The 56,911-nt window shown below is 61.8% G+C and carries 52 protein-coding genes, 4 tRNA genes and 1 riboswitch (2 of these 57 only partly in view); of the genes, 17 read left to right on the top strand and 39 right to left on the bottom strand.

Features of this window, described 5'->3' with window-relative positions; genetic code table 11:
• Both M5C71_RS27640 and M5C71_RS27635 read right to left on the bottom strand, forming a co-directional pair.
• Positions 1-339: the 5' portion of a hypothetical protein gene (locus tag M5C71_RS27640; protein WP_248769231.1), read on the bottom strand. Its footprint begins 1,644 nt before the window's first position; only the first 339 of its 1,983 coding nucleotides appear in the window; it begins with the start codon at positions 337-339; its stop codon lies off the left edge, out of view.
• A 136-nt stretch (positions 340-475) separates the two neighbouring features.
• Positions 476-2,410, bottom strand: a complete 1,935-nt coding sequence (locus M5C71_RS27635; RefSeq protein ID WP_248769230.1) for a hypothetical protein — start codon at positions 2,408-2,410, stop codon at positions 476-478.
• A 442-nt stretch (positions 2,411-2,852) separates the two neighbouring features.
• Here M5C71_RS27635 and M5C71_RS27630 point away from each other — a divergent pair, with 442 nt between their 5' ends.
• Positions 2,853-4,370, top strand: a complete 1,518-nt coding sequence (locus M5C71_RS27630) for an Ig-like domain-containing protein (RefSeq protein WP_248769229.1) — start codon at positions 2,853-2,855, stop codon at positions 4,368-4,370.
• 94 nt (positions 4,371-4,464) lie between these two features.
• Here M5C71_RS27630 and M5C71_RS27625 read toward each other — a convergent pair whose 3' ends face one another.
• A complete protein-coding gene (locus tag M5C71_RS27625; RefSeq protein ID WP_248769228.1) occupies positions 4,465-5,427 on the bottom strand; it encodes a zinc-binding dehydrogenase in 963 nt (320 codons plus the stop codon).
• Positions 5,428-5,610: 183 nt separating this feature from the next.
• Here M5C71_RS27625 and M5C71_RS27620 point away from each other — a divergent pair, with 183 nt between their 5' ends.
• Both M5C71_RS27620 and M5C71_RS27615 read left to right on the top strand, forming a co-directional pair.
• Positions 5,611-7,695 carry a carboxy terminal-processing peptidase gene (locus M5C71_RS27620; protein WP_177102173.1) on the top strand — a complete coding sequence of 695 codons (2,085 nt, stop codon included), beginning with the start codon at positions 5,611-5,613 and terminating at the stop codon, positions 7,693-7,695.
• 136 nt (positions 7,696-7,831) lie between these two features.
• Positions 7,832-9,655 carry a bifunctional diguanylate cyclase/phosphodiesterase gene (locus tag M5C71_RS27615; RefSeq protein WP_152741478.1) on the top strand — a complete coding sequence of 608 codons (1,824 nt, stop codon included), beginning with the start codon at positions 7,832-7,834 and terminating at the stop codon, positions 9,653-9,655.
• A gap of 192 nt (positions 9,656-9,847) precedes the next feature.
• Here the strand turns inward: M5C71_RS27615 and M5C71_RS27610 are convergent, their stop codons facing one another.
• The 4 genes from M5C71_RS27610 to M5C71_RS27595 all read right to left on the bottom strand — a co-directional run bounded on the left by M5C71_RS27610 (position 9,848) and on the right by M5C71_RS27595 (position 12,135).
• A complete protein-coding gene (locus tag M5C71_RS27610; protein WP_040065236.1) occupies positions 9,848-10,219 on the bottom strand; it encodes a hypothetical protein in 372 nt (123 codons plus the stop codon).
• Positions 10,216-10,557, bottom strand: coding sequence for a helix-turn-helix transcriptional regulator (locus M5C71_RS27605; RefSeq protein ID WP_152741480.1), 342 nt, complete (start codon positions 10,555-10,557; stop codon positions 10,216-10,218). Before M5C71_RS27605 ends, M5C71_RS27610 begins: the two co-directional genes overlap by 4 nt.
• A gap of 112 nt (positions 10,558-10,669) precedes the next feature.
• The gene (locus M5C71_RS27600; protein ID WP_152741481.1) at positions 10,670-11,125 is read right to left on the bottom strand and encodes a YkvA family protein; all 456 of its coding nucleotides are present in this window, start codon (positions 11,123-11,125) and stop codon (positions 10,670-10,672) included.
• Positions 11,126-11,418: 293 nt separating this feature from the next.
• Positions 11,419-12,135: an FKBP-type peptidyl-prolyl cis-trans isomerase gene (locus M5C71_RS27595; protein ID WP_103499741.1), complete on the bottom strand. Its 717-nt coding sequence runs from the start codon at positions 12,133-12,135 to the stop codon at positions 11,419-11,421.
• Positions 12,136-12,402: 267 nt separating this feature from the next.
• Here M5C71_RS27595 and M5C71_RS27590 point away from each other — a divergent pair, with 267 nt between their 5' ends.
• Entirely contained in the window at positions 12,403-14,208 is a 1,806-nt protein-coding gene (locus M5C71_RS27590) for a di-heme-cytochrome C peroxidase (RefSeq protein WP_248769227.1), read from the top strand.
• 37 nt (positions 14,209-14,245) lie between these two features.
• Positions 14,246-15,382 carry a catalase family protein gene (locus M5C71_RS27585; RefSeq protein WP_248769226.1) on the top strand — a complete coding sequence of 379 codons (1,137 nt, stop codon included), beginning with the start codon at positions 14,246-14,248 and terminating at the stop codon, positions 15,380-15,382.
• Positions 15,383-15,461: 79 nt separating this feature from the next.
• Here M5C71_RS27585 and M5C71_RS27580 read toward each other — a convergent pair.
• The 6 genes from M5C71_RS27580 to M5C71_RS27555 all read right to left on the bottom strand — a co-directional run bounded on the left by M5C71_RS27580 (position 15,462) and on the right by M5C71_RS27555 (position 18,760).
• A tRNA-Asp gene (locus M5C71_RS27580) sits at positions 15,462-15,538 on the bottom strand.
• 19 nt (positions 15,539-15,557) lie between these two features.
• Positions 15,558-15,633, bottom strand: a tRNA-Val gene (locus M5C71_RS27575).
• Between the two features lie 167 nt (positions 15,634-15,800).
• Positions 15,801-17,096: an MFS transporter gene (locus tag M5C71_RS27570; RefSeq protein ID WP_103499837.1), complete on the bottom strand. Its 1,296-nt coding sequence runs from the start codon at positions 17,094-17,096 to the stop codon at positions 15,801-15,803.
• Between the two features lie 51 nt (positions 17,097-17,147).
• Positions 17,148-18,287, bottom strand: coding sequence for a mandelate racemase/muconate lactonizing enzyme family protein (locus tag M5C71_RS27565; protein ID WP_103499838.1), 1,140 nt, complete (start codon positions 18,285-18,287; stop codon positions 17,148-17,150).
• A gap of 301 nt (positions 18,288-18,588) precedes the next feature.
• Positions 18,589-18,665: transfer RNA gene (locus M5C71_RS27560), tRNA-Asp, on the bottom strand.
• A 19-nt stretch (positions 18,666-18,684) separates the two neighbouring features.
• Positions 18,685-18,760 (bottom strand) — tRNA-Val (locus tag M5C71_RS27555).
• A 160-nt stretch (positions 18,761-18,920) separates the two neighbouring features.
• Here M5C71_RS27555 and rdgC point away from each other — a divergent pair.
• The 3 genes from rdgC to sugE all read left to right on the top strand — a co-directional run bounded on the left by rdgC (position 18,921) and on the right by sugE (position 21,472).
• A complete protein-coding gene (gene rdgC, locus M5C71_RS27550; RefSeq protein WP_103499789.1) occupies positions 18,921-19,841 on the top strand; it encodes a recombination-associated protein RdgC in 921 nt (306 codons plus the stop codon).
• A 231-nt stretch (positions 19,842-20,072) separates the two neighbouring features.
• A complete protein-coding gene (locus M5C71_RS27545) occupies positions 20,073-21,038 on the top strand; it encodes a bile acid:sodium symporter family protein (protein WP_103499848.1) in 966 nt (321 codons plus the stop codon).
• Between the two features lie 116 nt (positions 21,039-21,154).
• Positions 21,155-21,472, top strand: coding sequence for a quaternary ammonium compound efflux SMR transporter SugE (sugE, locus tag M5C71_RS27540; RefSeq protein WP_100940919.1), 318 nt, complete (start codon positions 21,155-21,157; stop codon positions 21,470-21,472).
• Between the two features lie 234 nt (positions 21,473-21,706).
• Here the strand turns inward: sugE and M5C71_RS27535 are convergent, their stop codons facing one another.
• The 3 genes from M5C71_RS27535 to M5C71_RS27525 all read right to left on the bottom strand — a co-directional run bounded on the left by M5C71_RS27535 (position 21,707) and on the right by M5C71_RS27525 (position 25,247).
• Positions 21,707-23,584, bottom strand: coding sequence for an MFS transporter (locus M5C71_RS27535; protein WP_248769225.1), 1,878 nt, complete (start codon positions 23,582-23,584; stop codon positions 21,707-21,709).
• Between the two features lie 91 nt (positions 23,585-23,675).
• Positions 23,676-24,830, bottom strand: a complete 1,155-nt coding sequence (locus M5C71_RS27530; RefSeq protein ID WP_248769224.1) for a TDT family transporter — start codon at positions 24,828-24,830, stop codon at positions 23,676-23,678.
• 105 nt (positions 24,831-24,935) lie between these two features.
• The gene (locus tag M5C71_RS27525) at positions 24,936-25,247 is read right to left on the bottom strand and encodes a cupin domain-containing protein (RefSeq protein ID WP_248769223.1); all 312 of its coding nucleotides are present in this window, start codon (positions 25,245-25,247) and stop codon (positions 24,936-24,938) included.
• A 124-nt stretch (positions 25,248-25,371) separates the two neighbouring features.
• On the opposite strand from M5C71_RS27525, the gene M5C71_RS27520 reads away from it, so the two are divergent.
• Entirely contained in the window at positions 25,372-26,334 is a 963-nt protein-coding gene (locus tag M5C71_RS27520; RefSeq protein ID WP_103494387.1) for a helix-turn-helix domain-containing protein, read from the top strand.
• A gap of 63 nt (positions 26,335-26,397) precedes the next feature.
• Here M5C71_RS27520 and M5C71_RS27515 read toward each other — a convergent pair whose 3' ends face one another.
• Positions 26,398-27,162, bottom strand: a complete 765-nt coding sequence (locus M5C71_RS27515) for a hypothetical protein (protein WP_248769222.1) — start codon at positions 27,160-27,162, stop codon at positions 26,398-26,400.
• A gap of 89 nt (positions 27,163-27,251) precedes the next feature.
• Positions 27,252-28,448, bottom strand: a complete 1,197-nt coding sequence (locus tag M5C71_RS27510) for an MFS transporter (protein WP_248769221.1) — start codon at positions 28,446-28,448, stop codon at positions 27,252-27,254.
• Positions 28,449-28,538: 90 nt separating this feature from the next.
• Between M5C71_RS27510 and M5C71_RS27505 the strand changes: the two genes are divergently transcribed.
• Positions 28,539-29,081, top strand: a complete 543-nt coding sequence (locus M5C71_RS27505) for a TetR/AcrR family transcriptional regulator (RefSeq protein ID WP_248769220.1) — start codon at positions 28,539-28,541, stop codon at positions 29,079-29,081.
• A 105-nt stretch (positions 29,082-29,186) separates the two neighbouring features.
• Positions 29,187-32,657, top strand: a complete 3,471-nt coding sequence (locus M5C71_RS27500; protein WP_248769219.1) for a hybrid sensor histidine kinase/response regulator — start codon at positions 29,187-29,189, stop codon at positions 32,655-32,657.
• Between the two features lie 11 nt (positions 32,658-32,668).
• Here M5C71_RS27500 and rmuC read toward each other — a convergent pair whose 3' ends face one another.
• Complete coding sequence (rmuC, locus tag M5C71_RS27495; RefSeq protein WP_247263277.1) at positions 32,669-34,033, bottom strand: DNA recombination protein RmuC; 1,365 nt, start codon at positions 34,031-34,033, stop codon at positions 32,669-32,671.
• 1,172 nt (positions 34,034-35,205) lie between these two features.
• Here rmuC and M5C71_RS27490 point away from each other — a divergent pair.
• The 3 genes from M5C71_RS27490 to M5C71_RS27480 all read left to right on the top strand — a co-directional run bounded on the left by M5C71_RS27490 (position 35,206) and on the right by M5C71_RS27480 (position 37,613).
• A complete protein-coding gene (locus M5C71_RS27490; RefSeq protein WP_003214941.1) occupies positions 35,206-35,430 on the top strand; it encodes a hypothetical protein in 225 nt (74 codons plus the stop codon).
• Positions 35,431-35,735: 305 nt separating this feature from the next.
• Entirely contained in the window at positions 35,736-36,218 is a 483-nt protein-coding gene (locus tag M5C71_RS27485; protein WP_103494394.1) for a hypothetical protein, read from the top strand.
• Between the two features lie 144 nt (positions 36,219-36,362).
• Positions 36,363-37,613 (top strand): outer membrane protein transport protein, encoded by a 1,251-nt coding sequence (locus M5C71_RS27480; RefSeq protein ID WP_248769218.1) that lies wholly within the window; start codon positions 36,363-36,365, stop codon positions 37,611-37,613.
• 83 nt (positions 37,614-37,696) lie between these two features.
• Here M5C71_RS27480 and M5C71_RS27475 read toward each other — a convergent pair whose 3' ends face one another.
• From M5C71_RS27475 to cobO, 14 genes are all read right to left on the bottom strand, one after another.
• Positions 37,697-38,248 carry a glutathione peroxidase gene (locus M5C71_RS27475; protein WP_248769217.1) on the bottom strand — a complete coding sequence of 184 codons (552 nt, stop codon included), beginning with the start codon at positions 38,246-38,248 and terminating at the stop codon, positions 37,697-37,699.
• Positions 38,249-38,316: 68 nt separating this feature from the next.
• Entirely contained in the window at positions 38,317-38,439 is a 123-nt protein-coding gene (locus M5C71_RS33705) for a hypothetical protein (RefSeq protein ID WP_256261664.1), read from the bottom strand.
• Positions 38,436-39,635 carry an MFS transporter gene (locus tag M5C71_RS27470; RefSeq protein ID WP_177102187.1) on the bottom strand — a complete coding sequence of 400 codons (1,200 nt, stop codon included), beginning with the start codon at positions 39,633-39,635 and terminating at the stop codon, positions 38,436-38,438. The genes M5C71_RS33705 and M5C71_RS27470 overlap by 4 nt, the downstream gene beginning before the upstream one ends.
• Positions 39,636-39,696: 61 nt before the next feature.
• Positions 39,697-40,110, bottom strand: coding sequence for a MarR family transcriptional regulator (locus tag M5C71_RS27465; protein WP_103499001.1), 414 nt, complete (start codon positions 40,108-40,110; stop codon positions 39,697-39,699).
• Between the two features lie 51 nt (positions 40,111-40,161).
• Positions 40,162-40,899 carry an adenosylcobinamide-GDP ribazoletransferase gene (locus M5C71_RS27460; protein ID WP_103499000.1) on the bottom strand — a complete coding sequence of 246 codons (738 nt, stop codon included), beginning with the start codon at positions 40,897-40,899 and terminating at the stop codon, positions 40,162-40,164.
• On the bottom strand, positions 40,896-41,471 hold the full coding sequence (gene cobC, locus M5C71_RS27455; RefSeq protein ID WP_103498999.1) for an alpha-ribazole phosphatase family protein: 576 nt from the start codon (positions 41,469-41,471) through the stop codon (positions 40,896-40,898). The genes M5C71_RS27460 and cobC overlap by 4 nt, the downstream gene beginning before the upstream one ends.
• Positions 41,468-42,523, bottom strand: coding sequence for a nicotinate-nucleotide--dimethylbenzimidazole phosphoribosyltransferase (cobT, locus tag M5C71_RS27450; protein ID WP_248769216.1), 1,056 nt, complete (start codon positions 42,521-42,523; stop codon positions 41,468-41,470). Before cobT ends, cobC begins: the two co-directional genes overlap by 4 nt.
• Complete coding sequence (cobU, locus tag M5C71_RS27445) at positions 42,520-43,041, bottom strand: bifunctional adenosylcobinamide kinase/adenosylcobinamide-phosphate guanylyltransferase (RefSeq protein WP_248769215.1); 522 nt, start codon at positions 43,039-43,041, stop codon at positions 42,520-42,522. The genes cobT and cobU overlap by 4 nt, the downstream gene beginning before the upstream one ends.
• Before the next feature lie 12 nt (positions 43,042-43,053).
• Positions 43,054-44,508 (bottom strand): cobyric acid synthase, encoded by a 1,455-nt coding sequence (locus M5C71_RS27440; protein ID WP_248769214.1) that lies wholly within the window; start codon positions 44,506-44,508, stop codon positions 43,054-43,056.
• On the bottom strand, positions 44,505-45,497 hold the full coding sequence (cobD, locus tag M5C71_RS27435) for a threonine-phosphate decarboxylase CobD (RefSeq protein WP_103498995.1): 993 nt from the start codon (positions 45,495-45,497) through the stop codon (positions 44,505-44,507). The genes M5C71_RS27440 and cobD overlap by 4 nt, the downstream gene beginning before the upstream one ends.
• A complete protein-coding gene (cbiB, locus tag M5C71_RS27430) occupies positions 45,490-46,398 on the bottom strand; it encodes an adenosylcobinamide-phosphate synthase CbiB (RefSeq protein ID WP_248769213.1) in 909 nt (302 codons plus the stop codon). The genes cobD and cbiB overlap by 8 nt, the downstream gene beginning before the upstream one ends.
• Positions 46,395-47,045: a 5,6-dimethylbenzimidazole synthase gene (gene bluB / locus M5C71_RS27425; RefSeq protein WP_103498993.1), complete on the bottom strand. Its 651-nt coding sequence runs from the start codon at positions 47,043-47,045 to the stop codon at positions 46,395-46,397. The genes cbiB and bluB overlap by 4 nt, the downstream gene beginning before the upstream one ends.
• Positions 47,042-48,400, bottom strand: coding sequence for a cobyrinate a,c-diamide synthase (locus M5C71_RS27420; RefSeq protein WP_248769212.1), 1,359 nt, complete (start codon positions 48,398-48,400; stop codon positions 47,042-47,044). The genes bluB and M5C71_RS27420 overlap by 4 nt, the downstream gene beginning before the upstream one ends.
• On the bottom strand, positions 48,397-49,008 hold the full coding sequence (cobO, locus tag M5C71_RS27415) for a cob(I)yrinic acid a,c-diamide adenosyltransferase (RefSeq protein ID WP_248769211.1): 612 nt from the start codon (positions 49,006-49,008) through the stop codon (positions 48,397-48,399). Before cobO ends, M5C71_RS27420 begins: the two co-directional genes overlap by 4 nt.
• 82 nt (positions 49,009-49,090) lie before the next feature.
• A riboswitch (cobalamin riboswitch) is annotated at positions 49,091-49,313 on the bottom strand.
• Positions 49,314-49,535: 222 nt separating this feature from the next.
• On the opposite strand from cobO, the gene M5C71_RS27410 reads away from it, so the two are divergent.
• Positions 49,536-50,114, top strand: a complete 579-nt coding sequence (locus M5C71_RS27410; RefSeq protein ID WP_103498989.1) for a hypothetical protein — start codon at positions 49,536-49,538, stop codon at positions 50,112-50,114.
• Between the two features lie 8 nt (positions 50,115-50,122).
• Here the strand turns inward: M5C71_RS27410 and M5C71_RS27405 are convergent, their stop codons facing one another.
• The 6 genes from M5C71_RS27405 to M5C71_RS27380 all read right to left on the bottom strand — a co-directional run bounded on the left by M5C71_RS27405 (position 50,123) and on the right by M5C71_RS27380 (position 55,442).
• A complete protein-coding gene (locus M5C71_RS27405) occupies positions 50,123-50,785 on the bottom strand; it encodes a class I SAM-dependent methyltransferase (protein ID WP_248769210.1) in 663 nt (220 codons plus the stop codon).
• A 24-nt stretch (positions 50,786-50,809) separates the two neighbouring features.
• Positions 50,810-51,346: a C40 family peptidase gene (locus tag M5C71_RS27400; protein WP_248769209.1), complete on the bottom strand. Its 537-nt coding sequence runs from the start codon at positions 51,344-51,346 to the stop codon at positions 50,810-50,812.
• A gap of 232 nt (positions 51,347-51,578) precedes the next feature.
• On the bottom strand, positions 51,579-52,214 hold the full coding sequence (locus tag M5C71_RS27395; RefSeq protein WP_103498986.1) for an NlpC/P60 family protein: 636 nt from the start codon (positions 52,212-52,214) through the stop codon (positions 51,579-51,581).
• A 211-nt stretch (positions 52,215-52,425) separates the two neighbouring features.
• The gene (gene hda, locus M5C71_RS27390) at positions 52,426-53,130 is read right to left on the bottom strand and encodes a DnaA regulatory inactivator Hda (RefSeq protein WP_100940947.1); all 705 of its coding nucleotides are present in this window, start codon (positions 53,128-53,130) and stop codon (positions 52,426-52,428) included.
• A gap of 124 nt (positions 53,131-53,254) precedes the next feature.
• Positions 53,255-54,328, bottom strand: coding sequence for an AI-2E family transporter (locus M5C71_RS27385; RefSeq protein ID WP_103498985.1), 1,074 nt, complete (start codon positions 54,326-54,328; stop codon positions 53,255-53,257).
• A gap of 49 nt (positions 54,329-54,377) precedes the next feature.
• Complete coding sequence (locus M5C71_RS27380) at positions 54,378-55,442, bottom strand: DUF2066 domain-containing protein (RefSeq protein WP_248769208.1); 1,065 nt, start codon at positions 55,440-55,442, stop codon at positions 54,378-54,380.
• A gap of 379 nt (positions 55,443-55,821) precedes the next feature.
• Between M5C71_RS27380 and purM the strand changes: the two genes are divergently transcribed.
• Positions 55,822-56,880 carry a phosphoribosylformylglycinamidine cyclo-ligase gene (gene purM, locus M5C71_RS27375; RefSeq protein ID WP_100940951.1) on the top strand — a complete coding sequence of 353 codons (1,059 nt, stop codon included), beginning with the start codon at positions 55,822-55,824 and terminating at the stop codon, positions 56,878-56,880.
• An 11-nt stretch (positions 56,881-56,891) separates the two neighbouring features.
• Positions 56,892-56,911, top strand: partial view of a phosphoribosylglycinamide formyltransferase gene (gene purN, locus M5C71_RS27370; protein ID WP_248769237.1) — the 5' portion only. The gene runs 631 nt beyond the window's last position; 20 of the gene's 651 nt are visible here — the first part of the coding sequence; its start codon is at positions 56,892-56,894; its stop codon lies off the right edge, out of view.

Below are 56,911 nucleotides of genomic sequence, written 5' to 3'. Positions count from 1 at the left end.
GATCGCCGGCAGGTACAGGCTAACCGGTAAATCATCAGGATCGATGGGTGTCGTTAAGTATTCTATTTCGCCAACGGGCGCACCATCCCAAAGCAACTGCACGCTCAGTGGCCGATTAGGAGTTCCAGTGGGATTATAGAGAACTTCTCGCAGCAGAACCTCATTTTCAACACCGTGCAGACTAAGAGGGAGTTTATTTCCCGGATCCCCCTCTACAATCGGTAACAGCCCCTGCAATTCGGGAGGCACATTAAGCGCCGCCTCGCGCGCGGCTTTACGCAGTTCCGCCGTTTTCTGAATAGCCGCCTGTGTTTCCTGGTATTTCTTTAAATCAAACATAGCTTCACTCCCACTCATTAGATTAAGAGCCGTTATTCGATTCCGCAGCAACCCACAGACCGAAAAACACACTTGATTCAAAAAACAATTGCCAGCGTCCCTGCGCCTCCTCTCATGACCCACCGCATCAGAGTCATTACTCTTCCGACGGGCAAATATCATTCGTCGGATCACAAACACTACCGGCCATCGTCCGAGTGATCTTCACGAATTCCCCTCTGGAAATACCTACCCTCCCGGTTGTTTTGATCAACCGGTAAAACACAACGGCCGAGCCATTGCTGACCATGGGAGCAATCAGCGACTCATAGGGCTCGACCAGCACTTCAAAACCATCCACGGCCTCTGTAGCACTCAGTATTTTGGTGAAGCTACCTCGCACCCCTTTTATCGGGTCTGTACCATTCAGGCCTTTATGGCCTTGCCAAATCACCAGAACGGTATCGTTTTCCGAGAAGTTGACATTGCCTTCAATCAGGACGCGAACCCCATCCCAGAGCCTGGGTTGCGAACAGCAATTCAGGTAACCCTGGGCCGTGGCGCTGGGGAACTTCACCGCAGGCAATCCCTTGATGGTATCGACCATGACATTGACTTCAGTCACCAGGGATTGTTGTTCATTAACGCCATTACTGGTGATGTAGTGGACCGGTAACCTCGGATTGCTTTTATCCTGCTCGATCGCGCTCCACGGGATGGGGATCGTAATGAGTTTCCCCGCGACATCACCCGGTTGCACGATATAACTTTCTACCGGTGCACTGATCTGCCCCCAGTACACCCGCAGTTCTTCATAGGGTTTCGGATCGTCGAACAGTCTCACCGTGGCCCTTGCATCATGCCCTTCGTCAAGCCCGGTCAATGTATTCAGAATATTTTCCTGCCCCCAGACTTCCAGCTTTTCCAGATCCGCATTGATCAATCCGGGAGCGGCGATATGGTCCTGGCCGGCGATGGTCAGATTGACCGGAACACCGATGCCAGGAGAAGGTGGCGTATAACCCCCCGCGGTCCTTATCCGATAGTCGACCCTGGCACGCAAGGGCCCCAGCCCCTGGGCTTTGAGTATCGCCCATTCAACGGGTGCCTTGAGAGGGAAGCCTGCCGGATTGACCGGAAACTCGGGCAATGGCGTCCCGTCCCAGAGAATGGCGACAAAATGCGCGGCATCGGCATCGTCATACCGATCGATTTCCACCCACACCGTGTCACGTGCCTGCTGCCGATCCACCAATCCACGGACCAAGTCCACACGAGGCGGATTGAGCGTGCCCGGAGCCGGCGTCAAGTCGACGTCTATCGGCGACACCTTCGATCGCCCTCCGGGATTACCTGCCCGGTCCCGGAGGGAGTAATAGGCGTAGCGCACCTCGGAACCCCAGGGGCGGATATCCTCCGCGCGATACGTCACACGTAGTTTTTTATTAATGACATCGAGCGCGCTGAACTCCTGCTCGCCGATAGGTACTTCCAAATCGGAGGGCAGGGGTGTGTCGGTCCAGTAATAAATCGCCCGATCCCCACCCTTGGCGTCGGCGTCGGTATAATAGGGTACTTCAACGTTTACCTCCCCCCCATGGGCACTTAAATAATCTTCGGTAATCACACCGTTCGCATCATCCGGGAAAATAATGGCTTCCGGTTGTCGACCAAAATTGGGGGGGAGCGTATCGATCGTTATTTGTTTCTTCGGCGACTCAACGCCATTGACACCGCCTCGGTAGACCATGATCGAGACGTCATAAAGGCCATCGGGGCTTAATTTATTCACCGGAACATATAACGACTGGGGAAAAGGGATATCGATCGGGTCCGTGATGAAATACTCTTTTTCATCCACCTTCACAAAATCCAGACCTGCGAGCCTGAACCCCAACTCGACCCTGTCCGTGCGGTTTGGGATACCGAACTCCCACTCCCCGAACTGAACTTCCAAGGCTTGGCCCAACGCACTGGAAGGTAACAGTCCCTCGAGATCGTTCGGGTCCAGGACAGCCGGAACTGTGGGCGCTTCAAGTTGAATGTGGCTGTCATCGGACGAAGAGCCAATTGGTTTTTTAGATGATGGCATTTCATACACTCCTCATTCCCATGGCACGATGACCAAACTCCGCCTCCCTTCGAGCACAATTTGGATATACCGTGATGGCATTATTCATTGCGCACTTATCCGCGAGCCTATATGCCCGGATCAGGTGTCTATGTGCGCAAAGCCGTTGGTTTATTCAACGCTTCTTTTCGAAGCTCGCCTACTGTCAGAAATGACAGGTCTGAGCGCCGTCCGTCGGTTTATCTGAATTTTCAGGGCGTTCAAAACGGCATAAGTGAAATGAGCGCAAGGAGTGCGCTCATTTGTGGCGTGTGGCAGTCAGCCTTCGGACAAACGGCCTCCATTTCCCCCCTCGAACTGTCAGTTCTGACAGTAGACACATCTCACGCCAGGCCTCTTTAATAACGCCATGTCCGCCTCTATCGCCGTATTGGCTGCCCCCTCAAACCCAGAGGTGTCTTCCATGAACCGGCGACGCTCCAGCCACTTTCTCTTCAGTAGCCATCCATTGAACCTGAAGCAGCTCTTGCTGGCCTCGATGATGTTGATCATCTGGGGCTGTACCGCCCAGCAGGCCGGGCGGTCGCTGACAGAAAGATCACCCTCGCCAGCGCATTCCCACTTCATCTTGGCCGGACAGGAAACGGCGACACGGATCACCCAACGTTATCGCGATACACGCTCAGACTGCGGCGCCCCCTCCCGGCCCGCTTTTCTGTGCACGGGGGTCATCCTTCGCGGCACCAATCCCTCGCCGGATTATCACGCCTGGAACCCGAGCAATCTCTCAGTAACGAGCGGCGGTGTGTCCTTTTCCTATTTGCGCACCGATGCCAAATACAAAGGGCTGGCTTATAGCTATAAAAACGGATTCTTCTTCAGCCCCTATCTCGCCAGCGCAGGCAAGGTGCACCCGGAAGTCCTCTGTTCCTTTGCCATTGATGGGCACACTTTCGAGCGTCCGACGGACAAGGGATGTGGCGCGCATATTCGTTACACGGACAGCGGCTTATGTCGCAACCAGGGCATTACCACCGCTGCGCAGTGGCTGACGCATTACGATCGCGTCACGGGCAACCCCCAACGGCAGCAGCATCAATGTGCGTTCGATGTTCGCGATGTGCTGAACGAACAGGCCACCTCGGCCTTCAATGCAAGCATTGCGGCCATGAAACTCATTCCGAGCGAGTCATTCGCCACGCAAAACGAACTGCGCATTGCCACCTGGGCGCAGAACATCCCCACCCAACTGCCCATCGAAGCGTTCTTTTATGTCAATGACGGGCTGGCGGGAGCCCAGCATGATCAACGGGACTTCTACCGGGTAACGGGCATCACTATCCCCATCATCCGCATGACCCTGCCCGCAGTGGCGGCGAACGACGCGACCTTCGAGTTTCGCGCCCAGGACCAGGTCGATCAGGACGAACTGGTGATCGCGCCGTCGGTCATGGTGCTGGATGGCCTCTCGATCAAAGCCAGCTGGCCCCGCCTTCGCGACTCGGTCGGCAATGCCGCCACCCGGCTGCCCAGTGGCGGTCAACCGCCCTACCGGTACGTGTCGAGCGCACCGGCAGTGGTCTCGGTGAATGCAGCGGGCAAGGTGGTCGGCGAGCGGACCGGCAGCGCCACCATCACCGTCTATGATGCCAGCCACCAATCGGTGTCATACCCGGTGCAGGTGGGCAATGTCTTTCTGTTGGGCATACAACCCTACCCCTTTGCAGACGTGCACGCCGCCAACGCCTGGGTCGCCAGTCAGGGGGGCCACTCACCCGGCCTGGCAGGGGCAACGGATCTGGCCCACTCATTCGGGCTCCCCCTGCCTCCCGGCACGATCGGCGCGCAGAACTACTGGCTTCTGACCACTGAAGGTTGCCCGGCCGGTCTGTCCCTGTATTACTCGTATCAGAGTGGTAACTACGGTTGTGGCAATAACGCACAACCCGGCCTGGGTGCCCTGTACATGATCAGATACTGAATGTGACGGTGCTCGACCCAAGCGTGCCGACGGCAACCGTGAGCGCAACACTGCGCTCACGGCATTGGACCACTCTGCAAAGCCGTATCAGGGCTCAGGACAGACGCTCATCGATCACCAGCACCAGCTTCCCCGCCACCTGATTGCTCGCCAGCGCTTCAAACGCCGCCTCGGCATCCTTGATCGGGAAAGTCTTGGCCAACTGCGGGCTCAAGCGCTTCTCGGCAAACAACGGCCAGACATGCTCACCGAGGTCGCGCAGCAGATCGGCCTTGAACTGATCGTCGCGGCTGCGCAAGGTCGAACCGAGCAACTGGATGCGCTTGGCGAGGATCTTCGCCAGATCCAGCTGGGTTTCCCGGCCGCCCATCAGGCCGATCAGCACCCACCGTCCGTCACCTGACAAAAGTTTCACGTTCAGCGCGGCGTAGTTCGCCCCCACCGGATCGAGGATCACATCGAAGGGACCGAAGTCGCTCAAGCCTTCGATATCGTCACCCCGCACCACCCCACCCTGGGCCCCCAGCGCCTCGCAATAGGCCAGCCGATCCGCCGAACCGACACTCACCCAGCACGGGTTGCCGAAGGCCTTGCACAGCTGGATCGCCGCCGAACCGACGCCACTGGCGCCGGCGTGCAGCAGCACTTTCTCACCCGGTTTGAGGGCCGCCAACTGGAACAGATTCAGCCAGGCCGTGGCATAGACCTCAGGCAGCGCGGCCGCCTCCAGCAGGCTCAGGCCTTCCGGCACCGGCAACACATGACGCCCGTCGACCACCACTTCCTCGGCCATGCCGCCGCCGGCCAGCAGCGCGCAGACCCGGTCGCCGACCTGCCAGGACGCCCCGGGCCCGACTTCGCTGATCACCCCGGAACACTCCAGGCCCAGCACCTGGCTGGCCCCCGGCGGCGGCGGATAGAGCCCGGCTTTTTGTAACAAATCGGCACGATTGAGGCCCGCGGCCGCCACCCGAATCCGAACCTGTCCCACATCGCAGGTCGGACTCGGCTCTTCAACCCACTCCACCTGACCTTCAACGCCTTGCAATGCTTTCACAGTGCCTCCATAGTGAGTCTGGACTGAGCCCGTAGCTGTAGCGCCGGGCTTTTTGCATTATGCGACCGGCCCGAGGGTCGTACCAAAACGCGCAATGGGCGGTTTTGGTGCGCAGTCCCACGGAACCGGCGACTTTAAAGACGGCCTAATATGCGTTATCAATTGCCCCCGCGTCGAATCAGCATGAAGCATCTGTTCCCCAGCACCGCACTCGCTCTTTTCATTGGCCTTGGCATTTCCACGTTCTCGGCCAATTCGTTCGCAGCCAATAGCTGGGACAATCTTCAGCCCGACAAGGACGAGGTGATTGCCAGCCTGAACGTCGTCGAGTTGCTCAAGCGTAATCATTACAGCAAGCCGCCGCTGGACGCCGCGCGCTCGGTGATCATCTATGACAGCTATATCAAGCTGCTCGATCCCTCGCGCAGTTATTTCCTGGCCAGCGACATTGCCGAATTCGACAAGTGGAAAACCCAGTTCGACGCCTTCCTCAAGAGCGGCGACCTGAATGCCGGGTTCACCATCTACAAGCGCTACCTGGACCGGGTCAAGTCGCGTCTGGACTTCACCATCGCCGAGTTGAACAAAGGCGTGGACAAGATGGACTTCACCACCCAGGAAACCTTGCTGATCGATCGCAAGGATGCTCCGTGGCTGAAGACCAGCGCCGAGCTCGATGACCTCTGGCGCAAACGCGTCAAGGACGAAGTGCTGCGCCTGAAGATCGCCGGCAAGGATCCCAAGGCGATCCAGGACCTGCTGGTCAAGCGCTACAAGAATCAGCTGGCGCGTCTGGACCAGACCCGCGCCGAAGATATCTTCCAGGCTTATATCAATACCTTTGCGATGTCCTACGACCCGCACACCAACTATCTGTCTCCCGATAGCGCGGAAAACTTCGACATCAATATGAGCCTGTCCCTGGAAGGCATCGGCGCCGTGCTGCAGAGCGACAATGACCTGGTCAAGGTCGTGCGCCTGGTGCCGTCGGGCCCGGCGGACAAGACCAAGCAGGTCGCTCCGGCCGACAAGATCGTCGGTGTCGCCCAGGGCGACAAGGAGATGGTCGACGTGATCGGCTGGCGCCTGGACGAAGTGGTCAAGCTGATCCGCGGGCCGAAAGGTTCGGTGGTACGCCTGGAAGTGATTCCGGCCAGCAATGCGCCGAACGACCAGACCAGCAAGATCGTCTCCATCACCCGTGAATCGGTGAAACTGGAAGACCAGGCCGCGAGCAAGTCGATCCTGCACCTCAAGCAGGACGGCAAGGACTACAAGCTCGGGGTGATCGATATCCCGGCCTTCTACCTGGACTTCAAGGCGTTCCGCGCCGGCGATCCGGACTACAAGAGCACCACCCGCGACGTGAAGAAACTGCTCGGCGAGTTGCAGAAGGAAGGCGTCGACGGCGTGGTCATCGACCTGCGCAACAACGGCGGCGGTTCCCTGCAGGAAGCCACCGAGCTGACCAGCCTGTTTATCGACAAGGGCCCGACCGTGCTGGTGCGTAATGCCGAAGGCAAGGTCGACGTGCTCGAAGACGAAAGCCCGGGTGCCTTCTATAAAGGTCCGATGGCGTTGCTGGTCAACCGCTTGTCCGCCTCGGCTTCGGAGATTTTCGCCGGTGCCATGCAGGACTACCATCGCGCGTTGATCATCGGTGGCCAGACCTTCGGCAAAGGCACCGTGCAGACCATTCAGCCGCTCAACCATGGCGAGCTGAAACTGACGCTGGCGAAGTTCTACCGGGTTTCCGGGCAGAGCACCCAGCACCAGGGCGTATTGCCGGATGTGGATTTCCCGTCGATCATCGACACCAAGGAAATCGGCGAAAGCGCACTGCCGGAAGCCATGCCGTGGGACACCATCCGGCCTTCGATCAAGCCGGCGATGGATCCGTTCAAGCCGTTCCTGGCCCAGCTCAAGGCTGACCACGAGGCGCGCGCGTCGAAGGATGCGGAGTTCATCTTCATTCGCGACAAGCTGGCCCTGGCCGAGAAGCTGATGAAGGAAAAAACCGTGAGCCTGAACGAGGCCGAACGTCGTGCCCAGCGCACCGATATCGACGCCAAGCAGCTGGCCATGGAGAACGCCCGTCGCAAAGCCAAGGGCGAAGAGCCGCTCAAGGAACTGAAGAAAGAAGACGAAGACGCCTTGCCGCCAGATCCGGACAAGAAAACCAAGCCCGAAGACGACGCCTACCTGAGTGAAACCGGGCGTATTCTGCTGGACTACCTGCGTTTGAACACGGCGGTGGCGAAACATTGAAAGATGATGGCGATTTAATGTTCCGCTGCTTCTGAGCGTCATCAAACAGTCATCATTCTGTCGTGAAATAAAGGACTGGGCATGGCTCTTGTAAAAAGAGTCGGGCCCGGTCCTTTTTTTATCGACCGAGACAACCATGACCATGACCGAACAGCTGAACGCCCTGAGTTCAATCCTGGCTCAGAATGGTCTGCACAGCTTGTTCCAACCGATCATCTCGCTGTCCGAACGACGGATTATCGGCTATGAGGCCCTCAGTCGCGGCCCCTCCAACAGCCCGCTGCATTCGCCCATCAACCTGTTCGCCGTGGCCCGCCAGGCCGGTCGCCTCAGCGAGCTGGAAATGCTCTGCCGCCTCAGTGCCTGCCGACGCTTCAGCGAGCAGAAGCTGCCGGGCAAACTCTTTCTCAACGTCTCGCCGGAATCCCTGCTGGAACCGACCCACCAGCCAGGGCGCACGCTGAAGTTGTTGCAGGACTTCGGCATCGACCCGAGCAACGTGGTGATCGAGCTCACCGAGCAGACCCCGACCGACGATTTCCAACTGCTGCAAAACGCCTTGCATCACTATCGCGCCATGGGTTTCTCCATTGCCCTGGACGACCTGGGAGCCGGCTATTCGAGCCTGCGCCTGTGGTCGGAGCTGCGCCCGGACTATGTGAAGATCGACCGGCACTTTATCGACGGCATCCATCAGGACGGGCTCAAGCGTGAGTTCGTCGGCTCCATCCTGCAAATCGCCAAGGCCTCGCGGGCCCTGGTGATCGCCGAAGGCATCGAGCTGCCGGAGGAACTGGCGGTGCTCACCGAGATGGGTGTCGACCTGGTCCAGGGCTATCTGCTCTGCCGGCCCCAGGAACAGCCGCCGCAGGAAGCGCGCACGCTGTTGCCCAAGCTGGAGGCCACCTCGATGGCCCTCAACGAAGAGGCCGGTGATCTCGGCACCCTGCTCAGCGTACAACCGGCGGTGGCCCTGAGCACGCCCACGGCGGACGTGCTGGAAGCCTTCCGGCGCCAGGCCAATCTCAACTCCGTGGCCGTGCTGGACGAACATAATCACCCGTGCGGTATCGTCCACCGGCATTCGCTTTCGGAAGCCCTGCTCAAGCCCTTCGCCACCGAGCTGTTCGCCCGCAAGCCCATCAGCCGGCTGATGAGCAATGATTTCCTGGCGGTGGAGTTGAGCCAGTCCTTGCAGCAGGTCAGCCGCTTGCTCACCAGCCGCGCGCGGCAGCGTATCGAGGAAGACTTCATCATTACCCAGCAGGGCCAGTACCTGGGCCTGGGGCGGGTGATCGATGTGCTGAAACTGATTACCGAACTGAAGATCCAGCAAGCCCGCCATGCCAATCCGCTGACCCTGTTGCCGGGCAATGTGCCGATCCAGCAATGCCTGACCCGGCTGCTGCAACAGGCGCGGGAGTCGGTGATCTGCTATGTGGATATCGACAGCTTCAAGCCGTTCAACGATATCTACGGCTATGGGCGTGGGGATGAGGTGCTGTTGTGCCTGGCGCAATGCTTGAACGACCGCGTCGACCCGAGCCGGGATTTCGTCGGGCATATCGGCGGCGATGATTTCCTGCTGGTGCTGGGCGAGGAGGATTGGCGCAAGCGTTTGAATCAGTTGCTGGAGGACTTCCAGAACCAGTGCCGACGCTTCTACCGTGCCGAGCACCTGGAGGCCGGCTGTTTCATCGCCTCGAACCGCCAGGGCCAGCGCCAGGAGTTCCCGCTGCTGTCACTGTCCATCGGCGTGGTGCACCTGAAGCCCGAATCCTGTGGCCGGCTGGATGCCCCGCAGTTGGCCGAACTGGCCTCCCAGGCCAAGCATCACGCGAAGAATGTGCCGGGGTACAGCATTCATGTGATCGACAGCGAAACCGTCAGCGCTGCAACGGCTGACAGCGCCCTGCCCGCCTCGGGCGCCGACGCCCCGCCGGCCTGGGCCAAGCCCTGAATCGCCTCAGACTCGCGCGATCCCCCTTGTGGCGAGCGGGCTTGCCCGCGTTGGGGTGCGAAGCGCCCCCAAAACCTGCAAACGCGGTGTATCAGAAATAACCGAGACTCTGGTTTTACGACTGCTTCGCAGCCGAGCGCGGGCAAGCCCGCTCGCCACAAGAGTCCGTGTTCGTTTCAAATATCCTTAGGCTTAAGCCTCGGCCGACTCGGGATAGTCGTACTCGAACACCCGCACCACTTCCGAAGCATGCCAGGACGCCGCGGCCACGCCGTCGGACGGGCCGGAAAAACGCCCCAACCGCTCGACACACTCGAAGAAACCCGTGCGCGGCAAACGGCTCGCGCCCTGGCTGATCACCAGTGAACTGCGCAGCGGTTGTTCGGCCTTGGCATCCAGGGCCGCCAGGTGCTCCAGGGCCGCCGTCAGGGTTTGCATGGCCGGGCTGGGCAACTGCAAGCGCTCCAGCAAGGCACGGTAGGTCAACAGATGGCGCTGGCGGCGCGCCTGGTCGAGCTCACCCAGCAGCCCATCCCAATGCTGGCGACTGATGCGCACGCTCACGATGCGTCCCTCCAGCCGGCCACACCCAATTCCCAGGCCAGGCTGCGACGAATCGCGGCATCAGGCTCGCGCTCCCCGCTTTCGATCAGCCCCAGGTACGAAGGGCTGATGCCCACCGTACGCGCCAGGGTCTCCACGGCCAGGCCCTTGGCTTCGCGCAGGCTGCGCAATTGCTCGAAGGCCGGCAAGGCATCAGCCGGCGGCGCCGGGCTTGCTGGGGGAGATTGAGGCGGTTGCTGGCTGCTCAAACCGGCAGCCTGGAGTAACGCTTGATACTGGGCCCAGGGTAGAACCGCATACTCCGGTTTTCCGTCACGTGTAATTATTTGAAGATCCATCACCACACCCCGTAGGACTTTTACACATAGCGAGTCGGCGCTTTCCTTGTAGCTTAATCTTAACAGCCACCAAGGTCGCTAGGGGTGTGTTCTTAAAGGGAATGGCTGGGATTCAGTCCTTTTCGTGGCGTTGCAGTTGCAACTGCTCGGGTGTATCCGGCAAATGCTCGATCGCCCGCAGCTGTTCCGGTGCCTGCCGTTCGAGCCAACGACGGAAAGCCGTCAGTTCCTGGTCCAGGGTATTCATCACCCAGGCCAGGACAGCGATGTCGTCGAGCATGCCGAACACGGGGATAAAATCGGGGATGGCGTCGATCGGGCTGAGGAAGTACATCAGCCCCGCCACCACGATGATCATCGACTTGACGTTGATGGCCCGGTACTCGCCGCGCCAGTAGGCCAGGCACAGCACCTGCAACAGCTTCAGGTCCTCCCTGAGCTTGCCCAGCCGGCCGCCCTGGTGCGCGCTCTTGCTCGCCACGGCAAACAACAGGGTCGGTAGACGGCCGCGCGACAGCACGCGTTGGGCCATGGGCAGGAAGCGCGTGAAATTCCAGGGTGCTTTCATCATCACTCCAATCGACAGCGACGCCAGGTTATCCACACAACTTGTGGATAACCTTGTGAACAGAGCCACTTTTCAACGCTGCAAGCCCCGTTTTACAAGGGGCCAGCTCAGATCGGGCGTTTTTTACTCACTGAAAAAAAGCCAATATTTCATTGACTTGGCATCAGTCTACGATTAGGCCCGTTAGCTGAATATTAAGACTATACCGACCTATGGATGTTCGTTTTCTTACAGCCTGCATCTCTCAGAAACGACAACGCCCCGAAAACGGGGCGTTGTCATGAGCCGGCGCCTTATTTGGCGGCGGCGTCTTCCTTGGCAGGATCCTTGATGGCCAGCAGTTCCAGGTCGAAGACCAGGACCGAGTTGGCCGGGATTGCCGGGCTTGGGCTTTGTGCGCCGTAGGCCAGGTCGCTCGGGATGTACAGCTTGTACTTCTCGCCGACGTGCATCAGTTGCAGGCCTTCGACCCAACCTGGAATCACGCCGCTGACCGGCAGGTCGATCGGGCTGCCGCGATCCACGGAGCTGTCGAAGGTAGTGCCGTTGGTCAGCTTGCCGGTGTAGTGAACGGTCACTACGTCGGTCGGCTTGGGTTGAGGACCGTCGGCTTTCTTGATGACTTCATACTGCAGGCCGGAAGCGGTCGTGACGACACCTGGCTTCTTGGCGTTTTCTTCGAGGAATTTCTTGCCGGCAGCCGCCGACTCTTCGCTCAGCTTGGCCATGCGCTCTTCAGCGCGTTTCTGCAGGGCGGCAAAGGCTTCGACCAGTTCGTCGTCCTTGAGCTTCTGCGGCTTCTTGCCGACGGCATCTTCGATACCCTGGGCCACGGCCTTGGAATCGAGGTCGTCCATGCCTTCCTGGGCCAGGCTCTTGCCCATGTTCAGGCCGATACCGTAGGAAGCTTTTTGCGCCGGGGTTTTCAGCTCTACGCTGGAATGCGAATCGCAACCCGCAAGTACCAGGCCTACCAGGGCTACCGCCGCCGCCAACCGATGCTGTTTCATGCTATTTCCTTGTTCATGCGCCTAAAGGGCAATCGTATAAAGCCGCGAGCTTATCAGGCCGCCACGACCAATGGCTACCGGCATGAGAGGGGCAAACAGCCAATAAGTTCAGGTGTTTGGGGCATTTTACAAAACCCTGACAGTCTGCTTACGTCTGCACCGACACGACTGAAGCGCCACGGGCCAGCAGTCACAGCCATCATGGCTACTTGATGCCAGGCAACGGCTCAGGCATAAGAAGGAAACAACTCGACAAGGATGGTGATCTTGCGCATTTTTTACCGTGTATTACTGGCAGCGTTTCTCCTGCTTTGCCTCGGCATCGCGGTGATCTTGTACTACGTCGTCAATCCGAAATTACCGACTTACGTACCGGCCCAGGTGCGTTATCTGGAGCAATGGAGCGAGGCCGACCGCCAGACCTATTACTACACCCCCCAGGGAACCCAGGTCAAAGGCCTGCGTTATGACTGGTTCACCGCCCTGGAGCTGCCGTTTTCCGAACAGCGCTTTGCGGAACCGGCGTATCTGGCGCGGTTCGGCTTTCTGATTGATCCCAAGCGCAAGGCCAGCACCAACAACCCCGGTAATCTGCCGGTGGGTTTCGCCCGCCATCAGAATCCCGGCAGCAACGAGCAGTATCTGGATATCACCTGTGCCGCCTGCCATACCGGCGAACTGCGCTATAACGGCCAGGCGTTGCGGATCGACGGCGGCTCGGCCCAGCATGTGCTGCCTTCCAGCGTACCGACGGTACGTGGCGGCAGCTTCGGCCAGGCCATGGTCGCGAGCCTCGCCGCCACCTATTACAACCCGTGGAAGTTCAAGCGTTTTGCCCACAAGGTCCTGGGCGATAACTATGACGCCCAGTACGACCAGTTGCGCACCGACTTCAAGCAGTCGCTGGACATCTTCCTGAAGACGGCCTGGAACGATACCCATCGCGGGCTCTATCCGACCCAGGAAGGCCCCGGCCGTACCGATGCCTTCGGGCGCATCGCCAATGCCAGCTTCGGCGATGCCATCTCCGAGAAGAACTATCGCGTCGCCAACGCTCCCGTGGATTACCCGCAACTCTGGGATATCTGGACCTTTGATTGGGTACAGTGGACCGCTTCGGCCCAGCAACCCATGGCACGTAATATTGGTGAGGCGCTGGGGGTTGGCGCGACCCTGAATTTCTTCGACGCCAACGGCCAGCCCTTGCAAGGCGCCGACCGCTACCCTTCCGGCGTGCGCGTGCGTGACCTGCAACGGATCGAGGAAACCCTCAAGCACCTGCAGCCGCCGCATTGGCCGGAAGACCTGTTCGGCAAGGTCGACCTGCCGTTGGCCGCCAAGGGGCGCGGGCTGTTCGCGGAAAACTGCGCCGGCTGCCATGTGCCCCCGGTGACCGAAGAGAAGGGCCGTCCGGTAAAACACCTGGTTTCGATTCCAGTCGCAGTGATCGGCACCGACCCGAACACCGCCAATAACATCGCCGACAATCGCTACGACCTGAGTGCACTGCAGTGGAACCCGGTCGAGCTGGCGAAACTGCCGGTCCAGTTGCACCCGGCACCCGAGGCGCCGCTGGATATGACGCAATTGTCGGTAGCCAAGGGCCTGGCCTACGTCACCGCCTTCGTCGAAGAGCGTGCCTATCGCGAGGCCAAGGTCACGCCGGAAGAACGCCCGGCCATGGACGGTTTCGGCCTGCCTATCGGGGTGCTCGAACAACGCGCCTACAAGGCCCGGCCGCTGGCCGGCGTATGGGCCACCCCGCCGTTTCTGCATAACGGCTCGGTGCCTTCGCTGTATCAACTGCTCTCGCCCCAGGATGAGCGCGCCGGCAGCTTCTATCGCGGCACCTTCGAATACGATCCGCGTCATCTCGGTTATCGCCAGGAAGCCTTTCCCAATGGTTTCCTGTATGACACCCGGATCAGCGGCAACCACAACAGTGGCCACGAATTCCGTGCCGGCAAGCGTGGTAACGGCGTGATCGGTCGTTTGCTGCAGCCCGAGGAACGCTGGGCCCTGCTCGAATACCTGAAAGTCCTCGGCGGCCCGCTGGAGGCGCAACTGCCATGACCCCTCCCCTTCGCGTTCACGTTAAAAGGATGTCTACATGCTGACCCGACTCTGGCTGCGCCTCGGCGCCTTTCTGGGCAAGAGCCTGCTGATCCTGATCGGCCTCGGGCTGGTCGGCTGGGCCCTGGCCAGCGGCTGGTACGCCTGGCGCCATAGCGGCCCGGTGTCCGCCGAAGAGCAGATCCCGCCCGGCGAATCGGCCATGACCCAGGACATCATCCAGACGGCCGTGCGCATCGTCGACCAGCATCGTGAAGGTACGCGCTATCTGCGCGATGCCCATGCCAAGGCCCACGGTTGCGTGAAGGCCGAGGTCCAGGTGCCCAGTGACCTGAGCAGCGAGCTGCGCCAGGGCGTGTTTGCCGAGCCGGGCAAGACCTGGCAGGCGCTGATACGCCTGTCCAATGGCAACGCCTATCCGCAGTTCGACAGTATTCGTGACGCCCGCGGCATGGCGCTGAAGTTGCTCGACGTCCCGGGCAAGCAACTGCTGCCGGGGCAACAGGGGCGCAATGAGCAGGACTTCGTGATGTTCAGTCATCCGAACTTCTTTGTCAGCGATGTCGCCGAGTACCAGCAGAACATCGGCGCCCAGGCGGACGGCAAGCAGGTTCTGGCGTTTTTCCCGAGCTGGAACCCGACCACCTGGCAGGTGCGCCATCTGTTTATCGCCCTGGCGACCTTGGCGCCGGCGCCGATCAGTCCGACCCAGACCACCTATTTTTCGGTTTCGCCGTACAAGTTCGGCAATGACAACGCCAAGTTCCGCGTGGCCCCTGACCCGCAGAGTTGCCCGGAATATACCTTGCCGAAACAGAATGAGGACCTGCCGAACTTCCTGCGTAGCGCCCTGACCCAACAGTTATCCACAGACCGCGTCCCGGCCTGTTTCGTCCTGCAGATCCAGCGGCAGAATGCGCATCTGTATATGCCGATCGAAGACACCAGCATTGAATGGAAGGAGAGCGACGCGTCGTTCCAGACGGTGGCGCGGATTCGGATTCCGGCCCAGGACTTCGATACGCTGGAACAGAATATCGCCTGTGACAACCAGTCGTTCAGCCCCTGGCACGGGTTGGAGGCGCACCGGCCGATTGGTGGGATCAACCGGTTGCGCAAGGCGGTGTATGACGCGGTGAGCGATTACCGGCATAGCCGCAACGCCGAGCAATAAACCCCAGACGACAAAAAGCCCGCACAAGGCGGGCTTTTGCGTGATGACCTGGCGTTCAGCGGTCCAGATCATTTGAAGATGGCGCAGCGGACGGGACTCGAACCCGCGACCCCCGGCGTGACAGGCCGGTATTCTAACCGACTGAACTACCGCTGCGCGTAGCGTTGAAGCGAAATGGTGGGTGATGACGGGATCGAACCGCCGACCCTCTGCTTGTAAGGCAGATGCTCTCCCAGCTGAGCTAATCACCCTTTCGTTTCGGTGCGGGCGCATTATGCCACAAAAAATCCATAACGCACTGATTTAGATAATCTTTTTTCAGCACCTCGATTTCTCGAAGCCCAGAACGAGAAAAACCGGGTATTAGCGAGGCGAAAACCAGCGGCCCGCCTCCCCGCCGGCCCTGGCCTCCAATAACTTATTTCAATGCGACCGAAGGGCTGGTGCGCTGGTTTTCAGCAGCCGGGGCATGCCCACGTACCGCCAGGATGACCACCAGCATACCCAACCCGCAGACCCCGGCGGCGATCACGAACGCAACGTTGTAGCCACCGCCGTATTGCACCACCAGGCCGGTCAGCGACGGCGCGATGATGCCGGCGAGGTTGGCCAGCAAATGCACGAAACCACCGGTACCGCCGACACGATTCTTCGGCACGATGTCCTGAATCAGCCCCCAGCAGATCTGTGGTGTGACGAACAGGAAAATACTCGACACCGTGATGCAGGCCACCGCCATGCTCAACGACGACACCTGGGTGGTGATCATCACGCAACTGGCCGCGACCCCAAGGCCGACGATCAGCACGCACTTGCGTGCCAGGATCACGTTGCCCAGCTTCCTGGCCAATGCATCGGTGACAAAACCGCCGCCCAGAAAGCCCACCGCCGCTCCCAGCCAGGGGATCACGGCGATGATGCTCATGCTCTTGATGTCCAGGTGTTGAAAGTCCATCAGGTAGCTGGGCAGCCAGGTCAGGAAGAAATACAGCACATAGTTGAAGCAGAAAAACGCGGTCGCAACCGCCAGCACCGGAGCGGAAAAAATGTAGCTGACCAGGCTGCGGCCTTCCTGCACACCTTCGACCAACACCTCGGCACGACTGACACGAATCAACTCGCGCTCGGCCTCGGACACCTTCGGGTGCTGCTCGGGCGTGTCCTTGAAGATCAACAACCAGGCCACCAGCCACAACGCACCCAGCAAGGCGATCACCACAAACGACACCCGCCAGCCGTAATTCAGCGCCACCAGGCCGACGATCGGCCCGGCCACGGCCGCACCCAGGGGCTGGCCGCAGTTGGTGAAACCCAACGCCCGCCCGGCCTCTTCCCGAGGAAACCAATTGGTGATCGCCTTGTTGGTGGTGGTGCCCATCGGCCCCTCGCCCATGCCGAACAACACCCGGAAAATCAGCAGGTGGACGTACCCGGTAATGATCGCGGTCAATCCGCAAAACAGCGACCAGATACCCGCCGCCCAGGCAAAGACCTTTTTCGGGCCATAGGTATCGGCAGCCCAACCGCCGACAAAACACAGGGCGCAGTAACCGATGAAAAAGCTGCTGAAGATAAAACCCATCTGGGCATCGTCGATGTGCAGTTCGGTTTTCAACAGCGGCGCCACCACCGACAGTGCGGCGCGGTCCAGGTAGTTGAGCATGCCGGCAAAAAACAGTAGCCCGGCGATTCTCCAGCGGTAGTTGCCTTTCATTTTTTTATGGCCTTTGTTTATTATTTTTAGAGCGTGACAGCCTGTGGTGACTCAGCTGATCAGCGCATGGTCCGTGCAATAGGTCCGCAATACCTCGACGTCGGGCACAAAGCCCAGGCCCGGCACATCGGGCAGGCTCATGCGGGGCTTGAAGGCGAGTTCGGGATACAGCAGGCGCTCGAACTCGATAAAGGGGACTTCCAGTGCCACGTCCGCCGGCAACAGCGTCAACAGATGGGCGACGGCGAGTAACCCGGGGCCGAAGTAGAAGCAATGGGGCACGACGCGGACAGCGTGCTCACGGGCAATGGCGAAAACCTCCAGCATCGCGCTGATGCCCCCGACCTTGGCGACACTGGGCTGCAGGATATCGACCGCACCCTGCTCGACCAGGGCGCGAATACCGTTCACCCCCGCTGCGTTTTCACCCGCGGAAATCGCCACGCCATGACGACGCACCTGGGCCAGACCATTGATATCGTCGGGCGGCCAGACGGGTTCTTCCAGCCAACCGAGGTCAAGCTCGTGCAACTGTTCAGCCATGTCGCACGCCCGGGCAACGGTCCAGGGGCAATTGACATCGACCATCAACTCGCCGACCAACACCGGCAGCGCCGCACGGGCCGCCGCGATGGCCGGATAGGTGGTTTCATGCAGCTTGATCTTGCGAAAGCCCTGCTGGCGGGCGCGTTTGACCTGGGCAAATACTTCGTCTGGATCGCCGCCATAACTGACCAGGCTGGCGTACAACTCAAGCTCGCGCGGCGTGCCGCCCAGCAGCTGGTACAACGGCTGGCCCGCCACTTGTGCGGCCAGGTCCCACAAGGCGATATCGATACCGGACAAGGCATAGACCATGGGGCCGGTGGAGCCGAAACCATGCAGGGCGCGACGTGCGGCGTCCAGGGTCCGGGCGCGGTCGGCCAGCGCGGTGCCGATGAACATGGGCGCCACCACTTCAGTCAACGCCTTGAAGGTCACCGGATTGGAACCGTGGCCAAAAGCCTCGCCCCAACCGCTCAGGCCGGTATCGGTGGTGACCTTGAGCATCAGGCTTTCCATACGCCGATGTCGGGGTGATGCGGCATTGAAGGCATCGTCGTCCTTGGCCGGCCCGAGGTTCTTGCGCTCAGGGGTACCCGCGGAGAAGGGGATGCCCAGGCGGATGATCTCGATACTGCGAATAATCACAGGCAGGTCTCCAAACGCTTTTTATTGGTGTTATAGACTGATGAAGTGAAGTGTTACGTTATCGTACAACATCATTGAGGAAGGAAGGAACCAATCCTGCGGGATATCCAAACAACGGAGTCGGGAATGCCGGCCTGGGAACGGCGCAACGTTGATCGCTGGGGAATTGAGGCCTGCTTGAATGGGTATTTGAAAACCGCGGCGGGCGCTGGGATCCGAAGGGGATTCGGAAAACAAAAAAGCCCGCACAAGGCGGGCTTTCTGTGATGACCTGGCGTTCAGTGGTCCAGATCATCGAATATGGCGCAGCGGACGGGACTCGAACCCGCGACCCCCGGCGTGACAGGCCGGTATTCTAACCGACTGAACTACCGCTGCGCGTAACACTGATATCGAATGGTGGGTGATGACGGGATCGAACCGCCGACCCTCTGCTTGTAAGGCAGATGCTCTCCCGGCTGAGCTAATCACCCTTCGCTTTCGGTGTGGCGCGCATTCTACGGAGCACTCCCCACTCTGGCAAGCACTTTTTTTAATATTTTTCTCAGGCCTTCCAAAGACTTAGCAGAGGGTTGGCCTATGGGCCCACGAAGAGAATAATGCCCTCCTTTGTATAAAGGAGAGATGCACCCCATGTGGTTCAAGAACCTGCTGATCTACCGCCTGACCCAAGATCTGCCTTTTGATGCCGAGGCGCTGGAGACCGCACTGGCGAGCAAACCGGCCCGCCCCTGTGCAAGCCAGGAGTTGACCACCTATGGTTTCGTCGCGCCCTTCGGCAAAGGCGAAGACGCCCCGCTGGTGCATGTCAGCGGCGACTTCCTGCTGGTGGCCGCGCGCAAGGAAGAACGCATCCTGCCGGGTAGCGTGGTGCGCGATGCACTGAAGGAAAAGGTCGAGGAGATCGAAGCCGAACAGATGCGCAAGGTCTACAAGAAGGAGCGTGACCAGCTCAAGGATGAAATCATCCAGGCGTTCCTGCCGCGTGCCTTTATCCGTCGTTCGTCGACCTTTGCCGCGATTGCGCCGAAACAGGGCCTGATCCTGGTCAACTCGGCCAGCCCGAAACGCGCCGAGGACCTGCTGTCGACCCTGCGTGAAGTACTCGGCACCCTGCCGGTGCGTCCGTTGACGGTGAAAACCGCGCCAAGCGCGATCATGACCGACTGGGTGAAGACCCAGGTGACCGCGGAGCACTTCTTCGTCCTCGACGAATGCGAGCTGCGTGATACCCATGAAGACGGCGGCATTGTGCGCTGCAAGCGCCAGGACCTGACCGGCGAGGAAATCCAGCTGCACCTGAGCACCGGCAAGGTGGTGACCCAGTTGTCCCTGGCCTGGCAGGACAAGCTGTCCTTCGTGCTCGACGACAAGATGGTGGTCAAGCGCCTGAAGTTCGAAGACCTGCTGCAGGATCAGGCCGAACAGGACGGCGGCGAAGAAGCCCTGGGCCAGTTGGATGCCAGCTTCACCCTGATGATGCTGACCTTCGGCGAGTTCCTGCCGCAGCTGTTCGAGGCTTTGGGTGGCGAGGAGATGCCGCAGGGTATCTGATGCCGAGCAGGAGCCGGCTTGCTGGCGATTGGGGCCCTTGAGGTCGCCAAAAGCTTCGCGGGCAAGCCCTGCTCCTACAGTGCATTGTCGGACACAGATTTTGTGTACGACACAGACCTGTAGGAGCCTGGCTTGCCAGCGAAGAGGCCCTCAAAGGCTTCGCGTGCAACCCCCTCTCCCACAGGCCCCGCGCTTGTCTGGCCCAACACTGCATATAACAAGGAAAACCCCATGCGCGCACTGGCCACACTCAGCCGCTTCGTCGGCAATACCTTCGCCTACTGGGTGTTGATTTTCGCCGTGCTGGCGTTCCTGCAACCCACCTGGTTCATCGCCCTGAAATTCGCCATCGTGCCGCTGCTCGGCCTGGTGATGTTCGGCATGGGCCTGACCCTCAAACTCGACGATTTCGCCGAAGTCGCCCGCCATCCCTGGCGCGTGGCCCTGGGCGTGATCGCCCACTTTATTATCATGCCCGGCGTCGCCTGGCTGCTCTGCCGGGCCTTCCAGCTGCCGGCGGAAATCGCCGTCGGGGTGATCCTGGTCGGCTGCTGCCCCAGCGGCACCTCTTCCAATGTCATGACCTGGCTGGCCCGCGGCGACCTCGCGCTGTCGGTGGCCATCGCCGCCGTCACCACCCTCCTCGCCCCACTGCTGACCCCCGCGCTGATCTGGCTGCTGGCCTCGGCCTGGTTGCCGGTGCAGTTCAGCGAGCTGTTCTGGTCGATCCTGCAGGTGGTGTTGCTGCCGATTGTGCTCGGCGTCGTCGCCCAACGCCTGCTGGGTGAGCGAGTCCGCCACGCAGTGGAAGTCCTGCCGCTGGTATCGGTGGTGAGCATCGTGATCATCGTCGCCGCCGTGGTCGCCGCCAGCCAGGCGAAGATTGCCGAGTCCGGCCTGCTGATCATGGCCGTGGTGATGCTGCACAACAGCTTCGGCTACCTGCTGGGTTACTTCACCGGCCGCCTGTTCAAGCTGCCACTGGCCCAGCGCAAGTCGCTGGCGCTGGAAGTCGGCATGCAGAACTCGGGGCTGGGCGCCGCCCTGGCCAGCGCGCACTTCTCACCGCTGGCGGCGGTGCCCAGCGCGCTGTTCAGTGTCTGGCACAATATTTCCGGGGCCCTGCTCTCGACCTGGTTCCGCCGCATGAGCGAAAAACAGGACCGCGCACAGGCGGCTGACAGCGCCCTGAACTGAAGGAAACTTGATCCACCGGACAAGAATGGGCACTATAGTGCGCAGCGCAGGGACGACCTTGCGGCTTGAGCGCGGTATCCATCCGGGGACGACCCCATCCATAGATGGAGGTTTTCATGTCCTGGATCATTCTGTTTTTCGCCGGTCTCTTCGAGGTCGGCTGGGCCGTTGGCCTCAAGTACACCGACGGCTTCAGCCGCCCGCTCCCCACCGCACTCACCGTTGCAGCCATGGCTGTCAGCCTCGGCCTGCTGGGCCTGGCCATGAAGGAATTGCCCCTGGGCACCGCCTATGCGATCTGGACCGGCGTCGGCGCGGTGGGCACGGTGATCGCCGGGATCATCCTGTTCGGTGAGTCCATGGCGTTGTTCCGCTTGGCGAGCGTGGGCTTGATCATTGCCGGGTTGATCGGCCTGAAGGTTTCGGCGGCCTGACATCCTGTTCGACCCTACACTCACCCGACTATCTTGAGCCTCGACTTGCCACTACGACCAACACCGTCCTGTAGGAGCCTGGCTTGCCCGCGAAGCTTTTAGCGATCTCACGGACCTCTTCGCTGGCAAGCCAGGCTCCTACAGGACGGTGTTGGCCGTAGTAGAGGGCAAAGATCAAGACAGCATCAACAAAAACCGTGTTCAACCATGAGTAATGGCTGAACACGCAACGCTCTATCGGTGCACCATTCCGCGCAATTGCAACACCTGCTCGCGCAGTTGCTCCGGCACCGCCACCTCGGCCCCGACCGGCGTCCCCGCCACCAGGGTCACCCGCGACCACAACCGGCGGAACAAGCCCTTGGCCGGATCACGGCTGAAGAAACTGCCCCACAAGCCTTGCAACGCCAGCGGAATCACCGGCACCGGGGTCTCCTCCAGCACGCGGGTCATGCCGCCCTTGAACTCGTTGATCTCACCGTCGGTGGTCAGCTTGCCCTCAGGGAAGATGCACACCAATTCCCCTTCCTTCAGGTACTCGGCGATCTTGCGGAATGCGCGCTCGTAGATCTCCAGGTCTTCGCTGCGCCCGGCAATCGGAATCGCCCCGGCCGTGCGGAAGATAAAGTTGAGCACCGGCAAGCGGTAGATCTTGTAATACATCACGAAGCGAATCGGCCGCCGTACCGCGCCGCCGATCAGCAACGCATCGACAAACGACACATGGTTGCAGACCAGCAAGGCCGCCCCCTCATCGGGGATCAAGTCCAGGTTGCGGTGCTCGACGCGGTACATGGAATGGCTGAGCAGCCAGATCATGAAACGCATGCTGAACTCGGGCACGATCTTGAAGATATAGGTGTTGACCGCGATGTTCATCAGCGACACCACCAGGAACAACTCCGGAATCGACAGCTTCGCCACACTCAGCAGCAGGATCGAGACAATCGCCGAGACCACCATGAACAGCGCGTTGAGGATGTTGTTGGCGGCAATCACCCGGGCCCGCTCGTTCTCGGCGGTGCGCGACTGGATCAGGGCATACAGCGGCACGATGTAGAAACCGCCGAACACCCCCAGCCCGAGGATATCCACCAGCACCCACCAGGCCTGGTGATAACCGAGGATCGCCAGCCAGTCGTTGGCCTGCACGTTCTGCGGCAGATTGCCCGAATGCCACCACAACAACAGGCCGAACAGCGTCAGGCCGAACGAGCCGAAAGGCACCAGGCCGATTTCTACCTTGCGCCCTGACAAGCGCTCGCAAAGCATGGAACCGGCGGCAATCCCCACCGAGAACACCGTGAGGATCAGCGTCACCACGGTTTCATCGCCGTACAGCCACTCCTTGGCGTACGCCGGGATCTGCGTCAGGTAGATCGCCCCGACGAACCAGAACCAGGAGTTGCCGACAATCGAGCGCGACACGGCGGGCGTCTGCCCCAAACCCAGGCGCAAGGTGGCCCAGGACTGGCTGAAGATATTCCAGTTCAAACGCAGTTGCGGGCTCGCCGCCGCCGCCCGCGGAATGCCGCGGCTGGCCAGGTAGCCGAGCACCGCCACCAGCACAATGGCGCTGGAGACGATAGGCGCGTAGTGCGCCGAAGACATCATCACCCCGGCACCGATGGTCCCCGCCAGGATCGCCAGGAAGGTGCCCATTTCCACCAGGCCGTTGCCGCCCACCAGTTCGTCTTCTGCCAGGGCCTGGGGCAGGATCGAATATTTGACCGGGCCGAACAGCGCCGAGTGGGTGCCCATGGCGAACAGCGTCACCAGCATCAACGACAGGTGATCGAACACAAAGCCCACGGCGCCCACCGCCATGATCACGATCTCACCCAGCTTGATCACCCGGATCAGCGCGTCCTTGGCGAATTTCTCGCCGAACTGGCCGGCCAGGGCCGAGAACAGGAAGAACGGCAGGATGAACAGCAAGGCACAGAGGTTGACCCAGATGCCGCGATCACCCGTGAGGGCCAGCTTGTAGAGGATGGCAAGGATCAACGACTGCTTGAACAGATTGTCGTTGAACGCACCGAGGGACTGCGTGACGAAGAACGGCAGGAAACGCCGTGTACGCAGCAGGCTGAACTGTGAGGGGTGACTCATCTTCCCTGTACCTGAGTGGCGCCGAGAGCGGCTTTCTTGTTGGAAGGCGGATCACCACCCCCGGGCCACAACCTTACCTAAAATCAGGCAACTATTTCGCTATTCCTGCCAGGCAAGGCGAAACAAAAAGCTCGCCTTTATAGGCACCGCGCAGGGTTTTTGAACCGACAATCAGCCAGAGCACCGCCAGCAACGCCACCAATACCAGGCCGAAACCGCTGAAAAAGCCCAGGTGCAAGGTGCTGCCCAATTTCAAGGTCGCCAGGGAGTAGACGCCCAAAGGGAAGGTGTAGCCCCACCAGCCGAGATTGAACGGGATGCCCCGGCGCAGGTAACGCAGGGTGATCAGCGCCGCCATCAGCATCCACCACAGGCCGAAGCCCCAGAGGATGATCCCGGCGACCAGGCCCAGCCCGCTGGCGATTTCACCGATGCCGGCGAAGCCGTTGGCGGCGAAAATCGCCGGCGAGTCCGCGCCCAGCACCAGCATGCCCAAGGCCCCGGTCCCGATCGGGCCCAGCGCCAGCCAGCTCGAGGCCGCCATGTTTTCATGGGGCAACTTGTGCAAGGCCATGCGCAACAGCAGGATCACCAGGATGCTGAACGCCACCGGCACCGAGAACGCCCAGAGCACATAGCTGGTGATCAATACGTTGAACTGCAGGTGAGTATCGAGCAGGTGCGGCGCCAGCAGGCCACCGCTGGCCGCCGCCACTTCCGCGGCCACCACCGGCAACAGCCAGACCGCGGTCATCTGGTCGATGCTGTGCTCCTGGCGGGTGAACATCAGGTAGGGAATCAGCACGCCGCAGGCCAGGGACATGGCCACGTCGATCCACCACAGCACCTCGGCGACCTGCACCGCGCTGTCGCCCCAGCGTGGCACGCCGAACAGCAGGAAACCATTGATGATGGTCGCCAGCCCCATGGGAATGGTGCCGAAGAACATCGAGACCGTGGAATGCCCGAAAATCCGCCGCGCCTCATGGAAGAACAATACCCAACGCGCGCCGTAGAGCAGGCTGAACACGGCGAACAGCAGGATATTGAACAGCCACAGGCCTTCGGCGAACGCACGCTGGCCCGGGACTTCGACCGGCAACTGCGCCAGGGCCAGCGCCAGGACACCGGTGCCCATGGTGGCGGCGAACCAGTTGGGGGTGAACTGGCGAATGACTTCGCGAGGGTGCTGCAGATGGCCTAAAGGCCGGATTCCGGGTTTGACGCTATTGGGGCACGGTTGCATGACTGACTCCTGTCCTCGGGTGAGGTTGCAGCCATCATAGAACCGGATCGAATATCCATATAACGGGTAATTTCTCTAACTGTTATCTGTTTTATAGATAAGCTGTCATGGACTGCCTTCGGTTTCGATCACCAGCACCCGTGCCTCGCCCAAGGGTTCGGCCAGGTGCTCACAACCGATGTCGGCGTAGAAAATATCGCCGACTTCCAACATGACGGCCTGCTCGATCTCGTCATTGCGATAACGCATGCGGACCCGACCATCGAGCACCACAAACACCTCCTGCCCGTCATTGACGTGCCAGATATAGGGCTGGTCGGTCCAATGCAGGCGGGTGCTGATGCCGTTCATGCTGGCGATGTCCAGTGCCGCCCAGGGACGGCTGCCGGTGAAGTCTGCGCTGCGGATAATCGCCATGGGCGGGGTCCTTGATGGGGATGGTCGAGCACTCATGATTGCCCGTGATCCACACATTAATAAGTGGCCCGAAAGACAATCTTCGATAAGATCAGGCCAAATCGCTGCCCCGAGTACACAGACGATGACCACGATCCATGTCGCCGTAATCGCCTTCAACGACATCAGCCCTTTTCATTTATCCGTACCGACGCTGGTATTCGCCGAGCAGCGCGAAGGCATCGAGATGCCACGCTTTTCCCTGAAGGTCTGCGGCTTCGAGCCTGGTCCACTGATTACCTCGGCGGGTTTCGATATCCAGGTTCATCATGGGCTTGAGGTGCTCAGCCAGGCCGACGTAATCATCATGCCGTCCTGGCGCGACACCGAGGAGCGGCCGCCCGAGCCGTTGCTGGAAGCACTGCGCCAGGCACACGGCGAAGGCACGCGGATCGTCGGCCTGTGCCTGGGAGCCTTTGTTCTTGCTGAAGCCGGCCTGCTGGACGGACGCAAGGCCACCACCCATTGGAATTGGGCCGCGACCTTCGCCCGCAAATACCCTCGGGTGCTGCTGGATGCCGACGTGCTATATGCCGAGTCCGAGCACTTGCTGACCTCGGCCGGCACTGCCGCCGGCCTGGATTGCTGCCTGTACCTGATGCAGCAACTGTGCGGGGCCGAAGTCACGCACAAGGTGGCCCGGCGGCTGGTGGTCGCGCCCCATCGTTCGGGTGGCCAGGCGCAGTTTATCGAGCGGCCCCTGCCCCTGGCCGGCGAGCAGGATCGCCTGGGGCAACTGCTGCAATGGCTCGGGCACAACTTCACCCGGAGTCACTCCCTGGATGAACTGGCGGATCGGGTAGCGATGAGTCGCCGCTCATTCACCCGGCACTTCAAGCAACTGACGGGGACCACTGTCGGCCAGTGGCTGCTGGGGCAACGTTTGAGCCATGCCCAGCGACTGCTGGAAAGCAGCGCCCAGGGTATTGAAGCCATTGCCCTGGAAGCGGGGTTCGGCACGGCCCTGTCGTTACGCCAGCATTTCCAGGCCTCGCTACGGATTTCCCCGTCGGCTTATCGGGCGCAGTTTGCCGGGCGCCAAACCTGAGAACCTGTTGCCACGCGGTCCTTGTGGGAGCAGAGCTTGCTCGCGAAGAGGCCCGTAAGAACGCTAAAAGCTTCGCGGGTAAGCTCCGCTCCCACAATGACCGTATTCATCCGCCTCTTGCTCCAAACGATAAAGATCCAGCTGAGCCTCCCTGCGCAACCACGCGGCATCCAGCACCGGCTCCTTACCCGGCACTGGCCGTTTGATTTCATCGCCACGCACCAACGCGCTGCGCAAAATCGCAAAACGCGCGCGGTTGATATGCCCACCGGAACCATAGACCCCCGCCCTGCCCAATTTCGCAGCGACGCCGGTTTCTCGCCCGAACCAACCGCCACCGATACCCAGGCGCACCATGATAAAGGCATGATCGCGGAGAATCGCCGCACAGGTCTGGATCAGTTCGATAAACCCCTGGGTCGCGATATCCATCGCCTCCAGCCCATGCAGTTGGGCAATCCGCTTGCCGATCCACACCCCCTGGGTCCTTAGCAGCAGCACATCGACGCAGTCATGGGCCAACTCGACCCGGCGCCGCGGATCAGGCTCTTGCAACAGCGCCTGCCTGAGGGTCTGCAAGGCGAAGGCCATGGGCGCCGCGCCCTGGGGCCGCATCCGCCGCGAGGGCAGCACATGGCAAAGCAATTGATGCAAGCCGAACAGACTCTCGGGTTGCAGGAACAAACGGGCCTGAGCGGACAACGGCTGCCAGGCTACCTCCTGCAACAGACCGAGCATTTGTGTCAGATCCGCCGACTGGAACCTCAGGGCAAGCTGGGTGGACGCCGGCAAGGGCGTCCGGATGCCTGAGCGTGTGGGAGTCGTCATTGAGCACCGTGATCCTTCCGGTAAAAGACCCCAGTCTGACCAGCCCCCTGCCGTCGATCTTGCAATAACCGATCAGCCGGCTGACCGACTCAGGCCACCAGGTCCCGTGCCGGGCGACGCCACAGCAACATCAGCAAGGCTCCGAGCGACAGCCCGATCAACATCACGCCATAGCCGTCGGTCGTGGCGATCAAGCCCAGGCTGTGACTCAGGTTGCCCGCCAACAACGCCGGCAGACAGAACGCCAGGTAGCTCAGCGCATAAAAAGCCGACATCAGCCCTGCCCGTTCATGGGGCAAGGCCAGCGGCACCACGCTGCGCAGCGCGCCGAGGAAACCCGAGCCGAAACCGCCCCCCGCGACCAAGGTGGCGAAGAGAAACAGCGGGAGACTGGCGCTGTGCACCGCCAGCAGAATCAGACTGACGCCAATGGCCAGCAGCACGGCCCCCAGGCGCAGGATTTTTTGCGCCGGGCGATCGCGCAAGGTGAAGATCGTCAACGCGCCGCTGAGGGTCAGGATTGCCACCAGCACGCCACCGATCAGATTGGACGTCGAGCCGGTCGCGGCGCGCACCAGCGAAGGCGCGAGGGACAGGTAGAAACCGCCCATGGCCCAGACCGCGACGTCCACCGGCAAGGCGATCCACAGGGCCTTGCGCGCTTGCGGCGGTACATGCAGGGTCGGACGCAACGAGGCCAGCGCGCCCGGCTGCGCGCTGACCGTTTCCGGCAAGCGCCAGACAGTCGCCGCCTGCACCACCAGCAGGCCGAACAGAATCCAGTACACCAACTGCATGGGGTGTGGCGCGAACTCCACCAGCAAACCGGAACCGAGGCCCCCGCAGGCCATGCCCAGCAAAGGCGCGATACTGTTGATCAACGGCCCCTTGCGGTTGTCGTTGTCCAGCAGGGACGCACCCAGTACGCTGGTGGCCATGCCGGTGGCAAAACCTTGCAGCGCCCGCGCGGCGATCAGCAACACGACGCTGTCGGCCGTGATAAACAGCAACATCGCGCCGATATCCAACAGTAACGCGGTAAAGATCACCGGCCGGCGACCCAGATGGTCGGACAAGGAACCGACCGTCAACAAGGCCGCCAGCAGGCTCAGGGCATACACCCCGAAGATCAGCGTCAGGGTCGCCGCGGAAAACCGCAGGGTTTCCTGATACAGATGGTACAGGGGGGTCGGCGCGCTGGAGGCGGCCAGAAAGGTCAGCAAGGTGATCGACAGAAACACCAGGCTGGCACGGTTGGACACGGGCTTTTCGGCGCGATGGGACATAGGCACACTCCACAAAAGCTAAAATATTGCTTTTACGGAGTGTGCTACGGCTTTTCTCTTAAAGCAAATTCTTTGTGTTAAGGTTTTGGCATGGCGATCAAAGAAAGTGTACGTCCGGGCGGCCGCAGTGCTCGGGTGCAGGAATCGATTCATCAGGCGGTCCGTGGGCTTCTCGAAGAGCAGGACCGCGCGAGCCTGACCGTTCCGCAGATTGCGGCGCGGGCCGGGGTCACACCCTCGACCATCTATCGGCGTTGGGGCGACCTGGCGGTGTTGTTGGCCGATGTGGCTTTTGCGCGTATGCGCCCGGAGGTCGAACCGGCCAATACCGGCAGCCTGCGCGGCGACCTGAGGGCCTGGGCCGAGCAGTATCTGGATGAGATCAGCTCGGAACCGGGCCGGCAGATGATGCGTGACGTGCAATGCAGCACCAGCACCGGTTATTGCACCACCATCCTCGGCCGGCAGTTGCAGATCATTCTCGATCGTTACCCGCAAGCAATGCTGCCCAGCGTCGAGCGCCTGCTGGACCTGATCGTCGCGCCGACGGTGTTCCGAGTGTTGTTCGCGGACAAGCCGTTGAGTGTCGAAGCTCTGCACCAACAAATCGAGTTGGCACTCACCGCCCCTTAGCAACAGGGCTGCGACCTTGGTCGACACTGACGCCGCCCGGTCATCGTGCGAGACTGTAGCGCCAGGGCCGGACTGCCCTCGGAATGTCTTTTGCCGGGAGTTTCCATGTCGCTGTCCAGCGGGCTGATCGCCGCCGTCGCCCTGGCCTATATGGCCATCATGTTCGCCATCGCCTTTTATGGCGACCGCCGCAGCGCGCCCCTGCCGCCACGCGTGCGGGCCTGGGTGTACAGCCTGTCCCTGGCCGTCTATTGCACCAGCTGGACCTTCTTCGGCGCGGTCGGCCAGGCCGCCGACCAGCTCTGGGCGTTCCTGCCGATCTACCTGGGCCCCGTGCTGTTGCTGGTGTTCGCACCCTGGGTCCTGCAAAAGATGGTGCTGATCAGCAAACAGGAAAACATCACCTCCATCGCCGACTTCATCGCCGCCCGCTATGGCAAATCGCAATCCCTGGCGGTGGTCGTGGCGCTGATCTGCCTGGTCGGCGTACTGCCTTATATCGCCCTGCAACTGAAAGCCATCGTCCTCGGCGTCAACCTGCTGATCGGTGCCGGTGCCGACGCCATGGGCGTACGCGCCCAGGACACGGCGCTGGTGGTGTCGCTGATCCTGGCGCTGTTCACCATCGTCTTCGGTACCCGCAACCTCGACGCCACCGAACACCACCGCGGCATGGTGCTGGCGATTGCCTTCGAATCCCTGGTCAAGCTGTTCGCCTTTCTCGCCGTCGGCGCCTTCGTCACCTACGGCCTCTATGACGGTTTCGACGATTTGTTCAGCCAGGCCAAAACCTCGGCGCTGCTGGCCGAATACTGGGAAGAAACGGTCAACTGGCCGTCCATGGTGGTGCAGACCGGCGTGGCGATGATGGCGATCATCTGCCTGCCCCGGCAGTTCCATGTCACAGTGGTAGAAAATATCGAACCTCAGGACCTGCGCCTGGCCAAATGGGTGTTCCCCGCCTACCTGATCCTCGCGGCACTGTTCGTGGTACCGATTGCCCTGGCCGGGCGCATGATGTTGCCCACGGATGTCTTGCGTGATTCCTACGTTATCAGCCTACCGTTGGCCCAGGCCCATCCGTCGCTGGCCTTGCTGGCCTTTATCGGTGGTGCCTCGGCGGCCACCGGCATGGTGATTGTCGCCAGCGTCGCGTTGTCGACCATGGTCTCCAACGACATGTTGTTGCCCTGGCTACTACGCCGGCAGAACTCCGAACGGCCGTTCGAAGTGTTCCGCCACTGGATGCTCTCGGTGCGTCGGGTCAGCATTGTCGCCATTTTGCTGCTGGCCTATGTCAGCTACCGCCTGCTGGGCTCGACCGCGAGCCTGGCAACCATCGGCCAGATCGCCTTCGCCGCCGTGACCCAGCTGGCGCCGGCTATGCTCGGCGCGCTGTACTGGAAACAGGCCAACCGGCGCGGGGTGTTTGCCGGTATCGCCGGCGGCACCTTCCTCTGGTTCTATACCCTGATCCTACCGATCGCCGCCCGCAGCCTGGGCTGGTCGCTGGGCAGTTTCCCCGGGTTGGCCTGGCTGCACGGCAACCCGCTTAACCTGCCGATCAGCCCGCTGACCCAAGGCGTGGTGCTGTCGCTGGCAGGCAACTTCACCCTCTTCGCCTGGGTCTCGCTGCTGTCGCGCACACGGGTCTCCGAGCACTGGCAGGCCGGGCGCTTTATCGGCCAGGAACTCAATGCCCGGCCCAGCGCCCGCTCGATGCTGGCGGTGCAGATCGAAGACCTGCTGACCCTCGCCGCACGCTTTGTCGGCGAAGAACGCGCACGCCAGAGTTTTATCCGTTTCGCCTATCGCCAGGGCAAGGGTTTCAATCCGAACCAGAACGCCGACAGCGACTGGATCGCCCATACCGAACGCCTGCTGGCCGGGGTACTCGGGGCCTCCTCGACCCGCGCGGTGGTGAAAGCTGCCATCGAAGGGCGGGAAATGCAACTCGAAGATGTCGTCCGGATCGCCGACGAAGCCTCCGAAGTGCTGCAGTTCAACCGCGCGTTGCTGCAAGGCGCCATCGAAAACATCACCCAGGGCATCAGCGTAGTCGACCAGTCACTGAGGCTGGTGGCCTGGAACCGCCGTTACCTGGAACTGTTCAATTACCCGGACGGCCTGATCAGCGTCGGCCGGCCGATTGCCGATATCATCCGCTACAACGCCGAGCGCGGCCTGTGCGGTCCCGGCGAGGCCGAAGTGCATGTCGCACGGCGCCTGCACTGGATGCGCCAGGGCCGCGCGCATACCTCGGAGCGGCTGTTCCCCAACGGTCGGGTCATCGAGCTGATCGGCAACCCGATGCCCGGCGGCGGTTTTGTCATGAGCTTCACCGACATCACCGCGTTCCGCGAGGCCGAGCAAGCCCTGACCGAGGCCAACGAGGGCCTGGAACAGCGCGTCACCGAACGGACCCACGAACTGTCGCAACTGAACGTCGCCCTGACCGAAGCCAAGGGCACGGCGGAAGCGGCCAACCAGTCCAAGACCCGCTTCCTTGCGGCGGTCAGCCACGACCTGATGCAGCCGCTGAACGCCGCCCGCCTGTTCTCCGCCGCCCTCTCCCATCAGGACGACAGCCTGTCCCGGGAGGCCCGGCAACTGGTCCAGCACCTGGACAGCTCGCTGCGTTCGGCCGAGGACCTGATCAGCGACCTGCTGGATATCTCGCGCCTGGAGAACGGCAAGATCACGCCCAATCCACAACCCTTTGTCCTCAACGAGCTGTTCGACACCCTCGGCGCGGAATTCAAGGCCCTGGCCCAGGAGCAAGGCATGAACTTCCGGGTTCGCGGCAGTCGCTTGCCGGTGAACAGCGATATCAAACTGTTGCGGCGGATCCTGCAGAACTTCCTGACCAATGCCTTCCGCTACGCCAAGGGCCCGGTCCTGCTCGGCGTGCGGCGCCAGGGCGGCCTGTTGTCCCTGGAAGTCTGGGACCGCGGGCCGGGGATTCCCGAGGACAAACGCCAGGTGATTTTCGAGGAGTTCAAACGTCTCGACAGCCACCAGACCCGGGCCGAAAAAGGCCTGGGGCTGGGTTTGGCGATTGCCGACGGACTCTGCCGGGTACTCGGGCATCGCCTGCAAGTGCGCTCCTGGCCGGGGCACGGCAGTGTATTCAGCGTCAGCGTGCCGATTGCCCGTCATCCGGCGAGTGCGGCCGGCCACAGTCCGCCCGTCAACGGCCAGGCACTGAGCGGTGCCCAGGTGTTATGCGTGGATAACGAGGACAGCATTCTGATCGGTATGCACAGCCTGCTGACCCGCTGGGGCTGCCGGGTCTCGACCGCGCGCAATCGCGAGGAGTGCGCCGCGCTGCTCGATGGCGGCCTGCGTCCGCAACTGGCGCTGGTGGACTATCACCTGGATAACGGCGAGACCGGAACCGGCCTGATGACCTGGATGCGCACGCGCCTGGCGGAGCCGCTGCCCGGTGTGGTGATCAGCGCCGACCTGCGCCCGGAAACCGTCGCACAGGTGCATGGGGCGGGGTTGGAGTACCTGGCCAAGCCGGTGAAACCGGCGGCGTTGCGGGCGTTGTTGAGTCGGCATCTGCCGCTTTGAACGCGGGCTGATTACTCAGGCAACTGCACCACGCCGTCCTCATCGGTCATCGCCCGTTCCAGCAGTTCCGCGGGCAGGCTCTTGCTCGCCCGCGCGCCCAGCAGCTTGAGCTGCTCGCTGCGGCTGACCAGGTTGCCACGCCCATCCGTCAGCTTGTTCCGCGCGGCAGCGTAGGCCTTGTCCAGTTGCTGGAGGCGATTGCCGACCTCGTCCAGGTCCTGGATAAACAACACGAACTTGTCGTACAGCCAACCGGCGCGCTCGGCGATTTCCCGGGCGTTCTGGCTCTGGCGTTCCTGCTTCCAGAGGCTGTCGATCACCCGCAAGGTGGCGAGCAAGGTGGTCGGGCTGACAATCACGATATTGCGATCGAAGGCTTCCTGGAACAGGTTCGGCTCGGCCTGCAAGGCCGCCGAAAACGCCGCTTCGATGGGCACGAAGAGCAAGACGAAATCCAGGCTGTGCAAACCTTCCAGACGCTTGTAGTCCTTGCCGGCCAACCCCTTCACATGATTACGCAACGACAGCACATGCTGCTTGAGCGCCGCCTGGCCGATCGCCTCGTCATCGGCGCCGACATATTGCTGGTAGGCGGTCAGGCTGACCTTGGAGTCCACCACCACCTGCTTGTCACCCGGCAACAGGATCAGCACGTCCGGCTGGAAACGCTCGCCGTCCGGTCCTTTCAGGCTGACCTGGGTCTGGTACTCGCGGCCTTTTTCCAACCCGGCATGCTCAAGCACCCGTTCGAGAATCAATTCGCCCCAGTTGCCCTGGGTCTTCTGGCCCTTGAGCGCCCGGGTCAGGTTGGTCGCCTCATCGCTCAGGCGCAGGTTCAGCTGTTGCAGGCGCTCCAGCTCCTTGCCCAGGGAGAAGCGTTCGCGGGCTTCCTGTTGATAACTCTCTTCCACACGTTTTTCGAAGGACTGGATACGTTCCTTCAAGGGGTCGAGCAATTGTCCGAGGCGCTGCTGGCTGTTTTCGGCAAAACGCGCCTCGCGCTCGTCGAAGATCTTCGCGGCCATTTCGGCAAACTGCGCACGCAGTTCATCCCGCGAGCCCTGCAGGTCGTCCAGGCGCTGCTGATGGCTGTCCTGCTGTTCCCGCAGCTCGGCACTCAACGACGCCGCCTGGGCATCCAGGCGGCGCAGCTCGGCCTCTTTCTGGGCACGCTCGAGGTTCCAGGCATGGGCGGCGTCGCGACCGTTGTCACGCTCGATCTGCAGCAGTTCGACTTCCCGGCGCAGCGCCGCCAGTTCCGCCTGCTTGACGGTATTGGCCTGGCTCAGGTCGCTGACCTCGTCGCGGCTGGCATCCAGTTGTGCACCGAGCCCATCCGCCGCCAGCCGGGCACTGCTCAGACGCTCGTCAAACAGCACCAGCTCGGCCTGGGCAGCACTCGCCCGGCGCTGCAACTGCCAGGCCAGGGCCAGCAACGGCAACGCCGCGCCCGCCAAACCGAGCAAGAGACTGGTCAGATCCAACGCCATAAGAACTCCCAAGGTGCCAACCAATTGTAAAGAATCAAGGGTAACGAAGGTGATCGGCCCTGGACAGTTCGCGCCAGGTAGAAATCGTATCGGGCCGGGACAAGGGCAAGAAAGCCAAGCGAAATTTCATGTAGCACTGCACGCCAGATCGCGGGGCGCGCCACTCTACGCTGTTTTTCGTACGGGTAAAGCCGAAAAAACTCGACATGCCCGTCCTAGAGCAAGCGCTTGGGACAATCCACAGAAGCTGTGGATAACTCAGTGGACAACCCCTCTCCAACCCTCGCAAAGCCGCATGGAATGGGGCTCGCAGTCAAACTGTCGATTTTTTCACCAATAAAAAAAGACGATATTTTTCATTGACTTGTATTGGCGATACAGGCATTCGAGGGACAGATTGCGCAGATGACAGTCCGGTGACAAGCCGTGGGCCGATTGTGCACAAGTAGTGCGATAACGGTTATATCGACGCACCTTTTTTGCACAGGCGCCGCCATTCGCTCTTTAGCGCTACTCCTGGAGCCAGCATATCGCCCCCTTTCGGGCAGCGTCCCGCCAGCGAAATTCCGCCTCGGTACCACGGCAGCGCCTTGAACAAGTTTTTTGCCAACACGCTTCCCTTATCCGTTTTAATGCGATAGTATCCGCCCCGTTAGTACCAAGCTGAAAGTCAATTCAGGTCGAACATTCCCTCAGAAGCACTCTCCAAAATGGATCAGTCGCTCGAAAAAGGGATCGACCCCTCGATGGTTTCCAGGTAAATCCTCTCCAGTACAGCCTTATGAAAGGCGGCTGCCGAAGGTTGTTACTCTGACCGAACCAACCTGCAAGATTGATCAGGATCTTCACCCCGGGCCCAGAACCTTTGCCCTTGTTGTGATTGCCTGCCCTCCTAAGTACCTACCTGCCAGCCCCAGCGCCACTTGATTTCATGCGCTCAACTGGCGGCTTTGTTCCAGTCAGGTTCTTCGTCCGATCCATAATGGTTCGACGCTACTGGAACGTTTTAACGTTGCACGGATCAGATTCCGTGTCATTTGCAGGAACACCTAATAATTATGTCGACTCAAATCCATACCCAGGACGCCATTCGCACCCTGACCAACGCCTTCGCACCGATGAACTGCCTGATCATGGCCGCTCGCAAAGGCTGCTTCAGCTTCACGCTGGTCAACGAACACGGTATCGCTCGTCACAGCGAACGTCTGTATCCGGACCAGTACTCCAGCGCCGAACCGCTGCAGGCGGTCATCGACCGCACGCGCCAGGCCCTGGTTGCCTGAGGCCCGTATAGCCCAGCTTAGAAACAAGCTGTAACCCAAAAGCCTGGCCTTTGTTGCCGGGCTTTTTATTGCCTGAAGTTTCGCGATTTTGACTGTATGGCTAAGCACGAATAAATATATAAGCCACGCGCTCATAGTTTAAATATTTTAAAAACAGTCCTTTACAGCAGAGATATGACACTACACTTCAACTCAAGCGGCCCGGGCCGCTTCCGGCGGGCCTGAACGCCTCCACCGCTACCAGGGGCCAGGCCACGCCGACCAATAAAAAACGCCGATCACACGGCCGGAGTATCGAGGGTGTCATGGGTATCGCCGCCAGGGAACTGCGCCTTTATGTGATTCGCCCGACCCTGCTGTACCTGGGTCGCCACAGCCCGAGCGCCGAAGCACTGCTGCTGGGCATCGCCGCCAGCCAGTCGGACCTGGGCTCGGCCCTGCACGACCGCCGCGGTCACGGCCTGTACTGCATCGACGAAAGCCGCCATGCCGCGTTATGGGACCGCTACCTGGCCCCGGACCCGGAATTGGCCAGCCTGGTGCGCGGCCTGGCCAGCCAGCATGCTTTTTTTAGCAGCCCGAATCTCGAACTGGCGGTGAATCTTCGTTATTCCACGGCCATCGCCTGGCTGCTGGTGGAAGAACACCACCCCAAGCTGCCCGCCATCGACGATCTGCTCGGTATGGCGCGGATCTGGCGACAGACTTTCCAGCCACAAGGACGTTTACGGGATTTCACTCGCGCCTGGCAAAGTTGTGACTCATCGGTCACTCCGATCGCCTGCTAGAGCCAAAACCCAGTTTCCGGGAAAACCGATCGATTTTGGTCGGATTGTCCTACAAAACCGCTCTATCTCCAGCAATTCACCCTATAGCGCCGGGGCGAAAATGTTGCTACTTTTCGCCTCGGTGATCACCACGGAGTTCTAATAATGAAAAAAGTAATGCTCAAGACCACTCTCAGCCTTTCTGTTGCTCTGGCATCCACCCAGCTTTTCGCGAGTGGCTTTGCCCTCAACGAACAGAGCATCAGCGGGATGGGGACCGGTTATGCGGGTCGATCTTCTTCTGCCGAAGATGCAAGTACCGTTTACGGCAACCCTGCCGGTATGTCCCTGCTCGGTCGCGATCAAGTGACCGCGGGTGTAGCAACCATTGATGCCAAGACCGATATCAGGAACGCCAGCGGCGGTCGCCGAGGCGGCACCAACGACGGCGATATGGTCCCGTTCACGTCCGTACCCAATGGCTTCATCGTCAAACAACTGGGTAATGGCTGGGCAGTGGGTCTGGGGGCCTACGCACCTTTCGGCCTGATAACCGATTATGAAAGCGGCTTTGCTGGCGCCAACTACGGCCAGAAGAGCGAAGTCAAGGTTGTCACTCTGCAACCGACTGTCAGCTATGCCATCAACGATATGGTGTCTATCGGTGGCGGTCCGACCTTCAACCGTCTCAGCGGCGAACTGAGCTCCACGCTGGCTCTTGGTAACGGCTTTGTCGACGTCAAGGGTGATGACACCGCAGTGGGCTACAACGTCGGTGTGATTGTCCAACCGACCAGCACCACCCGCCTGGGCCTGACCTACCATTCCAAGGTCAGTTACTCGCTGGATGGCCACACCAGCGTCACCGGCCTCACCGGCTTCGGTATTCCCGATGCGCGCTACAAAGGCTCCCTGGATATCACCACGCCAGAGAACGTAGACTTCTCGATCACCCAGAAACTGGATGATCAGTGGACTGTCTACGGCGGTGCTACCTGGACCCGTTGGAGCCGTCTGCAAAACATCACCATTAACAACCAGGGCGTGGCCGGACCGCTCGCCCCGCAGCTCACTAGCATCACCGAGCAACAAAACTGGCACGACACCTGGGCTTCGGCCATCGGTGTTTCCTATCGCGTCAACAAGGAATGGGTACTGCGCAGCGGCTTGTCGGTTGACCAGGCGCCCACCAACAACACCGATCGCTCCGTGCGTATCCCTACGGGTGATCGCCGTGCCATCAGCTTCGGTGCTGGCTGGAGCCCAACCGACGACCTGACCATCGACCTCGCCGTCTCCTACCTCAAGGAAGAAGACGTCAACGTCAACCTCAACGTCCCGGGTAAGGGCGCCTACAGCTCCACGTACGAAAACAGCGCATGGGGCTACGGCCTGGGCGCCACGTACAAGTTCTGATTCACGACGGGCCTGAACCGCTCGTTAGCTGGATAGAAAAAACCCGCATCGTCTGATGCGGGTTTTTTATTGCCTGATGTTTATCAGGGCTTCGAAGCGATGGCCTTCTCCACCGCCTCGATCAGCTCGGGATTGTCGGGTTTGGTCAGGCTGGAGAAATGCGCGATCACCTTGCCCTGGCGGTCCACCACATACTTGTAGAAATTCCACTTCGGCGCCGCGCTCTGCTGCGCCAGCACCTTGAACAGGTGCACGGCATCCGGCCCCCTGACTGACTGCGGTTCGGTCATGGTGAAGGTGACGCCATAGTTCACATAGCAGACCTTGGCCGTCTCGGCGCCGTCGTCGGACTCCTGCTTGAAGTCATCCGACGGCACGCCGATCAGCTCCAGGCCCTGGCCCTTGTAACGCTGATAGAGCACCTCAAGGCCTTTGAACTGTGGGGCAAAGCCACAGAAGCTGGCGGTATTGACGATCAGCAGCGGCTTGCCGGCAAAACGCTGGCAAAGATCGATGGACTCCTTGGCCCGTAACTTCGGCAATTGTCCCTGCAAGAGTTCCGGACAACCGGCAGCCAGAGCCGCCCCGGAAAAGGCCATCAAAACGGCAGGAACCGCCAGCCAGCGCATCGCCATATCCTGAATCCTGGAGAAAGATCGAGCCGTCAACTTACGCGCCGGTCCCCCTTTCTAGCAAGCGGCCCTTAACAAGCGCCCATGCCCAACTGCATCAACGCCAGGCCGCCCTGATGCCAGCCCCACCAGGCCAGCGCCAGCAGCAAGGCGATCACCGCCAGGGCCAGCAGTCGCGACCAGAAGGCACTCATGCCAGGCCTGCCTGCGCCTGTAACCGCGCCACGGGCCGCTCACGCACCGGCCAGTTCAAGGCCGCAGCGAGCAGGCTCAGAAGGATCGAGACCTGCCAGATCAAGTCGTAGCTGCCGGTGTGGTCATACACCACCCCACCCAGCCAACCGCCGAGGAAAGCCCCCAACTGGTGGAAGAGAAACACGATCCCGCCAAGCATGGAGAGATTGCGCACGCCGAACAGCGTCGCCACGGTGCCATTGGTCAGGGGCACCGTCGACAACCAGAGAAAGCCCATGGCCATGCCGAACAGATAGGCACTGAACTGCGTCACCGGCACCCAGAGAAACACCACGATCACCACCGCCCGTGCCAGGTACAAAGCAGTCAGCAGGCGTGGCTTGGACATCCGTCCACCGAGCCAGCCGGCGGTGTAGGTACCGAAGATATTGAACAGACCGATCAGCGCCAGCACCGTGGTCCCGACCGTGGCCGGCAGGTGCTGGTCGACCAGGTAGGCCGGCAGGTGCACACCGATGAATACCACCTGGAAACCACAGACAAAAAAGCCGAACGCCAGCAACCAGAAGCCGGAATGGGAACAGGCCTCGCGCAGTGCCTCGGACAGGGTCTGCTCCCCCTCAAGCTTGGGCAGCGGCTTGTCCTTGAGCATGCTCACCAGCGGCACGATCAGCGCCACCAACACGCCCAGCACCAGCAACGCCGTCGACCAGCCGAGCCAGCCGATCAACCCCAGGGTACCCGGCAGCATGGCGAACTGGCCGAAGGATCCGGCGGCACTGGCAATACCCATGGCCATGCTGCGCTTCTGCGGCGGTACGGCACGTCCGACCACCCCGAGGATCACCGAGAACGAGGTTCCCGACAGGCCGATACCAATCAGCAGGCCCGCACTCAGGGACAGGGTCAGGGCGGAATCGGACAGGCCCATGCACACCAGCCCAACGGCGTACAACACGCCACCGATCAACACCACTTTCGCCGCGCCGAAGCGGTCGGCCAGGGCGCCGGTAAAGGGTTGGGACAGGCCCCATATCAGGTTCTGCAAGGCGATGGCAAAGGCGAATACTTCGCGGCCCCAGCCGAACTGCGCGCTCATGGGGGGCAGGAACAGCCCGAAACCGTGCCGTATCCCGAGGGACAGCGCGAGGATCAGCGCACTCCCGAGCAAAATCCAGCCACTGGCACGCCACATCGAGGTCATTATTGTTCTTCCTTAGCGGGTATATACCCGTTTTATGTCGATAAAACGGCGATTACTCGCCGCTTGCCAACTCTTCCAACAAGGCTACCAGAGCCGCGCGCTTTTCATCACCCAGGCGGTTCGCCAGACGCTGCTGCGCCGCTTCCCAGGCGGGCCCGGCGGCCACCAGCCGTTCGGCCCCGGCATCGGTGAGCCGGACCAGGCGGTTACGCTGGTCGGCGCCTTCGGTCAGGGCCACCAGGCCGTCACACTCCAGCACCCGCAGGTTGCGCCCGAGGGTACTGCGATCCAGGCCCATGGCTTCGGCCAGGCTGGAAATGCTCGGCTGGTCGAGGCGCTTGAGATTGCACAGCAGAGAATACTGGGCAACGTTGATCCCGAAGCCGTCGAGAGCGCCGTCGTAATGCCTGCTGACGCCACGAGCGGCGCGACGCAGGCTGATGCATAAGCAATCGGTTGATAACATGGCGTGTGTATATACCCGTGACACAGTGAAAACAAGTTTTGCGCAACGCCTTCAGAACAGCGCCAACCCCACCAGCACCACCACTTCCAGCAACTCCAGCAACGCCCCCGCCGTGTCGCCGGTGGTGCCGCCCAGACGTCGCATCATCAGTTGCCGCAACCAGCAGAAACCCAACACCGCCAGCAACACCGCCCCGGCGCCCTTGAACCCGGCCAGCAACCCACAGAACAACGCACTCGCCAGCAACACATACCAGCCGGCCCGGCGCGGCAGATGATCGGCCAATGCCTGCCCCAATCCACCGGCACGCACATAAGGCGTGGTCAGGAACAACCCGAGCAAGGCACTACGACCGATCAGCGGCGCCAGCAGCAACGCCACTGTCTGCTGTTGCTCGATCAACGCCAGCAAGGCACAGAACTTCAACAGCAGCACCAGCACCAGGGTGACCACGGCAATCGGCCCACTGCGCGGATCCTTCATGATCAACAAGGTCCGCTCACGATCGCCGAAACCGCCCAGCCAGGCATCCGCGCTATCAGCCAGGCCGTCCAGGTGCAGGCCGCCGCTGAGCAGCACCCAGGCCGTCAGCAACAAGGCACCATGGAGCAACAGCGGTGCCCCCGCCAACGTCCAATCGAGTGCATAAAGCACGCCGCCGAACAGCAACCCCACCAGCGGGTAGCACAACAACGACCGCCCCATCTCCCGAGGTTCCGGCATGCCCGGCAGACGAATCGGCAGGCTGCTGAGAAACTGCAAGGCGATCCAGAACGGCAAGCGGCTCACGGCGCTTCCCCCAGCCCACCGTCAGCCGCCACCTGCAGCGCGAACAAGGCGCCATGGGCCACCTCGATCTGCAATAGCTGCTCGCGCGGCAAGCCACGGGCACGAGCCAGCAGAACCTTCATCACCCCACCATGACTGATCAACAGCAGGCGCTGGCCGGCATAGCGCTGCTGCAAGCGCGACACCGCCGCCAGTACCCGCTCGGCGAACAGCTCAACCGGCTCGCCATCCGGTGGTGTGAAGCCGTAAGGATCGGACCAGAACCGCCCAAGATCGTCGGCGTCCGTCTCCATCAACGCCGCCGCGCTCCGCCCTTCCCAGGCACCGAAATGCAATTCGCGCAGGTCACCCTCGATCTCGACCGGAAGCCCCAGGCGCGCGCCCAGCTCTTCGGCAAACCGCGCGCAACGCTGCAAGGGCGAACTGATCAGGCGATCCCAAGGCCCTTGCTGCGCCACACCGGCACGCATCTGCTCCCAGCCCTTGTGTGTCAAGGCATCGTCCAGGCTGCCGCGCAAGCCGCCACCCAGTTCGGTTTCGCCGTGACGCAACAGGTCCAGGCGCACACTCATGCCGGGCGATCCGCCACGGCCGCCTCGGCAAAGGTCGCCATCTGCCCGTGCAGGTCGCAGGCCAGACGCACCAATGGCACCGCCAACGCCGCGCCGCTGCCTTCGCCCAGGCGCAGGCCCAGATCGAGCAACGGTTCGGCCAGCAGGCTCTCCAGCACATGCCGATGCCCGCGCTCGGCGCCACGGTGGGCGAAGATCAGCCACTGCCGACACTCGGGATTCAAGCGCACCGCGACCATCGCCGCAACGGTGCAGATAAAGCCGTCGACCAGCGCCGCCACGCCCTCCTGGGCACAAGCCACATAGGCCCCGGCCAACGCCGCGATCTCGAAACCGCCCAGGCGGAACAAGGCCTGCAACCCATCGTCGGTGTGTTCGGCATGCAGCGCCAGCGCCCGCTCGATCACCTGCGCCTTGTGGCTGACGCCGGCCGGGTCGAGCCCGGTGCCGGGGCCGGCCAACAACGCCGCCGGGCATTTCAGCAACGCACAGGCCACCGCGCTGGCCGAAGCCGTGTTGCCGATGCCCATTTCGCCGCCGATAAACAACTCGCTGCCCGCTGCTACCGCGCGCCGTACGCTGTCACGCCCGGCTTCCAGCGCTAGGCGGCCCTGGGCTTCGGTCATGGCCGGGCCCTGGGCGAAGTTCGCAGTCCCGGCGCCGATCTGCAGATGACGCACACCTGGCAGGTTGAGCATCGGCGTGACCGTGCCGAGGTCGTTGATATCCAACTGTGCGCCCAGTTGCCGCGCCAGCACACTGATGGCCGCACCGCCGCCGACGAAGTTGGCGAGCATCTGCCCGGTCACTTCCTGCGGATAAGCCGATACGCCTTCAGCCACCACGCCATGGTCACCGGCAAAAATCGCGATCCACAGCGTATCGACCCGCGGCTTGAGCCGGCCCTGCAGACCCGCCAGTTGCACCGCGACCTGCTCCAACTGGCCCAGGGAGCCGGCAGGTTTGGTCAGTTGCTGCTGACGCTCGAATGCCGCGTCCTGCGCCTGCAGATCAATCGCCTTGCACGGGTTCAGCCACCACGATTCACTCATAACACAGTTCCTTTCAAAGTCAGGGGCAAACCGGCGACTGTCAGCACCACACGCTGACAACGCTCGGCCAGAGCTTGATGCAGCCAACCGGCTTCATCGACATAACGGCGAGTCAATTCGCCCAACGGGACGATACCCAGACCGGTTTCGTTGCTGACAAAAATAATCTCTCCCGGCAATTGCGCCAGGTTCGACAACAGGGCTTCGCGCTCGACCTTCAAACGCTCGGCGTCCTCCAGCATTAAAAGATTGGTCAACCACAGGGTCAGGCAATCCACCAACAGGCAGGTGTCGGCCGCCGCGTTTTCACGCAGGACCCGGGCCAGTTCCAGCGGCTCTTCGATCAACTGCCAATGGGCCGGACGACGCTGGCGATGCAGGGCGACCCGCTCGTTCAACTCGCCGTCCAGAGGCTGGCTGGTGGCGATATAGGTCACCGGCAGCGCGCTTTCAGCCGCCAGGCGTTCGGCCAGGCGACTCTTGCCGGAACGGGCACCACCGAGAATCAGTTGCAGCATGCCAGGACGCCCCTATTCAAGACCGCAGAGCTGACGCAAGCGGTCGGTATCCAGATGTTTTTCCACCAGGTCGGCCAGGCGTTCGATATCGCGCTCGCGCAGGGCGTGATAATCCACCTCCTGCACCTGCGCCAGGCCGGCCCAGCGCAGCAGGGCACTGCACGCCCGGGGCGACTCGAACAAACCGTGCAGGTAAGTCCCGAGCACCTGCCCGTCGGCGCTTTGGGCACCGTCGCAACGACCATCGTCCAGGTGCACGGCCGGCTGCTCCAGCGCCGTACCGACGGTGACCCCGGCATGGATCTCATAACCGCTGACTTCAGCGTCTTCCAACGCCAGACGGCCGTGCACATTGCGCAGTTGTTTTTCCTGCTCGAGCTCGGTGCTCAGGGCCAGCAGGCCGAACCCGGCACTGGAACCCGGCGCCCCTTCCAACCCGAGGGGATCATGCACCTGCTCACCGAGCATCTGCAGGCCACCGCAGATGCCCAGCACCTTGCCGCCATAACGCAGGTGACGGTTGATCGCCGTGTCCCAGCCCTGCTGGCGCAGATAGGCCAGATCGCTGCGCACGCTCTTGGAGCCGGGCAGGATGATCAGGTCCGAGGCCGCAATGGCCTGGCCGGGACCGATAAATTGCAGGTCGACCTGGGGATGCAGGCGCAACGGATCGAAATCGGTATGGTTGCTGATGCGTGGCAGCACCGGCACCACCACCTTCAGCACCTGGTCGGCCTTGTCGGCCTGGCGCTGGTCGAGCCCGTCCTCGGCTTCCAGGTGCAGGTCCAGCACATAGGGCAGCACGCCGATCACCGGCTTGCCGGTACGCTGTTCCAGCCAATCCAGCCCGGGCTGCAACAGCGCGAGATCGCCGCGAAAACGGTTGATGATAAAGCCCTTGACCCGCGCCTGCTCGCTGGGCGACAGCAGTTCGAGGGTGCCCACCAGATGGGCGAACACCCCGCCGCGATTGATATCGGCAATCAGCAGCACCGGGCAATCCACCGCCTCGGCGAAGCCCATATTGGCGATATCCCCGGCACGCAGATTGATCTCCGCCGGCGAGCCCGCACCTTCGACCATCACCACCGGATAGGCGGCGCTCAGGCGCTGGTGCGAGGCCAGCACCGCCTGCATGGCGATGGCTTTGTAGTCGTGATAGGCCACGGCGTTCATGCTGGTCACGGCGCGGCCATGGATAATCACCTGGGCGCCGGTGTCGCTGTTGGGTTTGAGCAACACCGGGTTCATATCGGTGTGTGGCACGAGGCCCGCCGCCTGGGCCTGGACCGCCTGGGCCCGGCCGATCTCACCGCCGTCGGCGGTCACCGCGCTATTGAGCGCCATGTTCTGCGGCTTGAACGGCACCACGCGTACACCCTGGCGGGTCAGCCAGCGGCACAGCGCAGTCACCAGGGTACTTTTGCCGGCATCGGAGGTGGTGCCTTGCACCATCAGGGTGGTCATGCCGGCTCCCCGGCAAAGGCCAGCAGCGCCTGCTCCAGGCGCAACCAGTGCGCTTCATCCGCGGGCAGGCCGAAACGCAGGCTGCTGTTCTGGGTGAACAGGCGCAGCAGAATGCCCCGCCGTGCCATGAACTCATACAGCGCCTCGGCCCGCGCCGTCACCAACCACTGGAACAGCGCGCAACCGCCCTGGGGCGCCAGGCCGAAACGCGTCAACAACGCCACCAGGCGCTGACTGGCCTGTTCGCTGCGCACACGCTGGCGCTCATGGCCGGCGGTATCGGCGAGGCACACCTGCCCCAGCACCCGGGTCGGCCCGCTGACCGCCCAGGGCCCGACCTGTTCGGCGAGCAACCTGAGCAGCTGGCCTTCGGCGAGGACAAAGCCCAGGCGCACACCGGCCAGACCGAAAAACTTGCCGAACGAGCGCAGGACAATCAACCCGACCCTATGACTGTGGGCCGCCAGGCTGCGCTGCGGGGTGTTGTCCATAAAGGCTTCGTCCACCACCAGCCAGCCACCGCGCTGGGCCAGGCGCGCATGCCATTCCAGCAACCGCTCCGGGGCCAGGCTCAGGCCGGTGGGATTGTTCGGATTGACCACCACCAGCACATTGAGGCTGTCGAGAAAAAAATCGACTTCGTGTTCCAGCACTTCGCGCACGATGTAGCCGTTGCGTCGCCAGGCTTCGGCGTGCTCGGCGTAACAAGGCGACAGCACACCGACCTTGCCCGCACGACGCAGGCGCGGCAGTAACTGGATCGCCGCCTGGGAACCGGGCACCGGCAACACCTGGGGCGCGCCGTAGTAGGTGCAGGCGGCCTGTTCCAGGCCGTCATCGGTTTCCGGCAGGCGCGCCCAGGCACGCTCGGGGATCGGTGGGATCGGCCAGGGCCAGGGCGCCAGGCCACTGGACAGGTCCAGCCAATCGGACTCGGCAATGCCGTAGTGTTCCACCGCCTTGCGCAGGCGTCCGCCGTGCTCAAGCATAGATCTCAGCTCCCAGACAGAGAATCAGCAACCACAACCACACACCCCGTTGCACCAACTGCCAGCCGCGGTCGATGGAGTCGGCGGTGGCCGGCTCCCCTTCGCCCAACTGCGGACGCTGATGCAGTTCACCGTGATAAATCGCCGCCCCGCCCAACTCGATCCCCAGCGCGCCGGCGCCCGCCGCCATCACCGGCCCGGCATTCGGGCTGTCCCAGGTCGGTCCCTGGCGGCGCCAGCATTGCAGCGCCAGTCCGGTTTTACCGAGCAAGGCGTAGGTCAGGGCCACCAAGCGTGCAGGAATATAGTTCAAGACATCGTCGATCCGCGCCGCCGCCCAGCCAAAACGCTCGAAGCGCTCGTTGCGGTAGCCCCACATGGCATCGAGGGTATTGCTCAGGCGATAGAGCACCACACCGGGCGCACCGGCCACGACAAACCAGAACAACGCGGCGAACACCGCATCGCTGCCGTTTTCCAGGACCGATTCGGTAGCCGCGCGGGCCACTTCGGTGTGATCGAGTTCCGTGGTCTGGCGGCTGACCAGATAACTCACCCGCTGGCGGGCGCGATCCAGGTCGTCGCTGCGCAACGCCTGGGCCACGGGGATCACATGCTCGCCGAGGCTGCGCAGACCGAGGGCGCAATAGAGCGCGAGGATTTCGACGAGCCAGCCGATATAAGGTGCCCACGACAAGGCCGTGGCCAGGAGGGTCAGCGGCAGCACCGCGAGCACCCAGGCGGTGACCCCGTGACTGCGCCAGCCACGTCCGCCGGAGTTGAAACGTTGTTCGATACGGTCCGCCAGACGGCCGAACGCCACCAGCGGATGCCAGCGTTTGGGTTCGCCCAGCAGCGCATCCAGCGCAACCCCGGCGACACTCAACAACGCCACACTCATTGACTCACTCCCCAATAATTCTCATACAACAATTCACTCAAGGGACGCGGCTGCGCCCAACCTTCCAATACCAGCATCGGTGCCGGATAAAATGCCTGGACCGGGCCCAGGCACAGCACCGCCAGCGGCTTGGCCCCCGCCGGCAGACCGAGCAGTTGCGCCAAGGCCAACGGCTCGAACAGCGAGACCCAGCCCATGCCCAGGCCTTCGGCGCGGGACGCCAGCCAGAGATTCTGGATGGCACAGGACAAGGACGCCATGTCCATTTCCGGCAAGGTCCGCCGACCGAAGATATGGCGCTCGCGATCGTCCATCAGCGCGGCGACCAGCACCTCGGCACAGTCGTTGATGCCCTCGACCTTCAACTTCATGAATTCATCGGAACGCTCACCGAGGGCCTCGGCGGTGCGGATCCGTTCTTCTTCCACCAACTGCTGAATCTGGCCGCGCAATGCGCGGTCGGTAATACGAATAAAGCGCCAGGGCTGCATCAGCCCGACACTGGGCGCCTGATGCGCCGCTTCCAGCAGGCGCGAGAGCAATTCGGGCGCCACGCTGCCACCGGTAAAGTGGCGCATATCGCGACGTTCACCGATGACACGGTAGACCGCCGCGCGTTCTTCAGGGCTAAAAGCGTTGTCGGTCATGGCCTCCGCGCGGGTAAGTCCGCGCGCTCCGAGAGTGCGCCGGCCTTGGCAGAGTGGGTATCCGGTGCCAACAGCGCGGCAATCGCCCGCGGGTTGGACGGAAAATAAAAATGCACATAAGAGGCGGTCATCCGCCCCTGGCGATACACCGCCTCGGCGCCGCGCCCACCATTGGGGCTCAGGCCCCGGGCAATCGGCTCGAGCACCGTGGTGGTCAACGAATGATGATAGGTGTGACCGCGCAACAGCCCTTCCGGCAACTCCACCGCCTGCAAGGCCAGGGCCGCGAGGCGCTTCTGCATCGTCGCCTCACCTGCTAGCAATCCGAGCAGTTCGGCGCGTTGTCCTTCGACATCGGTCAGCGCATCGAGCAGATAGAGCATCCCGCCACACTCGGCGAGCAAGGGCTTTCCGGCCTGGTGGTGGGCACGGATCGCCGCCAGCATCGGGGCGTTCTGCGCCAGGGCCAGGTGATGCAGCTCCGGATAACCACCGGGCAGGTAAAGGCTGTCCGCCTCGGGCAAGACCTGATCGTGGATCGGCGAGAAAAACCGCAGCTCCGCGCCCATGGCCCGCAACAGGTCCAGGTTGGCGCCATAGATGAAGGCAAAGGCCTCGTCATGGGCGACGGCGATGCGCACACCGGCCAGCAGCGGCTCGGCGGCTAGCGGCTCGGGCGCCTCAAAGGCCACCGGCGGCGGCAACGCGACCTCGCAACTGCCGGCCAGGGCCTCGGCGGCGGCGTCCAGGCGTTTGTCCAGGTCATTCAATTCACTGGCTTGCACCAGGCCGAGATGGCGGCTCGGCAGCTCGATCCCGGTTTCCCGGGAGAGCGCGCCGTACCAGCGCAGGCCTTCGGTCAGGCTGCCTTCGAGCAACTGCGCGTGACGCAGGGTGCCGACGCGATTGGCCAGCACCCCGGCGAACGGCAGGTCCGGCTGGTAACGCGCCAGCCCCAGGGCCAGGGCGCCGAAGGTCTGGGCCATGGCCGTACCGTCGATGACTCCGAGCACCGGCACACCGAAGTGTCGGGCCAGATCGGCGCTCGACGGCGTGCCGTCAAACAAGCCCATGACCCCTTCGATCAGGATCAGGTCAGCCTCGCCCGCCGCTTCCCAGAGCAGCCGGCGGCTTTCCTCGGCGCCGACCATCCACAAATCCAGCTGATAGACCGGCGCACCGCTGGCGCGCTCATGAATCATCGGGTCGAGAAAATCCGGGCCGCACTTGAACACCCGGACCTTGCGCCCCTGATTGCGGTGCAGGCGCGCCAGGGCCGCCGTCACCGTGGTCTTGCCCTGGCCGGAAGCCGGCGCGGCGATCAGCACCGCCGGGCAATGACGCGTTTGCCTCATAGTTCGATGCCCTTCTGGGCCTTGATCCCGGCCTGGAACGCATGCTTGAGCAGGCCCATTTCGGTCACGGTGTCGGCCAGCTCGATCATTTCCGACTTGGCGCCGCGTCCGGTGACCAGCACGTGCTGCATCGGCGGACGGGCTTGCAGGTCGGTCAACACCTGGTCGAGGTCCAGATAACCGTGCTTGAGGGCGATATTCAGCTCATCGAGCACCACCAGGCCGATGCTCGGATCACGGAGCATTTCCTGGGAGACTGTCCAGGCGGCTTCGGCGGCGGCGATATCGCGCTGGCGATCCTGGGTCTCCCAGGTAAAGCCCTCGCCCATCACATGGAAGCGCACCTGCTCGGGGAAGCGCCGGAAGAACAGCTCTTCGCCGGTGCTGTTGCGTCCCTTGATAAATTGCACCACGCCGCACTGCATACCATGGCCCATGGCCCGGGCGAGCATGCCGAAGGCCGAGCTGCTCTTGCCCTTGCCGTTGCCGGTCAGGACCAGCAACAGGCCGCATTCGTTCGGGGCACTGGCAATACGCTCGTCGATGACGGCTTTTTTGCGCAGCATGCGCGCCAAGTGACGTTCGTCGCGATCGGGGGATTCGTTCATGGCAGCTCTCCGTTGGGGCTGGATAAGGCAAACGGGGGGCAGGAAAAAACGCGGCCGGGGCCGTCCAGCATCGCCCGCCGTGACGCTGTGGGATGGATCAGGCCGGTCTCCGGGCTCATGAGCTGCGTATTCGCGGGACCGCGCGCCTTCCCATGTCGGCTGGACACAGTGGCTCAAGGCGCGGTCTTGACTCATTTACCGTTGCGGGGGCAGCGCCGGAATCGCGCCTGTCGAAGGGCTCACCGGCTTCCCTGTTTCACCCTGTCGGCGGTTCGCCACAGAGCACCTGAAACAATCGGCGAAGGTTAGAGGGTTGGGGGTGGAGCGTCAAATAAAGCCGGTGCCACAAAAGCAAACGCCCCGGGCCAGCCAGGCGCTTGCAGACAATACGGGAAGGGTTTTTGCCAAATCCGGGCGTTCTCCCAAACCACGACCAGCTCAAAAAACTGACGCCAGAATTTGTGCCACACTGAGGAAGGTGATATCAAATAGCCACAACCCCACTCAACAATAAAAAGGGTAGTCCCATGCAAGGCCTGATCATCAACAATCCGAAACTGGAATTCCTGCGTCCCGCCCTGGAACGCTGGCCTGAATGCATTGATCGCTACAATCAACTCCTCGGTGACGGTCAGGCACCCTACTGGTTCAATGAACGGGCCAACCTGGGGTTGCTGTCGGTAGCCGCCTGGGCTGCGGAAATGGTCAGCCTGGAGCATTTTCCGACCAAGAAGCAGATCGAAGACGGTGACCGCAGCGGACGCTGCGACCTGCAGATCTCTACCGCGCAGGAGTCGGTCTATATCCAGGCCACGCAACGCTGGCCCAAGGTCAACAACCTGAACCCTATGCCGGCCCTGCTGGATGTGGCGAGCGATGCGAAAAAGATCAGCCACCCCCACCACCTGAAACTCGGCTGCCTGTTCGTCTCGCCGTTCAAACCGCAGCAGAGCCCCAGCCCGGAAGACCTGCAAGATATGGTCGATGACCTGCAAAAAGCCAACAGCTGCGCCGTGGCCTGGTATTTTCCCTACGCCTATCGCAAATTGCACAACGAAGCTGGCCAGTATCACCCCGGCATCGCCCTGCTGTTCAAGGAGGCCTGAACAGGCCCCTAACGCTTACGGCACAAAGTCAAACCATCGCCCAACGGCAGCAACGACAGATCCACCCGCGCGTCATCCTTCAAGGCCCGGTTCAGCGCCTGGATGGCCCGGGTGTCGGCGCTTTGTGCATTCACCTCCAGTACCCGCCCGCTCCACAGCGTGTTATCGAAAATCGCCAGGCCGCCCGCGCGCAACAAGCGCAAGGCACTTTCCAGATACGCCGGGTAATTGGCCTTGTCGGCATCGATGAACATCAGGTCGAACTGCCCGCCCTGCCCCTGCTGCTCCAACTGCGCCAGGGTCTCCAGCGCCGGCGCCAGGCGCAACTCGATACGTTCGGCCAGGCCCGCCTCCCGCCAGTAGCGCAGCGCAGTGGCGTTGTAGTCCCCGGGGATGTCGCAACACAGCAGGCTACCGCCCTCCGGCAAGGCCGAGGCCATGCACAAGGCGCTGTAGCCGGTGAAGGTGCCGACTTCGAGCAATCGTCGGGCGCCGGTCAGCTTGACCAGCAGCGCGAGGAACTGGCCCTGCTCAGGCGCCACCTGCCAGCGCGCCATGGGCAGCGCCTGGGTTTCGTCGCGCAGTCGCTTGAGTAACGGCGTTTCGCGCAGGGAAACGTCCAGCAGATAACCGTAGAGGGCATCGTCCAGCTTGAGGGTGCGAGCGGTCATGACAACCTCGCGGTAACTCGGTGATTAAGGGTTGCTCGCCAGGTGCCCGGCCGGCAACACACGTTTGGCGTTCAGGTAGGCGTGTTGCCAATAGGCCTTGGACAGGCTGTCCAGTTTCACCGTGCCGCCAGTGGCCGGCGCATGGACGAAACGGCCTTCACCGACATAGATGCCGGCATGGCTGACCTGGGAGCCGCCATTGGTGGCGAAGAAGATCAGGTCGCCGGTCTGCAAGGCGTTCTGCGGCACGCTCGGCGCCCGCATCACAATCATCTCGCGGGTCGAACGCGGCAGGTTGATGCCCGCCATATCGCGATACACGTAGGCAATCAGGCCACTGCAATCAAAACCCGAGTCCGGTGTGTTGCCGCCCCAACGATAGGGCGTGCCGACCAGGCCCAAGGCGCGGAACAGCACGTCTTCTGCTTCTGGCGAGGAGGGTTGCGGGGAGGCGAACACCACGGGACGAGCCACCGGTGCTGGCGGCGGCGGCGCATGGCCGGCACAGGCACCGAGCAATGCGGTGAAGGCAATCAAGGAAATACGGGCCGTGGTCGACATGTGCAGAAATCCTGACTGAATGCGGCTTTCTCTGCCGTGGCGTAGAGAAATCAAAACCGCGCAAGCAGGGCTCGCGCGGTCAGATACTCAACAATATGTCAGGATTCTAGCGGCTATACGCCAAACTTCAAGTATCACTTTAACTTCGGACGTTTTTTGTACAGCTTGCCTGGTATTGGAACCTGGCTTTTAGCCATCAACCAGGCCGATGGCGCTGAAAACGTCCAAGCGATTACCGGTTGCTGGCGGTGACCGTGGTAGGAGCCATCGCCAGGGCGCGCTTGGCTTCGATAAAGGTCTTGCTCCAGTAGCTGTCGCCCAGGCTGTCGATCCGCACACCACCGCTACGGCGGCTGCTGGAGTGGATGAACTGATCATCACCCAGGTAGATCCCGGCGTGGCTGACACGCCCGCGACGACCATTGGTGGCGAAGAACAGCAGGTCACCCGGCTTGAGCTTGTTGCGTGCAACCAGCGGCGCCTTCACGTTGATCATCTCACGGGTGGAGCGCGGCAGGTCGAGCCCGGCTTCCTCACGGAACAGATAACCGATGAAGCCGCTGCAGTCAAAGCCGGAGCTCTCGTTGGTGCCGCCAAAACGGTAACGGGTACCGATCAGGGACATGCCGCGTTCGAGAATGCTGTCAGCAAGGACGGGCAACCGGTAAGGCTTGCCGTCGGCGAACTCGGCGAGTTCTTTTTCCGTGGCCAGCTCATCGTCCAGTACGGCCGAGGATTTGACGCCAGAAACCGAGGCGGTTTTGACCGAATTATCGACCTGTTGTTGCGAAACCGGCGTATGCGCCGCGCAACCGAACAACAGGGTAACAAGTGCGAGAGGCACGAGGGGTGCGAAGCGATTTAGCATGGGCACGACCGTGGCTGATTTGTAAGGAAAAGCGACTATGCCCTCTATCACCCTCATTTGCAAATTTTATGGAACAGGATGTGACTCGGTCGTTTCTTGAAAACATCTAAGGACTTAATACCCAAACGGATCCCACACGCCCGCAAGAAAGCTTCCGGCGTGGGTTTTGTGACGTCTGGAATTTGGCGAAAAAGCGCTGAAAGCCCCGGTTTTACCAGCCCAGGGTCTCTTTTAGAAAGGGTATGGTGAGCTTGCGCTGGGCCTGCAACGAGGCCTGATCGAGCCGTTCGAGCAATTCGAACAGGGCGCTCATGCTGCGAGTACCACGGGTCAGGATGAAATGTCCTACCTCGTCGGTCAAATGCAGGCCGCGTCTTGAAGCACGCAGTTGCAAAGCCCGCAGCTTGTCTTCATCCGAGAGGGGGCGCATCTGGAAAATCAGCGCCAGGGTCAGGCGCGATTTCAGGTCGGCCAGCTTGACCGGCAGTTCACGGGGCGAAGTCGAGGCGGCAATCAGCAGGCGTCGCCCGCTGTCACGCAGACGGTTGAACAGGTGAAACAGCGCCTCTTCCCAATCCGCGCGCCCGGCGACCACTTGCAGGTCGTCCAGGCACACCAACTCGTACTGCTCGAGATTGTCGAGCAACTCGACCCCACGGTCCATCAACTCCGCCAACGGCAGGTACACCGCCGGCTCCCCCATCTGCTCGAAGCGCAGGCACGCTGCCTGCAACAGGTGGGTACGCCCCACGCCGTCCTTGCCCCAGAGGTAGATCAGGCTTTCGGTCCACCCGGCGTCGGCTTCGCATAGCCGCTCGACATAGCCGAGTGCAGCGGCATTGGCGCCTGGGTAGTAGTTGATGAAGGTGGCGTCATCACGCAGACGCACACCTAGGGGCAGCTGAATCGGTTTCATGCTGACTGAACGGTTACCGGGAACCGTTAGTGGCCTCTGTGTAAAGTCTGCAAAGTTTATACCCGTGAGGCTGGGTGCACAATGCAACAGACCACAAGCAAAATCAAAGGTTTGCGTGCGCTCTTCAGAGATCGGGGTCTTCCCGGCCGCCGTACATGTCCGAACTTTTGTACAGATCGTGCATATGCCGCACCAGCACCATGATCACCGCGGCCACCGGCAGGGCCAGTAATATGCCCGTGAAACCGAACAGTTCACCCCCGGCCAGGATCGCGAAGATCACCGCCACCGGGTGCAGGCCGATGCGGTCGCCGACCAGCAGCGGCGTCAGCACCATCCCCTCCAGGGCCTGGCCGATCATGAACACCGCGAGGATGCCGATCATCGGGTACAGGTCACCGCCAAACTGGAACAGGCCGGCGATCATCGCCGCGCTGATGCCGATCACAAAGCCCATATAAGGCACGATGGCCGCCAGCCCGGCCAGCAGGCCGATCAACAGGCCCAGTTCCAGGCCGACCAGCATCAGGCCACCGGCATAGATCCCCCCCAACGCCAGCATCACCAACAACTGGCCACGCATGAACGCCCCCAGCACGTCATGACACTCGCCCGCCAGGGAGACAATCTGCGCCTCGCGATCACGGGGCAGCAGGCTGCGGATCTTGGCCATCATCAAGTCCCAGTCCCGCAGCAAGTAGAAACTCACCACGGGCACCAGCAACAGGTTCGCCGCGAAGCCGATCAGTGCCAGGCTGGAAGCTGTCGCCTGGGACAGCACCACGCCGACGATGTCGCCGGTCTGGCCCATGTGCTCACTGATGGCTGCCTTGACCTTGTCGAACTTCCAGAAACCGTCGGCCAGGCCGAACTTGTGCTGGGCCCAGGGCAGAGCGGTGTGCTGCAGCCAGTCGAGCATCTGCGGCGCCAGCTCATAGAGGCGGAAGAACTGCTTGGCCAGCATCGGTACCAGCACCAGCAGCAAGGTCATCAACACCAGGATAAACAGCGCGAACACCGAGACCACGCCCCAGGTCCGGGACATCCCGAGTTTTTCCAGGCGGTCGACCAGCGGGTCGAACATATAGGCCAGCAGCAGGCTCACCAGGAACGGCGAGAGTATCGGGTGCAACAGGTACACGAACACGCACAGCAGGATCGCCGCGCCCAACCAGAACCATCGACGTGTGTCGGTCATGGACGACCTCTGCCTTATATATAGAAAGAAATTCAATAGAACCGAAAACCTACCAACGGAAACGCAACTGCGCCGCCGCAGGTACAGGTGCAACAGGTGCCGCGGCCGGGGCGCCTGGGGAGACTGGCGTCGCGTTGGCCGTCACCGCCGGCAAGGCTTCGCCCGCCGGGATCTCCTGCAACTTCGCCAGCCCCAGTTGCGCGCGCAGCTGTTCGGCACTGCCGTTGACCTGATAGATGATCCGGTCGCCGTCCACGCTTTGTGGCCGACCGCCAAAGGGTTCGAGCAAATGTTCCAGGGCCGCGTAACGCTCCAGGGTCATGCCCTGCACTTCCAGCCGTTGTTCAGTCGCCACCCCGGGCTTGGCCGCAAAACGCGGCGCCAGGCGTTCGCTCACCGCCAACAGCACCGCATCCGCCAACGCGGCGCTGTCGGTGCCCTGGGCCGTGCCCTGCTCTTTCTGGTCGCCCAGCCACAAGCGCCATTTGGCCTGCCACTGCCCGCCCTCTTCATGGGCATGCACCGCCAGCAGCGCATCGGCGCCGTAGCGCTCGGACACGTCGTGCAACGGCGAGGCATCGCTGCCTTCGAGGTTCTTCGCCGTGGCGACGATCTGTTCGTTCAGGTCGGCCAACGGCAGACGCAGTGGCAGGCCACGGTGTTGCGCCGCCCGACGCAACGGCTCGGCGGCCGATTGACCGTCACCGACCAGGTTGGAGCCCTCGGTCGAATCGTTCAGCCACCAACCGAGAATCGCCGGTCGGTTACTGCCCCACAGCGCCAGCCCGGCACCGCGCAAGGCTCGGTCGGTACTCACCGGGTCGAAATCCACCTGTAGGCTTTCCGGCGGCCCGGCGTCGTAACCGTACTGGCTGATGATTTGCTGCGGGTCCTTGCGCACTTCGGCCAAGCCGGGGTTCTGCAGCGCCTTGGGATCGCCGGTCAGGCGCAATACCAGGGTTTCCAGGGCTCGCTGGGTGGCCTGGTTGCGTTCATCCGGGGTCTGGCTGCTGACCGGTTCCCGTACCTGGTACAAGCCATTCAGGGTTTGCGCGTGGATCGCCAGGCTCAACAGGGAAAGACAGCCGGCACTCAATAGTTTGATCAGACGCATGAAAAATTCCCGACGGACAGAAAGCGGCAGGTAAAGACCGCGTGAATACAAGGCGACAGGTTTAGGACCACGGCGCAGTGCCATTATTCACACAATCGCTGAAAAGTTTTTCCCCGTCATAAAGATCGCGGGTCAAGGGCTATACCTTATACAGCCACGTCAATTGCGGCCAGCACGAGCGTACAGGGATTTTTTTAACACGATATGACCCTGCCGTCGGCCCGAGGATGGCCGCTGCTGCCCAAGCCTGATAAAATCGCGCGCCTTCGCAGACCGGCGAGCATCCGGCCTCCCAGGAAACCCGAACCCGTTCGTGTTCCCCATGAGACCCAACCGCTGCCGGTCGATACCCCCTGAATCCCCCCTAAAGGCCTGGATCATGAGCAAGCAACCCTCCCTGAGCTACAAGGACGCCGGTGTAGACATCGACGCCGGTGAAGCATTGGTCGAACGCATCAAGAGCGTGGCCAAGCGCACTGCGCGCCCGGAAGTCATGGGCGGCCTGGGCGGTTTCGGCGCCCTCTGCGAGATCCCGGCCGGTTACAAGCAGCCGGTCCTGGTCTCCGGCACCGACGGCGTCGGCACCAAGCTGCGCCTGGCACTGAACCTGAACAAGCATGACAGCATCGGCATCGACCTGGTGGCCATGTGCGTGAACGACCTGGTGGTCTGCGGGGCCGAACCGCTGTTCTTCCTCGACTACTACGCCACCGGCAAGCTCAATGTCGACACCGCCGCCCAGGTGGTCACCGGCATCGGCGCCGGCTGTGAACTGGCCGGCTGCTCCCTGGTAGGCGGCGAAACCGCTGAAATGCCGGGCATGTACGAAGGCGAAGACTACGACCTGGCCGGTTTCTGCGTCGGCGTGGTGGAAAAGGCCGAGATCATCGACGGCTCGAAAGTCGCCGCCGGCGATGCCCTGATCGCCCTGCCGTCTTCCGGCCCGCACTCCAACGGCTACTCGCTGATCCGCAAGATCATCGAAGTGTCGGGTGCCGACATCGAAACCATCCAGCTCGACGGCAAGCCGCTGACCGACCTGCTGATGGCGCCGACCCGTATCTACGTCAAGCCCTTGCTCAAGCTGATCAAGGACACCGGCGCGGTCAAGGCCATGGCCCACATCACCGGCGGCGGCCTGCTCGACAACATCCCGCGCGTCCTGCCAAAAGGCGCCCAGGCCGTGGTCGACGTGGCCAGCTGGCAGCGTCCGGCGGTCTTCGACTGGCTGCAGGAAAAAGGTAACGTCAACGAAACCGAAATGCACCGCGTGCTGAACTGCGGTGTCGGCATGGTCATCTGCGTCGCCCAGGAGCACGTCGAAGCAGCACTCAACGTCCTGCGCGAAGCCGGCGAACAGCCATGGGTCATCGGCCAGATCGCCACTGCCGCCGAAGGCGCTGCCCAGGTCGAGCTGAAGAACCTCAAGGCTCACTGATGTCCGAGCCGATGACCTCGACCTGTAACGT

The sequence above is a fragment of the Pseudomonas sp. MWU12-2345 genome (genome assembly GCF_023242385.1).
Taxonomy (GTDB): domain Bacteria; phylum Pseudomonadota; class Gammaproteobacteria; order Pseudomonadales; family Pseudomonadaceae; genus Aquipseudomonas; species Aquipseudomonas gingeri_D.
This window is presented reverse-complemented; position numbering and strand designations above follow the sequence as displayed.

Bases quoted from the DNA above. Each gene is read 5' to 3' on its own strand.
- M5C71_RS27635 (WP_248769230.1), bottom strand. From the start codon at position 2,410: ATGCCATCATCTAAAAAACCAATTGGCTCTTCGTCCGATGACAGCCAC.
- M5C71_RS27630 (WP_248769229.1), top strand. From the start codon at position 2,853: ATGAACCGGCGACGCTCCAGCCACTTTCTCTTCAGTAGCCATCCATTG.
- M5C71_RS27620 (WP_177102173.1), top strand. From the start codon at position 5,611: ATGAAGCATCTGTTCCCCAGCACCGCACTCGCTCTTTTCATTGGCCTT.
- M5C71_RS27615 (WP_152741478.1), top strand. From the start codon at position 7,832: ATGACCATGACCGAACAGCTGAACGCCCTGAGTTCAATCCTGGCTCAG.
- M5C71_RS27605 (WP_152741480.1), bottom strand. From the start codon at position 10,557: ATGGATCTTCAAATAATTACACGTGACGGAAAACCGGAGTATGCGGTT.
- M5C71_RS27600 (WP_152741481.1), bottom strand. From the start codon at position 11,125: ATGAAAGCACCCTGGAATTTCACGCGCTTCCTGCCCATGGCCCAACGC.
- M5C71_RS27595 (WP_103499741.1), bottom strand. From the start codon at position 12,135: ATGAAACAGCATCGGTTGGCGGCGGCGGTAGCCCTGGTAGGCCTGGTA.
- M5C71_RS27585 (WP_248769226.1), top strand. From the start codon at position 14,246: ATGCTGACCCGACTCTGGCTGCGCCTCGGCGCCTTTCTGGGCAAGAGC.
- M5C71_RS27570 (WP_103499837.1), bottom strand. From the start codon at position 17,096: ATGAAAGGCAACTACCGCTGGAGAATCGCCGGGCTACTGTTTTTTGCC.
- rdgC (WP_103499789.1), top strand. From the start codon at position 18,921: ATGTGGTTCAAGAACCTGCTGATCTACCGCCTGACCCAAGATCTGCCT.
- M5C71_RS27545 (WP_103499848.1), top strand. From the start codon at position 20,073: ATGCGCGCACTGGCCACACTCAGCCGCTTCGTCGGCAATACCTTCGCC.
- sugE (WP_100940919.1), top strand. From the start codon at position 21,155: ATGTCCTGGATCATTCTGTTTTTCGCCGGTCTCTTCGAGGTCGGCTGG.
- M5C71_RS27535 (WP_248769225.1), bottom strand. From the start codon at position 23,584: ATGAGTCACCCCTCACAGTTCAGCCTGCTGCGTACACGGCGTTTCCTG.
- M5C71_RS27530 (WP_248769224.1), bottom strand. From the start codon at position 24,830: ATGCAACCGTGCCCCAATAGCGTCAAACCCGGAATCCGGCCTTTAGGC.
- M5C71_RS27525 (WP_248769223.1), bottom strand. From the start codon at position 25,247: ATGGCGATTATCCGCAGCGCAGACTTCACCGGCAGCCGTCCCTGGGCG.
- M5C71_RS27520 (WP_103494387.1), top strand. From the start codon at position 25,372: ATGACCACGATCCATGTCGCCGTAATCGCCTTCAACGACATCAGCCCT.
- M5C71_RS27515 (WP_248769222.1), bottom strand. From the start codon at position 27,162: ATGACGACTCCCACACGCTCAGGCATCCGGACGCCCTTGCCGGCGTCC.
- M5C71_RS27510 (WP_248769221.1), bottom strand. From the start codon at position 28,448: ATGTCCCATCGCGCCGAAAAGCCCGTGTCCAACCGTGCCAGCCTGGTG.
- M5C71_RS27505 (WP_248769220.1), top strand. From the start codon at position 28,539: ATGGCGATCAAAGAAAGTGTACGTCCGGGCGGCCGCAGTGCTCGGGTG.
- M5C71_RS27500 (WP_248769219.1), top strand. From the start codon at position 29,187: ATGTCGCTGTCCAGCGGGCTGATCGCCGCCGTCGCCCTGGCCTATATG.
- M5C71_RS27490 (WP_003214941.1), top strand. From the start codon at position 35,206: ATGTCGACTCAAATCCATACCCAGGACGCCATTCGCACCCTGACCAAC.
- M5C71_RS27485 (WP_103494394.1), top strand. From the start codon at position 35,736: ATGGGTATCGCCGCCAGGGAACTGCGCCTTTATGTGATTCGCCCGACC.
- M5C71_RS27480 (WP_248769218.1), top strand. From the start codon at position 36,363: ATGAAAAAAGTAATGCTCAAGACCACTCTCAGCCTTTCTGTTGCTCTG.
- M5C71_RS27475 (WP_248769217.1), bottom strand. From the start codon at position 38,248: ATGGCGATGCGCTGGCTGGCGGTTCCTGCCGTTTTGATGGCCTTTTCC.
- M5C71_RS33705 (WP_256261664.1), bottom strand. From the start codon at position 38,439: ATGAGTGCCTTCTGGTCGCGACTGCTGGCCCTGGCGGTGATCGCCTTG.
- M5C71_RS27470 (WP_177102187.1), bottom strand. From the start codon at position 39,635: ATGTGGCGTGCCAGTGGCTGGATTTTGCTCGGGAGTGCGCTGATCCTC.
- M5C71_RS27465 (WP_103499001.1), bottom strand. From the start codon at position 40,110: ATGTTATCAACCGATTGCTTATGCATCAGCCTGCGTCGCGCCGCTCGT.
- cobC (WP_103498999.1), bottom strand. From the start codon at position 41,471: ATGAGTGTGCGCCTGGACCTGTTGCGTCACGGCGAAACCGAACTGGGT.
- cobT (WP_248769216.1), bottom strand. From the start codon at position 42,523: ATGAGTGAATCGTGGTGGCTGAACCCGTGCAAGGCGATTGATCTGCAG.
- cobU (WP_248769215.1), bottom strand. From the start codon at position 43,041: ATGCTGCAACTGATTCTCGGTGGTGCCCGTTCCGGCAAGAGTCGCCTG.
- M5C71_RS27440 (WP_248769214.1), bottom strand. From the start codon at position 44,508: ATGACCACCCTGATGGTGCAAGGCACCACCTCCGATGCCGGCAAAAGT.
- cobD (WP_103498995.1), bottom strand. From the start codon at position 45,497: ATGCTTGAGCACGGCGGACGCCTGCGCAAGGCGGTGGAACACTACGGC.
- cbiB (WP_248769213.1), bottom strand. From the start codon at position 46,398: ATGAGTGTGGCGTTGTTGAGTGTCGCCGGGGTTGCGCTGGATGCGCTG.
- bluB (WP_103498993.1), bottom strand. From the start codon at position 47,045: ATGACCGACAACGCTTTTAGCCCTGAAGAACGCGCGGCGGTCTACCGT.
- M5C71_RS27420 (WP_248769212.1), bottom strand. From the start codon at position 48,400: ATGAGGCAAACGCGTCATTGCCCGGCGGTGCTGATCGCCGCGCCGGCT.
- cobO (WP_248769211.1), bottom strand. From the start codon at position 49,008: ATGAACGAATCCCCCGATCGCGACGAACGTCACTTGGCGCGCATGCTG.
- M5C71_RS27410 (WP_103498989.1), top strand. From the start codon at position 49,536: ATGCAAGGCCTGATCATCAACAATCCGAAACTGGAATTCCTGCGTCCC.
- M5C71_RS27405 (WP_248769210.1), bottom strand. From the start codon at position 50,785: ATGACCGCTCGCACCCTCAAGCTGGACGATGCCCTCTACGGTTATCTG.
- M5C71_RS27400 (WP_248769209.1), bottom strand. From the start codon at position 51,346: ATGTCGACCACGGCCCGTATTTCCTTGATTGCCTTCACCGCATTGCTC.
- M5C71_RS27395 (WP_103498986.1), bottom strand. From the start codon at position 52,214: ATGCTAAATCGCTTCGCACCCCTCGTGCCTCTCGCACTTGTTACCCTG.
- hda (WP_100940947.1), bottom strand. From the start codon at position 53,130: ATGAAACCGATTCAGCTGCCCCTAGGTGTGCGTCTGCGTGATGACGCC.
- M5C71_RS27385 (WP_103498985.1), bottom strand. From the start codon at position 54,328: ATGACCGACACACGTCGATGGTTCTGGTTGGGCGCGGCGATCCTGCTG.
- M5C71_RS27380 (WP_248769208.1), bottom strand. From the start codon at position 55,442: ATGCGTCTGATCAAACTATTGAGTGCCGGCTGTCTTTCCCTGTTGAGC.
- purM (WP_100940951.1), top strand. From the start codon at position 55,822: ATGAGCAAGCAACCCTCCCTGAGCTACAAGGACGCCGGTGTAGACATC.